The 57671-nt window shown below is 62.7% G+C and carries 52 protein-coding genes, 2 tRNA genes and 1 pseudogene (2 of these 55 only partly in view); 33 read left to right on the top strand and 22 right to left on the bottom strand.

The window, feature by feature from the left end:
- The 8 genes and pseudogenes from PCO31010_RS12420 to PCO31010_RS12385 all read right to left on the bottom strand — a co-directional run.
- Positions 1-1089, bottom strand: the 5' portion of a protein-coding gene (locus tag PCO31010_RS12420) for a helix-turn-helix transcriptional regulator (protein ID WP_150664517.1). The gene continues 51 nt to the left of window position 1, outside the view; only the first 1089 of its 1140 coding nucleotides appear in the window; its start codon is at positions 1087-1089; its stop codon lies beyond the left edge, outside the window.
- 142 nt (positions 1090-1231) lie between these two features.
- On the bottom strand, positions 1232-2581 hold the full coding sequence (locus PCO31010_RS12415) for a hemolysin family protein (protein ID WP_150664516.1): 1350 nt from the start codon (positions 2579-2581) through the stop codon (positions 1232-1234).
- A gap of 47 nt (positions 2582-2628) precedes the next feature.
- Positions 2629-3540: a LysR family transcriptional regulator gene (locus tag PCO31010_RS12410; protein ID WP_150664515.1), complete on the bottom strand. Its 912-nt coding sequence runs from the start codon at positions 3538-3540 to the stop codon at positions 2629-2631.
- A gap of 25 nt (positions 3541-3565) precedes the next feature.
- Positions 3566-4402 carry a dioxygenase family protein gene (locus PCO31010_RS12405; protein WP_150664514.1) on the bottom strand — a complete coding sequence of 279 codons (837 nt, stop codon included), beginning with the start codon at positions 4400-4402 and terminating at the stop codon, positions 3566-3568.
- Between the two features lie 78 nt (positions 4403-4480).
- Positions 4481-4885 (bottom strand): DoxX family protein, encoded by a 405-nt coding sequence (locus tag PCO31010_RS12400; protein WP_150664513.1) that lies wholly within the window; start codon positions 4883-4885, stop codon positions 4481-4483.
- 254 nt (positions 4886-5139) lie between these two features.
- Positions 5140-6390: a glycolate oxidase subunit GlcF gene (gene glcF / locus PCO31010_RS12395; RefSeq protein ID WP_150664512.1), complete on the bottom strand. Its 1251-nt coding sequence runs from the start codon at positions 6388-6390 to the stop codon at positions 5140-5142.
- Positions 6391-6676: 286 nt separating this feature from the next.
- Positions 6677-7840, bottom strand: a pseudogene (glcE, locus tag PCO31010_RS12390) (glycolate oxidase subunit GlcE); the annotation flags it as partial.
- Positions 7840-9354 (bottom strand): FAD-linked oxidase C-terminal domain-containing protein, encoded by a 1515-nt coding sequence (locus PCO31010_RS12385; RefSeq protein ID WP_150664608.1) that lies wholly within the window; start codon positions 9352-9354, stop codon positions 7840-7842. The gene PCO31010_RS12385 and the pseudogene glcE, both read right to left, overlap by 1 nt.
- Before the next feature lie 357 nt (positions 9355-9711).
- Between PCO31010_RS12385 and PCO31010_RS12380 the strand changes: the two genes are divergently transcribed.
- Together PCO31010_RS12380 and oxlT are read left to right on the top strand one after the other, a co-directional pair.
- Positions 9712-10518, top strand: coding sequence for a FadR/GntR family transcriptional regulator (locus PCO31010_RS12380; protein WP_174984663.1), 807 nt, complete (start codon positions 9712-9714; stop codon positions 10516-10518).
- A gap of 1004 nt (positions 10519-11522) precedes the next feature.
- On the top strand, positions 11523-12848 hold the full coding sequence (gene oxlT / locus PCO31010_RS12375; RefSeq protein WP_150664509.1) for an oxalate/formate MFS antiporter: 1326 nt from the start codon (positions 11523-11525) through the stop codon (positions 12846-12848).
- 173 nt (positions 12849-13021) lie between these two features.
- Here the strand turns inward: oxlT and PCO31010_RS12370 are convergent.
- The 3 genes from PCO31010_RS12370 to fdxA form a co-directional block, all read right to left on the bottom strand.
- Positions 13022-13097, bottom strand: a tRNA-Asn gene (locus tag PCO31010_RS12370).
- A gap of 86 nt (positions 13098-13183) precedes the next feature.
- Positions 13184-13259 (bottom strand) — tRNA-Asn (locus PCO31010_RS12365).
- A 104-nt stretch (positions 13260-13363) separates the two neighbouring features.
- Entirely contained in the window at positions 13364-13687 is a 324-nt protein-coding gene (gene fdxA / locus PCO31010_RS12360; RefSeq protein ID WP_150664508.1) for a ferredoxin FdxA, read from the bottom strand.
- 342 nt (positions 13688-14029) lie between these two features.
- Between fdxA and pncB the strand changes: the two genes are divergently transcribed.
- From pncB to PCO31010_RS12335, 5 genes are all read left to right on the top strand, one after another.
- On the top strand, positions 14030-15223 hold the full coding sequence (gene pncB / locus PCO31010_RS12355; protein ID WP_150664507.1) for a nicotinate phosphoribosyltransferase: 1194 nt from the start codon (positions 14030-14032) through the stop codon (positions 15221-15223).
- Positions 15224-15392: 169 nt separating this feature from the next.
- Positions 15393-16055: a LutC/YkgG family protein gene (locus tag PCO31010_RS12350; RefSeq protein WP_150664506.1), complete on the top strand. Its 663-nt coding sequence runs from the start codon at positions 15393-15395 to the stop codon at positions 16053-16055.
- Positions 16056-16306: 251 nt separating this feature from the next.
- On the top strand, positions 16307-17725 hold the full coding sequence (locus PCO31010_RS12345) for a sodium:proton antiporter (RefSeq protein ID WP_150664505.1): 1419 nt from the start codon (positions 16307-16309) through the stop codon (positions 17723-17725).
- Between the two features lie 46 nt (positions 17726-17771).
- Positions 17772-18764: a 2-hydroxyacid dehydrogenase gene (locus tag PCO31010_RS12340; protein ID WP_174984678.1), complete on the top strand. Its 993-nt coding sequence runs from the start codon at positions 17772-17774 to the stop codon at positions 18762-18764.
- A 78-nt stretch (positions 18765-18842) separates the two neighbouring features.
- Complete coding sequence (locus tag PCO31010_RS12335) at positions 18843-20306, top strand: DNA recombination protein RmuC (protein WP_150576113.1); 1464 nt, start codon at positions 18843-18845, stop codon at positions 20304-20306.
- Positions 20307-20408: 102 nt separating this feature from the next.
- On the opposite strand, the gene PCO31010_RS12330 is transcribed toward PCO31010_RS12335, so the two are convergent.
- The 7 genes from PCO31010_RS12330 to PCO31010_RS12300 all read right to left on the bottom strand — a co-directional run bounded on the left by PCO31010_RS12330 (position 20409) and on the right by PCO31010_RS12300 (position 29208).
- The gene (locus tag PCO31010_RS12330) at positions 20409-20906 is read right to left on the bottom strand and encodes a GNAT family N-acetyltransferase (RefSeq protein WP_150664503.1); all 498 of its coding nucleotides are present in this window, start codon (positions 20904-20906) and stop codon (positions 20409-20411) included.
- A 3-nt stretch (positions 20907-20909) separates the two neighbouring features.
- Positions 20910-21194 carry a hypothetical protein gene (locus tag PCO31010_RS12325; protein ID WP_039401268.1) on the bottom strand — a complete coding sequence of 95 codons (285 nt, stop codon included), beginning with the start codon at positions 21192-21194 and terminating at the stop codon, positions 20910-20912.
- Positions 21195-21328: 134 nt separating this feature from the next.
- Positions 21329-22612 (bottom strand): molybdopterin molybdotransferase MoeA, encoded by a 1284-nt coding sequence (moeA, locus tag PCO31010_RS12320; protein WP_150664502.1) that lies wholly within the window; start codon positions 22610-22612, stop codon positions 21329-21331.
- An 87-nt stretch (positions 22613-22699) separates the two neighbouring features.
- Positions 22700-23359, bottom strand: coding sequence for a molybdenum cofactor guanylyltransferase MobA (gene mobA / locus PCO31010_RS12315; RefSeq protein ID WP_150664501.1), 660 nt, complete (start codon positions 23357-23359; stop codon positions 22700-22702).
- Positions 23360-23381: 22 nt separating this feature from the next.
- The gene (locus PCO31010_RS12310; protein WP_150664500.1) at positions 23382-24140 is read right to left on the bottom strand and encodes a hypothetical protein; all 759 of its coding nucleotides are present in this window, start codon (positions 24138-24140) and stop codon (positions 23382-23384) included.
- Positions 24141-24391: 251 nt separating this feature from the next.
- On the bottom strand, positions 24392-25519 hold the full coding sequence (moaA, locus tag PCO31010_RS12305) for a GTP 3',8-cyclase MoaA (protein ID WP_150664499.1): 1128 nt from the start codon (positions 25517-25519) through the stop codon (positions 24392-24394).
- Between the two features lie 368 nt (positions 25520-25887).
- Positions 25888-29208 carry an Rne/Rng family ribonuclease gene (locus tag PCO31010_RS12300; RefSeq protein ID WP_150664498.1) on the bottom strand — a complete coding sequence of 1107 codons (3321 nt, stop codon included), beginning with the start codon at positions 29206-29208 and terminating at the stop codon, positions 25888-25890.
- A gap of 619 nt (positions 29209-29827) precedes the next feature.
- Here PCO31010_RS12300 and PCO31010_RS12295 point away from each other — a divergent pair.
- From PCO31010_RS12295 to PCO31010_RS12280, 4 genes are all read left to right on the top strand, one after another.
- Positions 29828-30832: an RluA family pseudouridine synthase gene (locus PCO31010_RS12295; protein WP_150664607.1), complete on the top strand. Its 1005-nt coding sequence runs from the start codon at positions 29828-29830 to the stop codon at positions 30830-30832.
- A complete protein-coding gene (locus PCO31010_RS12290; protein WP_039401249.1) occupies positions 30819-31481 on the top strand; it encodes an HAD family hydrolase in 663 nt (220 codons plus the stop codon). The genes PCO31010_RS12295 and PCO31010_RS12290 overlap by 14 nt, the downstream gene beginning before the upstream one ends.
- Positions 31482-31501: 20 nt before the next feature.
- Complete coding sequence (locus PCO31010_RS12285; RefSeq protein ID WP_150664606.1) at positions 31502-31900, top strand: Rieske (2Fe-2S) protein; 399 nt, start codon at positions 31502-31504, stop codon at positions 31898-31900.
- A 100-nt stretch (positions 31901-32000) separates the two neighbouring features.
- A complete protein-coding gene (locus tag PCO31010_RS12280) occupies positions 32001-33053 on the top strand; it encodes a S49 family peptidase (protein WP_150664497.1) in 1053 nt (350 codons plus the stop codon).
- A 99-nt stretch (positions 33054-33152) separates the two neighbouring features.
- Here PCO31010_RS12280 and PCO31010_RS12275 read toward each other — a convergent pair whose 3' ends face one another.
- Together PCO31010_RS12275 and PCO31010_RS12270 are read right to left on the bottom strand one after the other, a co-directional pair.
- Complete coding sequence (locus tag PCO31010_RS12275; protein WP_150664496.1) at positions 33153-33869, bottom strand: SAM-dependent methyltransferase; 717 nt, start codon at positions 33867-33869, stop codon at positions 33153-33155.
- Positions 33866-34492: a Maf family nucleotide pyrophosphatase gene (locus PCO31010_RS12270; RefSeq protein WP_150664495.1), complete on the bottom strand. Its 627-nt coding sequence runs from the start codon at positions 34490-34492 to the stop codon at positions 33866-33868. Before PCO31010_RS12270 ends, PCO31010_RS12275 begins: the two co-directional genes overlap by 4 nt.
- Positions 34493-34667: 175 nt before the next feature.
- On the opposite strand from PCO31010_RS12270, the gene PCO31010_RS12265 reads away from it, so the two are divergent.
- From PCO31010_RS12265 to nagZ, 21 genes are all read left to right on the top strand, one after another.
- Positions 34668-35270, top strand: a complete 603-nt coding sequence (locus PCO31010_RS12265) for a YceD family protein (RefSeq protein WP_150664494.1) — start codon at positions 34668-34670, stop codon at positions 35268-35270.
- A 128-nt stretch (positions 35271-35398) separates the two neighbouring features.
- The gene (rpmF, locus tag PCO31010_RS12260; RefSeq protein ID WP_023594409.1) at positions 35399-35578 is read left to right on the top strand and encodes a 50S ribosomal protein L32; all 180 of its coding nucleotides are present in this window, start codon (positions 35399-35401) and stop codon (positions 35576-35578) included.
- A gap of 121 nt (positions 35579-35699) precedes the next feature.
- Positions 35700-36752, top strand: coding sequence for a phosphate acyltransferase PlsX (gene plsX / locus PCO31010_RS12255; RefSeq protein WP_150664493.1), 1053 nt, complete (start codon positions 35700-35702; stop codon positions 36750-36752).
- Between the two features lie 36 nt (positions 36753-36788).
- Positions 36789-37775: a beta-ketoacyl-ACP synthase III gene (locus tag PCO31010_RS12250; protein WP_039401236.1), complete on the top strand. Its 987-nt coding sequence runs from the start codon at positions 36789-36791 to the stop codon at positions 37773-37775.
- Between the two features lie 148 nt (positions 37776-37923).
- Positions 37924-38853, top strand: a complete 930-nt coding sequence (gene fabD / locus PCO31010_RS12245) for an ACP S-malonyltransferase (protein WP_150664492.1) — start codon at positions 37924-37926, stop codon at positions 38851-38853.
- A 24-nt stretch (positions 38854-38877) separates the two neighbouring features.
- Positions 38878-39627 (top strand): 3-oxoacyl-ACP reductase FabG, encoded by a 750-nt coding sequence (gene fabG / locus PCO31010_RS12240; RefSeq protein WP_039401231.1) that lies wholly within the window; start codon positions 38878-38880, stop codon positions 39625-39627.
- Between the two features lie 136 nt (positions 39628-39763).
- Positions 39764-40003: an acyl carrier protein gene (acpP, locus tag PCO31010_RS12235; RefSeq protein ID WP_039401228.1), complete on the top strand. Its 240-nt coding sequence runs from the start codon at positions 39764-39766 to the stop codon at positions 40001-40003.
- A gap of 142 nt (positions 40004-40145) precedes the next feature.
- Entirely contained in the window at positions 40146-41384 is a 1239-nt protein-coding gene (fabF, locus tag PCO31010_RS12230; RefSeq protein WP_150664491.1) for a beta-ketoacyl-ACP synthase II, read from the top strand.
- A gap of 166 nt (positions 41385-41550) precedes the next feature.
- Positions 41551-42150, top strand: coding sequence for an RNA polymerase sigma factor RpoE (rpoE, locus tag PCO31010_RS12225; RefSeq protein ID WP_010805230.1), 600 nt, complete (start codon positions 41551-41553; stop codon positions 42148-42150).
- A gap of 38 nt (positions 42151-42188) precedes the next feature.
- Positions 42189-42878: a sigma-E factor negative regulatory protein gene (locus PCO31010_RS12220; RefSeq protein ID WP_150664490.1), complete on the top strand. Its 690-nt coding sequence runs from the start codon at positions 42189-42191 to the stop codon at positions 42876-42878.
- The gene (locus PCO31010_RS12215; protein WP_039401223.1) at positions 42879-43934 is read left to right on the top strand and encodes a MucB/RseB C-terminal domain-containing protein; all 1056 of its coding nucleotides are present in this window, start codon (positions 42879-42881) and stop codon (positions 43932-43934) included. It begins immediately after the preceding gene.
- Between the two features lie 128 nt (positions 43935-44062).
- Positions 44063-45574, top strand: coding sequence for a DegQ family serine endoprotease (locus tag PCO31010_RS12210; RefSeq protein WP_150664489.1), 1512 nt, complete (start codon positions 44063-44065; stop codon positions 45572-45574).
- A gap of 8 nt (positions 45575-45582) precedes the next feature.
- Positions 45583-45828, top strand: coding sequence for a glutaredoxin family protein (locus PCO31010_RS12205; protein ID WP_150664488.1), 246 nt, complete (start codon positions 45583-45585; stop codon positions 45826-45828).
- A gap of 208 nt (positions 45829-46036) precedes the next feature.
- The gene (lepA, locus tag PCO31010_RS12200; RefSeq protein ID WP_039401215.1) at positions 46037-47842 is read left to right on the top strand and encodes a translation elongation factor 4; all 1806 of its coding nucleotides are present in this window, start codon (positions 46037-46039) and stop codon (positions 47840-47842) included.
- 18 nt (positions 47843-47860) lie between these two features.
- Positions 47861-48775: a signal peptidase I gene (gene lepB, locus PCO31010_RS12195; protein WP_150664487.1), complete on the top strand. Its 915-nt coding sequence runs from the start codon at positions 47861-47863 to the stop codon at positions 48773-48775.
- 276 nt (positions 48776-49051) lie between these two features.
- On the top strand, positions 49052-50089 hold the full coding sequence (rnc, locus tag PCO31010_RS12190; RefSeq protein ID WP_150664486.1) for a ribonuclease III: 1038 nt from the start codon (positions 49052-49054) through the stop codon (positions 50087-50089).
- 57 nt (positions 50090-50146) lie between these two features.
- Positions 50147-51040: a GTPase Era gene (gene era, locus PCO31010_RS12185; RefSeq protein WP_039401209.1), complete on the top strand. Its 894-nt coding sequence runs from the start codon at positions 50147-50149 to the stop codon at positions 51038-51040.
- Entirely contained in the window at positions 51027-52031 is a 1005-nt protein-coding gene (recO, locus tag PCO31010_RS12180; RefSeq protein ID WP_246184569.1) for a DNA repair protein RecO, read from the top strand. The genes era and recO overlap by 14 nt, the downstream gene beginning before the upstream one ends.
- The gene (pdxJ, locus tag PCO31010_RS12175) at positions 52028-52789 is read left to right on the top strand and encodes a pyridoxine 5'-phosphate synthase (RefSeq protein WP_150664485.1); all 762 of its coding nucleotides are present in this window, start codon (positions 52028-52030) and stop codon (positions 52787-52789) included. The genes recO and pdxJ overlap by 4 nt, the downstream gene beginning before the upstream one ends.
- 102 nt (positions 52790-52891) lie before the next feature.
- Complete coding sequence (gene acpS, locus PCO31010_RS12170) at positions 52892-53368, top strand: holo-ACP synthase (protein ID WP_150664604.1); 477 nt, start codon at positions 52892-52894, stop codon at positions 53366-53368.
- A complete protein-coding gene (nagZ, locus tag PCO31010_RS12165) occupies positions 53365-54399 on the top strand; it encodes a beta-N-acetylhexosaminidase (RefSeq protein WP_150664484.1) in 1035 nt (344 codons plus the stop codon). Before acpS ends, nagZ begins: the two co-directional genes overlap by 4 nt.
- Before the next feature lie 125 nt (positions 54400-54524).
- Here the strand turns inward: nagZ and efp are convergent, their stop codons facing one another.
- Entirely contained in the window at positions 54525-55082 is a 558-nt protein-coding gene (gene efp, locus PCO31010_RS12160) for an elongation factor P (RefSeq protein WP_150664483.1), read from the bottom strand.
- A gap of 138 nt (positions 55083-55220) precedes the next feature.
- Positions 55221-56447: an elongation factor P maturation arginine rhamnosyltransferase EarP gene (earP, locus tag PCO31010_RS12155; RefSeq protein ID WP_425495017.1), complete on the bottom strand. Its 1227-nt coding sequence runs from the start codon at positions 56445-56447 to the stop codon at positions 55221-55223.
- 395 nt (positions 56448-56842) lie between these two features.
- Here earP and uvrC point away from each other — a divergent pair, with 395 nt between their 5' ends.
- Positions 56843-57671: the start of an excinuclease ABC subunit UvrC gene (gene uvrC / locus PCO31010_RS12150; protein ID WP_150664603.1), read on the top strand. The gene runs 1313 nt beyond the window's last position; only the first 829 of its 2142 coding nucleotides appear in the window; its start codon is at positions 56843-56845; its stop codon lies off the right edge, out of view.

Here is a 57671-nt window from a genome sequence, read left to right as displayed (position 1 = left end):
CAAATCCGTTTGCCGACGGCATCCCGTCTTGTCGAAGATGTGCCGCAACTGCGTACGCGCCGTATTGATGGCGACGTTGGCGTCCTGCGCGTATTGCGTCAGCTCACGGCCCTCGGCGAGGGCCTGGGCGAGACGTGCTTCCGCCGGAGACAGCCCGAACAGCACCTTGAGCGTGTAGGGCCCGAGCGTGACGCGTCGGTCGAGTTCCCCGATCGTGAGCATCGCCATCGGCTTTTCCCACGGTGCCGCGCAAGCGTGCGACTCGCGCAGCGGTAGCACTGTGACGACCCAGTGTTGCTGATTGTCGCCTTGCAGACGATGGCTGCCCGCGACCGGCATCGGCGCCGTCGCATGGGCAATGAGGCGCCGCATGGCCTGTTCGTCGCTAGGCAGCACGGCAGTGAACTTCCCACCGCGAATGCAGACGTTGCGCGTAGCGGCAAGACGTTGATGCGCGGCCACGTTCAGATAGTGCGCATGCCCCGTCTCGTCCGTAATGACGATGGCCATGTCCAGATGGTCGAGCACCGCCATGCCGATGGCCGCCTGCGCCTGCAAGTGACGGGTGCCCGCCCGCAGACGTGCCGCGCGCGCGATGTGCTTTGTCAGAATTTCCAGCTCGGGGGCGTCGTCGGCGTCTTCGAATGGCACATGATCGGGGGCACGGAATACCGCGAGCAACTCGCTGGTGCCGTCGGCCCCGTCGAGATGCATGCCGTACGTGTAACGCACGCCGTGAGGAATCAGAAAGTCGTTGAACAGCTCGCTACGGGCCACGTAGCGATCGCTCAGGTGATGGTGACATCGCATGGCATGACCGACCGGCTGTTGCAGCATCAGTGCCACGCGCGGATCGGTGGGGGCGAGTTTCTCGACGAACTCGCGGATGAGGTCAGGGGAAGCGTCAAGTGAGTTGGAGTCGCGCGTCGCACAGTGACGCGCGCGATCCCACGTGACCGAATGGAAGCCGATGCCACCGGCCCACCGGTTGAATTCGCGCAATGCCTGATCCCAACGCGCTTCGTCGAGCACTCCGTCGTAGCAAGTGCCGATCAGCGCGTCGAGAGACAACTTCCCCGTGTCGTCCATCGTCGCCTCCCCTGGCTTTGTTTTGACGAACTAGTGTCCTGCCATACCCGCGCCAACCTACGTAACCCTTGTGATTGCCTCTGACGGGCCTGTTACGCATAGTGGGTATTCTGGCAAGCGACCTGACGGGGATCAATCGGGGTCAATGCTCGCGTTGTTGCACCGCCACATCAGGGGGTTCCCCGCGTGCTTCCCGAACGCCGTCCGGGTAGATGCGTACGAGCACGATACGCGGCCCCTGCATCTTCTTGACGACCACCGAGAAGCCCTCGAAGTCGATCTTCTGGCCCTCACGGGGCAGATATCCCAGCGCGTTCATGATGAGTCCACCCACCGATTCGGCGTGCTCGCTTGGAATATCCAGGCCGAGCGCGCGCTCCAGTGTCAGGATCGGTAAGCTGCCGCGCCCGATGAGCGTGCCGTCTTCCATGCGAGTCCAGTCGTCTTCCGTCTGACGGAATTCATCGCGAATCTTGCCGACCAGCGCAGAGAGCAGGTTGTCCAGCGTGAGGAAGCCGATGGGCTTCTGGTCTGGCCATCCCACAATGGCAAAGTGCGGTGCACCCCGGCGGAAGCGGCTGAACAGCTCGCGTGCAGCCATGTCGGGCTTCACGCGCTCGACCGGACGCGCCATGCTGCCCAGATCCTCGATGGACTGGCCGTGATGCTCGGCGAGGAACAAATCCTTCAGGTGGACCACGCCGAGGACGGTTTCGCCGTCGTTGTCGAAGAACGGATAGCGGCTGTAGCGATGGCGGTACGCCGTGTCCATGTTCTGCGTGAACGTGGCGTTACGACGGAAGGCCGCAACTTCGCTCATCGGACGCATCAGGTCGGACACCGTCAGATCGCTGAAGTCGATGGCGTAGGCGACCACGTTCCAGTCGTCGCGCGAGAGCTTTTCGCTCGATGCACCCCGGCGCACGATCAGCTTGATTTCGTCGGCCGAGTAATGGGCGTCGGTGCCATGCGAGGGATCGAGGCCGGTCCAGCGCAGCAGGCGGTTGGCACTGTGGTTGAGCACCCAGATGGCCGGGTACATCAGCCAGTAGAAGCCGTACAGCGGCGCGGCCGTCCACACGGACACGGCTTCGGGCATGCGCAGGGCCATCGACTTCGGCGCGAGTTCGCCCACGACGATGTGCAGATACGAGATCGTGAAGAACGCGATGAAGAACGCGAGCGCGTGGATCAGTTCGGGAGAGCTGACGCCGACCAGTTCGAACAGCGGTGTGAGAATGCGGGCAAACGCGGGTTCGCCGATCCAGCCGAGGCCGAGCGAGGCGAGAGTGATACCGAGCTGACACGCAGAAAGGTAGGTATCGAGCTGGCCGTGGACCTTGGCCAGGATACGTCCGCGCCAACCTCGCTGGCGGGCAATGACATGAACGCGCGTCTGGCGCAGTTTGACGAGGCCGAATTCCGCCGCCACGAAGAAGCCGTTGAGAAACACCAGCAGGATCGCAGCGACGATCAGTAAGAAGTTTTCCAAAATATAGGGAATGGGACGACAGGCCCGACAGTATAAGTGACAAACACTTAGGGACGATTTAGCAGGCGCCAACCCGGCATGGCAAAGGCTTCCACGAGGAAGTCGATCATGGCGCGGACCTTGGCGCTCAGGTATTTGCGTGACGGATAGACGACATAAATGCCGCGCTCGCCCTGCGTGTACTCGGGGAGGAATTCGACGAGGCGACCGTCGCGCAGCGCGTCTTGCACGAGAAAGGCCGGTTGCAGGATGATGCCGCCCCCGGCCAGGGCCGCCGCCATGCATGTGTCGCCGTTATCGGCGATGAGGCGGGCGTGCGTCTGCACTGAGACGGGGCCGTCGGGTCCGTCGAAATGCCATTCGCGACGATGCAGGAAATAGCTGTAGCCGACCGTCTCGTGATGGGTCAGTTCGCTCGGATGCTTCGGCGTGCCATGTTGGGCGAGATAGCCGGGCGACGCACACAGCACCAGACGCGTGCCCGCCAGCCGCCGGTGAACGAGCGACGAATCGGGCAGTCGCGAGATGCGAATCGCCAGATCGTAGCCTTCGTCCACGATATCGACGAGCCGGTCGCTCAGCGTGATGTCCAGCGAGACTTGCGGGAATTGGGCGAGAAATGCGGGCCAGAGCGGCGCGAGATGCAGCACGCCGAACGTGTGCGGGGCGTTGATCCGCAAGGGGCCTGCGGGTTCGCCGCCCTGCTCGCCTGCCATCGCGTCGGCTTCGTCCAGCTCCGCGAGGATCTGACGACAGCGCTCGACGTATCGCTGACCGGGTTCGGTCAGCGACAGGCGGCGCGTGGTGCGCTGGATCAATCGGGTGCCCAGACGCGCTTCGAGGTCCGCGACGTATCGCGAGACCGCCGTCTTGGAAATGCCCATCGCGTCGGCCGCTTTGACGAAGCTGCCCGACTCGACCACGGCGATGAAGCATTCGATCTCGCGAAGTTTGTTCATGCCGGGTCCAGGGGTATCGATGGCGTTATTGTGCCAGCGCGCCGACTTCCGCGAGCGACGGGGCAGCGCTACCGAACGCGAAGGCGTCCATGCGCAGCGCGCCGTAGGTTGAGCCGGTGTCGAAGTGCGTCTGACGGGCGGGATCGTCGGCCGCGCCGAGCGCGACGTAGATCGGCAGCAGATGCTCGTCCGTCGGGTGTGCGCGCTCGGCGTGCGGCGCTCGGGCCCGGTAGTCGAACAGGGCGTCGAGGTCCATCGCCGCCAGACGCTCGGTGAACCACGTCGAAAACTCGGCCACGTACGGCGCTTCGGGGGCCGCTTCGCGTGCGCCGCCCGGGGCGCGGAATACCTCGTGCAAATTGTGCGTGAAGCTGCCCGACGCCACGATCAGTACGCCCTCGCGAGCGAGCGGCGCGAGCGTCTGCCCGATTTGGTACTGATATTCGGGACGCATATGTCGTTGTAGCGACAACTGCGTGACCGGCACATCCGCATCGGGATACAGATAGCTCAGCGGCACCCACGCGCCATGATCGAGACCCCACTGATCGTCGGTGACGGCGGGCAGGCCGACGTCTTTCAACATCTGCACGGTGCGCTCGGCGAGTGCCGGTGCGCCCGGTGCGGGGTACTTCAGTTCATAGAGCTCGCGCGGGAAGCCGCCGAAGTCGTGGATCGTGCGTTGCTGCGCGAGGTTGCCCACGCGCGGTGTCGGCGTCGACCAGTGCGGCGAGATCACGAGGATCTCCTTGGGACGCGGCACCGCACGCCCCAGCGCCGTCAGCAACGGACCGGTGCGGCCCGGTTCGACCGCAAGCAACGGCGAGCCGTGGGAGACGAAGAGGGTGGGAAGGGCAGACATGACATTCACTCCGGCAAAACAACGCTAAACGACATCACGACAGGATCGGGCAGGGTTCAACTCAGCGGCGTGCTGCGATCACGCGGTGCGGGCGCGGCGAATCGCGAAGGCACCGTCGCCCAGCAACGTCACGGCCAGCAGACCCACGAGCCAGAACGCCGGGAATTCCCAGCCGCCGCCCTTGTTGGTGAACAACCAGCCGTTGTGGCCGTGCACCGAGACGATGGTGCCGAGCATCAGTGCGGCGAGCGGCAGCGCGGCCCAGCGGGCGTAGAAGCCGGTGATCAGCATGAGGCCACCGATCAGTTCCAGTGCCATCGTGACATAGGCGACGACGGGCGGCAGGCCAAGGGAGCCCATGAAGCCGACGAAGCCGGGCACGGTGAAGACGAACACTTTCAGCGACAGATGCGAAAGGAACAGGATACCCAGCGAGACGCGCAGCAGCAGGGCAGCGTACGGGGCGGTTTTGGTATCGATCATGACAAGCTCCGGTGAGGGAATCGGAATACGGGCTAAGACGGTTCGGCCGTCGATGGCCATTCACGTCGATTGAACGATGACGTGGCGTCGACGACTGACTTAGCCCCAATTCTAGGGAGCGGGATCGTACAGATAAACGAGCGGCGAAGGGATTGATTGTCCCGTTGATAGGGATAATAGATGTGTGACGCTAGCGATGCACGCCACCCGGGGCGCCCCGGGTGGCGTGCATTGCGCAGGATTGTTCAGCCCGTTCAGGCCGTTGCGATCATCCGGTCGAGCAGTTCGACCCAGTGTTGTACCGGCGCGTGGTCGCGGGCGTGTTCGCCCTTGGCCGTTGCTTGCAAATGGCAGATGCAACCGACGTTGGCCGACACGACCAGTTCGGGGTCGAGGGCGTCGAGCGACTTCCACTTGGCGTCGCGCAATTGATGCGACAGGTCCGGTTGCGTGACGGAATATGTCCCGGCCGAGCCGCAGCAGATGTGACTGTCCTGCGGCAGCATGACATTCACGCCCACACCGGCGAGCACTTTCTCCACCACGCCTTTGAGTTGCTGGCCGTGTTGCAGCGTGCAGGGCGGGTGATACGCGATCTTGCCAGCCTTACGGTTCGGCACACGCTTTTGCAGTGCTTCCAGATTGTCGAGCAGCACTTCCGACAGATCGCGCGCGAGTTCGGAGACGCGCTGCGCCTTGCCCGCGTATTTCGGATCGTGACGTAGCAGATGGCCGTATTCCTTGATCGTCGCACCGCATCCCGACGCGTTGATCACGATGGCTTCCGTACCGGCTTCGATCTCCGGCCACCAGGCGTCGATGTTGCGGCGGGCGTCGTCGAGACCGTCGTCGTGATAGTTCAGGTGCAGACGGATCGCGCCGCAGCAGCCAGCGGACGAGGGGCGCACCATCTCGATGCCGAGGGCGTCGAGCACGCGGGCGGTGGCCTTGTTGACGTTCGGCAGCATGGCCGGTTGCACGCAGCCTTCGAGCATCAGCATGCGGCGCGCATGCTTCGCTTGCGGCCAACTGCCGGAGCGTTGACGGTGCGGGACTTTCTCGCGCAGCGAGCGCGGCAGCAGCGTGCGGAACTGCTGGCCGAGGCGCAGGGCGGGCGAGAACAGTGTGCGGTTGGGCAGCACGTGGGCGAGGGTCCAGCGCACGGCGCGCTCGCCTGCAGGACGGCCGACTTTGGCGTCGATATGACGGCGACCGATGTCGGCCAGACGCCCGTATTGCACGCCCGACGGGCAGGTCGATTCGCAACTGCGGCAGGTCAGGCAACGATCGAGGTGACGCTGCGTTTCGCGCGTCACGCTCTGGCCTTCGACCATCTGCTTGATCAGGTAGATACGCCCGCGCGGGCCGTCGAGTTCGTCGCCCAGCAACTGATAGGTCGGGCAGGTCGCGGTACAAAATCCGCAATGCACGCATTTGCGGAGAATGGCTTCGGCTTCGTCGCCGTCCGGTGTCTGACGAAGGAATTCTGCGAGGTTCGTTTGCATCGTTTTCTAATCAGGGTCTGTTCACCTTAATTCCGGGCTCGTGAGCGCGTTCTACCGGCTGTCTGGCAAGGCACCGGCGGCGCCGCTTGGCGATCCCAAGCAAGCCGCCGGTAACGCCGCCAGGCGGCCGGTAGGGCGCGCTCCCTTCGGGTTGCCCCCCCAAAGGGGCGATTGCGGCGTCATTCCCCTCCCGAATATTTCCGATATTCGCTTCGGCTCATTCCTTGCACTCGCCCCTTTGGCCGGGCAACACGAGCCCGGAATTAAGGTGAACAGACCCTGACCGGTACAACCGATGGCGGTTGAAGATGCGGCTCGGATCGAATGCTTGTTGCAGACGCTCGCCGATAGCTTGCAGCGCGGCGCTCTGAGGCGTAAATACGTGCTCTGCGCCGGCCGACTTGCTGCCGTGGCGAAACAGCGTAGCATGCCCGCCGACCGCTGCGGCAATTGCGCGAATTTCGCTGGCTGAGCGCGGCGTGATCCACCACCGCTGCGCACCGCCCCATTCGACGAGATGTTCGTGGCCTCCCGTCAGCGGCGGCGTGGTCGGCGGCACCGACAGACGCCACAGCGGCTGGCCGTCGCCCTGTATCGGCGTGGTGGCGAAGAACGCGTGCGTCTGCTCACGCAGCGACGTCCAGAAGGCATGCGCTTCGATGGCGTCGACATGACGGCCCCCCATCGTGATGCGGGCCGCGTCGATGGCGGCGGCAGCACCGCCGAGGCGCACGCTCAACACGCCGTCGTGCCACGCCGAGCCCATGAGGGGCAGTGGCTGACCGCCCCAGCGGTTGAGCTGGTCGATGGCCTGCGCCTGCGTCAGATCGAAGCGCAATGTCGCCTCCGCCACCGGGCAGGGCAGTACCTTGATCGAGAGTTCCAGCAGGATGCCCAGCGTGCCGAGTGAACCTGCGAGAACGCGCGAGACGTCGTAGCCCGCCACGTTCTTCATGACCTGCCCGCCGAAATGCAGCACCTGGCCATGTCCGTTCATAACGACCGCGCCGAGCACGAAGTCGCGCGGCGCACCGACGTGCGGGCGGCGCGGCCCGGCGAGACCGGCGGCGATGCAGCCGCCAAGCGTCGCACCGGGGCCGAAGTGGGGCGGCTCGAACGGTAGCATCTGGCCTCGCTGGGCGAGCGTGGCTTCGATCTCCACGAGCGGGGTGCCCGCGCGCGCGGTGATCACGAGTTCGGCCGGGTCGTACGAGACGATGCCGCGATAGGCGCGCACGTCGAGCGGCTCACCCACTGGCGTCTCGCCATACCAGCGTTTGGTGCCGCCGCCCTGAATGTCGAGCGGCGTGCCGCTGGCGGTGGCGGCGAGTACACGCTCGCGGATCGTCGCGAGCGCCTGTGCCGCGCGGCTCGCCTCAGTGTCGGGGGATGACGATGGAGGCGGTGGCGTAAGCGACACAGTCGACGCTGTCTGAAGGGCTTGCGACATCAGAACCTCGGCAAATCGGGATGGGGGAGCAGGCCGCCGCGCACATGCATCTTGCCGTACTCGGCGCAGCGCGCGCGCGTGGGGATGCCTTTGTCGGCGTTGAGCAAACCGGCGGGATCGAAGGCGCGCTTCACAGCGAAGAAGGTGTCGCGCTCTTCTTCGGAAAACTGCACACACATCGAGTTGATCTTCTCGATGCCCACGCCATGCTCGCCGGTTACCGTCCCGCCCAGTTCCACGCATGCTTCGAGAATGTCGCTGCCGAAGGCTTCGGCGCGATGCCATTCGTCCAGATCGTTGCCGTTGAACAGGATCAGCGGGTGCATGTTGCCGTCACCCGCGTGGAAGACGTTGATGCAACGCAGCCCGTATTGGACCTCCATTGCCTCGATACGCTTGAGCAGCGTACCGATCGTGCGACGCGGAATGGTGCCGTCCATGCAGTAGTAGTCGGGCGAGATGCGACCGGCGGCGGGGAAGGCGTTCTTGCGTCCGGACCAGAAACGCAGACGTTCCGCTTCGGAGGCCGAGACCTGAATCCGGGTCGCGCCCGAGGCGCGCAGCACGGCCGAAACGCGCGCGATTTCTTCGGCGACTTCCTCAGGCGTGCCGTCGGATTCGCACAGCAGGATGGCGGCCGCGTTCAGATCGTAACCGGCGTGCACGAACTCTTCGACGGCCTGCGTGGCCGGTTTGTCCATCATCTCCAGACCGGCCGGGATGATGCCCGCAGCGATGATCGCGGCGACCGCGTTACCGCCCGCTTCGACGTCGTCGAAACTCGCCATGATGACTTGCTGGACCTGCGGCTTTGGCACGAGCTTGACCGTGATTTCCGTCACGACGCAGAACATCCCCTCACTGCCGATGAAAACGGACAGCAGGTCGAGGCCGGGGGAATCCAGTGCGTGGGAGCCGAATTCGACGATCTCGCCATCCATCGTCACCGCGCGCACGCGCAGGACGTTGTGCACTGTGAGGCCGTACTTCAGGCAGTGCACGCCGCCCGAGTTCTCGGAGACGTTGCCGCCGATGGTGCAGGCGATTTGCGAGGACGGATCCGGCGCGTAGTAAAGACCGTAGGGCGCAGCGGCTTCGGAGACAGCGAGGTTGCGCACGCCCGGTTGCACGGTGGCAGTGCGAGCGTAGGCGTCGACTTCCAGAATGCGTTTGAACTTCGCCAGCGAAAGCACGATGCCATCGGTGATCGGCATGGCGCCGCCGGACAGGCCGGTGCCCGCGCCGCGGGGCACGACGGGAACGTTGTTCGCGTGACACGCCCGCAGAATGCGGCAAACCTGATCTTCGTCGGCAGGCAACACCACGGCCAGCGGCAGCTTGCGGTAGGCGGCCAGACCGTCGCATTCGTACGGCGTGATCTGTTCGCGGTCGGTGAGCCACTGGGCGTCGGGCACGGCGGCACGCAAGGCGGCGAGCCGGGCCGAGCGGGTGGCGTCGTTCAGCGAGTCGAAGACGGGCTCGTTCGCGCGGGCGGCATCGAAGCCGGTGGACATCGCCGTGGCACTCGCCGACATCGGTGGTGGCACCGGCGGCGCTGACACGGGAGAAGGAAGGGGCGACGCATTCGATGCCATCTGGCTTGCTCTCGGACGATCGTTGACGTGTAATGACATTGACTGGTCTTGGTCTACTGGTAGACTGGTCGACCAGTTGTCGGATGACGTCATCGTAAAGGGAATGATCTGATTCCGACTAGCGGGTTAACCCTTGGTTTAACGTCGATCCTCTAGCGCGGCCGAGCGGTGGGCAGCCGGTGTGTCCTGAGCGAAGCCGCATCCTGTATCGTGGCGTCTGTGAATCTTCTGTCGAGAGCCGAAGCCGACATGTCGTCCAACGAGTCGTCCCTGCCTATGTCTACTTTTTCCGCCAGCGAGCCCTTGGGCACTGTTGCGAGCTTTGCACCGGTCACGCCGCCGCCGCGTCTGCGTCTGTCCGACATGGTCTACGAGCAACTTGAGACGATGGTCGTCGAAGGTCGGCTCGCACCAGGTTCGGCGCTGCCGTCCGAGCGGGATCTGGCGCAGCAGATGGGCGTGTCGCGCCCGTCGTTGCGTGAAGCGCTGTTGCGGCTGGAATCGCGCGGGCTGATCGTCGGTCGGGCAGGCGGGGGGTATCTCGTCGCCAACGCCAGTCAGCCGCTGCTCGCCGAGCCGCTCTCGCAATTGATGTCGCGTCACAGCAAGACCGTCGACGATGTGCTGGAAATGCGCGAAGTGCTCGAAGCCAAAGCCGTGGAACTGGCGGCCGAGCGCGCGACGCCGGAAGACATCGCTCGTCTCGCGCAGGCGCTCGAAGCGCTGGAAGCTGCTTATGCGGCCGGTCGTGACGGTCTGGACGGGGACGGCGATGCGCGTGGTCAGTCGCTGCTTACCCGCGTACCCGAGCTGGATGCGCATTTCCATCTGGCGCTGGCCGAGGCGACACATAACCTCGTGCTGGTGCATCTGATGCACGCGATCTTCGAACTGCTGCGTGGCTCTGTCGTCGACAATTACCGGGCCATCGTCGGTCACGGCGCCGATCTGGCGGAGCTGATCGATCAGCATCGGCGTATTTTCAATGCTGTGGCGTCACACGATGCCGGTAGCGCGCAACGTTCGCTGCGCGAACATCTCACCTTCATCCGCAACAATTCGGGTGACGTCGAGCCAGTCTGACCCCGATTTATCGCGTCGGCGGTGCCCTCGCCCGAGGGCAAATCCCACCCGCTAAAACCTCATCGTTTTCCCTGACCCTCTCCCGCGGCGACGCACGTCGCCCGGGGGCGGCTACGCCGACGTCCGGACGCGCCATGCCCCGCAATGGCGCGGTTTACCTCAGTTTCCGAGTTATGGAGCGCTTACGTCTGCCGCCGCTGCTCTCCGCCTCCCTCGCATGCCCGACACCGATATGCGGGCGCTTTCGGGTTGACAGTGGTCCGGCCATCGACTAATTTTGGAACCATAAAAAATACTTAATTCGATATATTGAATCTTGTATATCAGATTCAAAGTGTCGAACCGGCCCCGGCAGGACCTGTGAAATTTCCGGGTGGGCGTCGGCGCGGCACGGGATTCATCGGAGACATCAGTGAGTAAGTACGCATTTCCTTTCGGGCAGTCTTCGTGCGACGCTGAGTCCGCACCGGCTGCCCTGTCGTATCCGCCGTCAGTGGTCACGCAAGACATTCGTGCCCTGGGGTGTTCCTCATCTCCCTGCCGCCCGTTGCGGGCAGGCGATCTGGCGATCACGCGTCCGCGAGGCGCGCCCGCCTGAGTGATGGGACCTGGTCTGCGATGCGATCCGTGCGGTCCATCGCGACACGCCGACAGCGCAGGCCGGTCCGCACTCGAATTTGTTCACCAGTCACCCTTCGGTAGCCGGCAACTTGCCGGCGCAGACCCTGAAAAGTCTGCGTCGCCGCACCGAAGAGGGGACCGGAAGGGTCCTTTGGCACTTCCGAGAGTCAGTCAGCCGGGGCTTTAGCCCTGCGAGCCTGCCGCCAGGCAGTGCTCCACGATCAAGCGGCCAAGCATGAGCCGCACGCAACGCCAGGAGGCGTGCCGTCTGCGCGACATCCCCGATTTCCTTCGGGGCGCGTGACAGCACGCGATGACGGCGGGCATCGCACAACGAAAACGCGGGCCGTCGTCAATCGTCTGACAGGAACAGGAGGCAAGTCATGCAAGCAGCTGCGCAACCGGAGGAGAAGACCTCTTTTCTGGGAGGGCGCTGGTCACAACTGGTGATCGGCATCATCTGTATGGGCCTTGTGGCCAATTTGCAATATTCGTGGACGTTGTTCGTCGAACCGATGCAAGCGAAGCACAACTGGGGCATCGCGGCGATTCAGGTGGCGTTCTCGATCTTCATCGTGGTGGAAACGTGGCTGGTCCCGATCGAGGGCTGGCTGGTGGATCGCTTTGGGCCGCGTCCCGTGGTGGCTGGCGGCGCGGTCTGCGTCGGGCTGTCGTGGATCATGTACTCCTACGCCGAGTCGCTGACCGTGCTCTATACGGCGGCTGTCATCGCAGGTATCGGTGCAGGGTGCGTGTACGGCACCTGCGTGGGTAATGCCCTGAAGTGGTTCCCGGACAAGCGCGGTCTGGCTGCGGGTCTGACGGCGGCGGGCTTCGGTGCGGGCGCTGCCATCACTGTGATTCCGATCGCGAACATGATCAAGGCGTCGGGTTATGAGGCAGCGTTCTTCAACTTCGGGATTGTGCAAGGCGTGGCGATCTTCATCCTCGCACTGTTGCTGGTCAAGCCGCGTGCACCGAAGGGCGTGGTAGTGTCGCGCCGCAATCTGGCGACAAAGCAGGACTACACGTCGGGCCAGATGATTCGCACGCCGGTGTTCTGGGTGATCTACATCTGCTTCGTTGCGGTGGCTGCCGGTGGTCTGATGGCCACGGCGCAGATCGGTCCGATCGCGAAGGACTATGGCATTGCTTCGATGCCGATGACGCTGTTCGGTGCAACGCTGCCGCTGCTGACGATGACGCTGTCGATCGACAATCTGTGCAACGGCTTTACGCGTCCGCTGTGCGGCTTCGTCTCGGACAAGATCGGTCGTGAAAACGCCATGTTCATCATCTTCCTCGGGGAAGGTGTGGCGATGCTCGGTCTGATGCACTTCGGTCAGAACCCGTACATGTTCGTGTTCTTCGCGGCGATGACCTTCCTGTGCTGGGGCGAAATCTTCTCGATCTTCCCGGCGCTGTGTGCGGACACGTTCGGCAGCAAGAACGCCGCCTCGAACGCAGGCACGCTGTACACCGCCAAGGGCACGGCTGCGTTGCTGGTGCCGCTGGCTTCGGTGCTGGCTGTCGGCGGTCACTGGGATCGCGTGTTCATCGCTGCGGCGAGCATCAGTATCGTGGCGGCCGTGGGTGCGAAGTTCGTACTCGCCCCGATGCGCCGTCGCTGGATCGAATCCGAAAACAGCAACAGCGCAAAGGCATCGACGGGCCCGTCGGTGGCGATGGGTGCGCCTGCCAGCGAGTAAGGTCACAGCAGGCTGCTGTATCGGGTCTCAGCGGTATTGAAGAGACAGGAGAGCGGGGTGCCGGAAACGGTGCCCCGTTTTTTATTTGAGGGTCGTCGGCTTGTCGACGTTGTCGTTGAACGATAGGGACGCAGAAAACAAAAAAGCCCGTCAAAGACGGGCTTTTTGTGTTTTGGCTCCTCGACCTGGGCTCGAACCAGGGACCTACGGATTAACAGTCCGGCGCTCTACCAACTGAGCTATCGAGGATCAAACTTGGCAGTCGCACAACGCTGTAACGATGTGCCGACTAAAACAAAGGCCTCGCGGGAGCGAGGCCATCGCTTCGGTATTCTTGGCTCCCCGACCTGGGCTCGAACCAGGGACCTACGGATTAACAGTCCGGCGCTCTACCAACTGAGCTATCGGGGATCAAAAGAGAAAGCGATTATAGTGGCGGTTTTTACACACTGTCAACACTCCGGGCGCATTTTTTATGCGTCCGGGATGCGAATTCCGCCAGTCGCGCTCGTGGCTCAGCGTTCGAGCAGATGGAGCTTTTCCTTGACGTCCTTCCAGTCGTCCGCATCGGGGAGCGATGGCTTCGTCTTGGTGATGCTCGGCCAGCCCGGCGAGAGGTCGGCGTTGAGCTTGATGAATTCCTGCTGGTCGCCCGGCACGTCCTCTTCGGCATAAATGGCATTCACCGGGCACTCGGCCACGCAGACCGCGCAATCAATGCACTCGTCCGGATCGATGGACAGGAAGTTCGGGCCTTCGCGGAAGCAGTCCACGGGGCAAACGTCCACACAGTCGGTGAATTTACATTTGATGCAGCTTTCGGTGACAACGTGCGTCATGCCAACTCCAGAGTAGGGCGCAAAACGGCTTCGATCGGCCGTTAAAGCGCGTATTGTAACGCAGCCCGCCATTGCGGGTGCGAGAGCCGAACGGGCGTTGCCGTCGGACGTCGGACGCGTCTCGCAAGCCTCCTCCCGCCCCACCGCAAGACGAGCTGCCACCCCCACTCCGATCCGTTAGCGCATTTGGGATGATGTGATGCGTGACATCGCTTTGCGGTACGATGCCAGGTGTTCCTGTGCGCTGCCCGTCAACGAGTATTGCGCGCGTATGAAAGTACGCGCGAACGTTCGGCAGCGTTCGATGTTTTCTCGTGAGTGCTCCGCACGGAGCCTGTCGTCATGATCATCACGTCGCTGCTCGATACCGATCTCTACAAGTTCACGATGATGCAGGTCGTTCTGCATCACTTTCCTGCGGCTCAGGTCGAATACCGCTTCAAGTGCCGTACCGAAGGCGTCGACCTCACGCCCTACGTCGATGAAATCCGCGACGAAATTCGCTTGCTGTGCGGGCTTCGCTTCACAGAGTCGGAGCTGCGCTATCTCGGCGCGATGCGCTTCATCAAGAGCGATTTCATCGATTTCCTCGACCTGTTCCATCTGAACGAGAAGTACATCACGGTCACGCCGTCGCCCAAGGGCAACGGTGAGATCGATATCGAAATTCGCGGGCCCTGGCTTCACACGATTCTCTTCGAGATTCCCGTGCTCGCCATCGTCAACGAGGTCTATTTCCGCAATACGCAGCGCACGCCTGCGTATGAGGAAGGGCGTCAGCGTCTCAAGGACAAGATTTGCATGCTGGCGGAGCCGGCCGATTACCGTGATTGCAAAATCGCCGATTACGGGACGCGTCGCCGTTTCTCGAAAGAGTGGCACGAGGAAGTGATTCACACGTTGCGCGACGAACTCGGCGAGCAGTTCGCGGGCACGAGCAATGTGTACTACGCGTCGAAGCTTGGGCTCACCCCGCTGGGCACGATGGCGCACGAGTATCTTCAGGCGTGTCAGGCGCTGGGTCCGCGTCTGCGCGATTCGCAGATTTTCGGTTTCGAGACGTGGGCGAAGGAGTATCGCGGCGACCTCGGGATCGCGCTCTCCGATGTCTACGGCATGTCGGCCTTCCTGCGCGATTTCGACATGTACTTCTGCAAGCTTTTCGACGGCGCACGCCACGACTCGGGCGATCCGTTCGCGTGGGGCGAGCGTCTGCTGGAGCACTACGCGCAGAACCGCGTCGATGCGCATACCAAGACCATGATCTTCTCGGACGGTCTGGACATTCCGAAGGTGTTGCAGCTTTTCGAGCGCTTTCGCGACCGCTGCAAACTGGCTTTCGGCGTCGGGACGAACCTGACCAACGACCTCGGTTATCAGCCGCTGCAAATCGTCATCAAGATGGTGCGTTGCAACGGTCAGCCGGTGGCCAAGCTGTCGGACTCGCCAGGCAAGAATATGTGCGAGGACGATGCTTATCTGGCGTATCTGCGTCAGGTGTTCGAGATCGCACCGTTGCCGGAAAAGGCGAAGTGATCCGAAGGCGGGTGCAGACGATTCCGATAGTGCGCGAACGCCCGTCGCGCTGGCAGACCCAGCCGCTATAATTGCGCATCGCCCGCCAGACTTAGGTCCGGTGGCTTCGAGAGACGACACAGTGACGACGCCGGCCGCAGACCGGCGCGTCGGCTTCACAGGACAGCCCATGGATACCTCCGACGCCCGCAATCGCATCTTCGCCCGCATTCGCAACGCCCAGCATCGTTCCGATGCCGCCCGCGCGAACGAGCAGGCGGCGGCCGAGGACTATCTGGCGCGGCACCCGCAGGGACCGCGTCCGGCGATGTCCGGCGACATCATGGCGACGTTCATCGCCAAGGCCGAAGCGCTTTCGACGACGATTAACCGCGTTCCCGCCATGAGCGACGTGCCGGCGGCGGCCAGTACGTATTTGCAGGCGAACGGCCTGACCACCCGCGCGGTGGCGTGGCCGACGCTGCGCTCGCTCGATTGGGCGAGCGCCGGCTGCGAAGTGGAATTCCGCAAACCGCATGGCGACGATCTCGTCGGCATTACCGGATGCTTCTGCGCGATTGCCGAGACCGGTGCGCTGATGATGATGTCGGGACCGGAGACGTTTGCTTCGGCCACGCTCCTGCCCGAGACCCACATCGCCGTGGTGCCTGCATCGCGCGTCGTCGCCGGTCACGAAGACGGCTTTGCGCTGATGCGCAGCGAGCGAGGACAACTCTCGCGCGCGACCAATTTCATTGCGGGACCGTCGCGGACCGCCGATATCGAACAGACGCTGGTGCTGGGCGCGCATGGGCCCTACCGTGTCCATCTCATCATTGTCGACGGCGCTTAAGTAGCGCCGCGTCGCGCGGACGGTCGATCCGGCGCGCGACGCATCGACGTCGACTTTCTCACTCGCCCGCGTAGATGCGCGACGGCGAGGCGCAAGACTGCGGAAAGCGACCGAATGCCGAAGGCATCGGTCCTTTCGGGAAACACACATCATCGTTTTGGGATTTATCCCAAGGTCGTGCTGTTATGGGCACTCCGGCGCTGACGGCGACTCGTACGCAGTCGACCATCAATCACTAGGAACCAGAAACAATGCATAAGGGGATTTGGGGAGCACTGACCGCGACGGGGCTGGCATTGGCAAGCCCGGCGGCCTTCGCTGCCGGACCGGACGGCGCACAACTCGTCGCCTGGTGGGGCGTGCCGTTTGCCGGACTGCTGCTGTCGATTGCGCTCGGGCCGCTGCTCGCTCCCGCGTTCTGGCACCACCACTTCGGCAAGATCGCGGCGTTCTGGGGCGCAGCTTTCCTGCTGCCGTTCGCGCTGGTCTTCGGCGCCGGGGCGGCGTGGTACGGCGCCGTTCACGCGGTCGTCGGGGAGTACATTCCGTTCGTCGTGCTGCTCACGGCGTTGTTCACGACGGCCGGTGGCATTTGCGTGCACGGCAACTTGCGCGGCGGGCCGTGGCTCAATACCGGGCTGCTGACGCTGGGCACCGTGCTGGCGAGCATCATGGGCACGACCGGCGCGGCCATGCTGCTGATTCGTCCGCTGATTCGCGCGAACGACAACCGCAAACACAACGTTCACGTCGTCGTCTTCTTCATCTTCCTCGTGGCCAACGCGGGCGGTTCACTGACCCCGCTGGGCGATCCGCCGTTGTTCCTCGGTTTCCTGCAAGGGGTCGATTTCTTCTGGACGACGGCGCATATCTGGCCGGAGACGCTGTTCATCTGTGCCGTGCTGCTGGTGCTGTTCTTCATCATCGATGCTTACCATTTCCGTCAGAAGAGCGAGCGTCAGATCGACGAGCTGGATCCGACGCCGCACGCCGCGCCGCTGCGACTCGAAGGCAAACGTAACTTCATTCTGCTCGCAGCAGCTGTCGGTCTGGTGCTGATGAGCGGTATCTGGAAGCCGGGTGTCTCGTTCGACGTGTTCGGCACGCCGGTCGCCTTGCAGAATCTGGCGCGCGACGTCGGTTTGGTCGTGGTGACGCTGATCTCGTTGGCGATCACGCCGCGCACGGCGCGCGAAGGCAACGGCTTCAACTGGGAGCCGATGAAAGAGGTTGCCAAACTGTTCGCAGGCATCTTCCTGACGATCATCCCCGTGGTGGCGATTCTGCGTGCGGGCGAAGCCGGTGCACTGGGCTGGGTGATTCGTCTGGTGACGGGGCCGGGCGGGGCGCCGGACAACGTGATGTACTTCTGGGCGACGGGGTTGTTGTCGTCGTTCCTGGATAACGCGCCGACGTACCTTGTGTTCTTCAATACGGCGGGTGGCGATGCGGCGTCGCTGATGACGAGCGGTGCAGCCACGCTGGCGGCGATCTCGGCAGGCGCTGTGTTCATGGGCGCGAATACGTACATCGGGAATGCCCCGAACTTCATGGTGAAGGCCATTGCGGAGCAACGCGGCATTCGCATGCCGAGCTTCTTTGGCTATATGCTGTGGTCGGGCGCAATTCTGCTGCCGCTGTTCGTTGTGATGACCCTGATATTCTTCTGAGCCGCAATAGGCCCACGTCGCCACGCGGCCAACCTTTACGAGACAACTGGTGAAACCGAAGATCCTGGTAGCCCGCGCCATTTTTCCTGACGTGATCGAACGTCTGGCGCAGTACTTCGACGTCGAGCGGAATGATGCCGATACGGTGTTTTCGAGCGACGAATTGCGTGCGCGTCTGGCCGACAAGGCCGGTGCGATCACCACGGCGAGCGAGCGCATCGATGCGTCGGTGCTCGCCGGTGCGCCGAATCTGCGCGTGGTGGCCAACATGGCGGTGGGCTACAACAACTTCGATATCGAAGCGATGACGGCCGCAGGCGTCATGGCGACGAACACCCCCGATGTGCTCAACGAGACGACCGCCGATTTCGGCTGGGCATTGCTGATGGCGACGGCGCGTCGCGTGACCGAGTCCGAGCGCTGGTTGCGCGAGGGGCACTGGGACAAGTGGGCTTACGACATGTTCCTGGGCGCCGACGTGCATGGCAGCACGCTGGGCATCGTCGGCATGGGACGCATCGGTCAGGCGATCGCGCGTCGCGCCATGGGCTTCAATATGCGGGTGGTGTATCACAATCGCTCACGTCTCGATGCCGCGACGGAAGCGGCCTGCAAGGCGAGCTACGTCGACAAGGACACGCTGCTGCGCACGGCCGATCACGTCATTCTTGTCTTGCCGTATTCGAGCGCAACGCATCACACCGTCGGTGCCGCAGAGTTGGCGCTGATGAAGCCGACGGCCACGCTGGTGAATCTGGCGCGCGGCGGCATCGTCGACGATGCCGCGCTCGCCGCGGCGCTGGCGAATAAGCAGATCGCGGCTGCTGGCCTCGACGTGTTCGAGGGCGAACCGAAGGTGCATCCCGATTTGCTGAAGGTGTCGAACGTCGTGCTGACGCCGCACATCGCGAGCGCGTCAGCGGCGACACGCCGGGGTATGGCCAGTCTGGCAGCCGACAATCTGATCGCGGCGCTGGGTTTCGGGGCGGCCGCAGGCAAGCCGCCTTGCCTGCTCAATCCGGCGGCGCGCAAGTCATAAATGACGTCAGGCGACGTCAGGCGACGTCGGCAGTGACGTTGGCAGAATAGAGAAAGAATCAACGGGAGTCGCAACGCGATGGTCGAGATGGTGTTGGTAGCGCTGGCGGCGCTGAATTTGTTGGTGATGATCGCGATTGCGGTGAAGGTCTGGCAGCGTGGCGGCGACGCGTCGCTGCGCGCGACGCTCAATGACTCGCTCACCAATGTGCGTGACGATCTGCTGCACGCGGCGGACCGTAGCGAACGAGGGCTGCGTCAGGAGTTCGCCGAGACGGCGCGCGCCGGTCGCGGTGAGCAAAGCGCGCAAATGGCGCAGTTCCAGCAAACGCTGGCGGCGCAGATGACGAGCGTCGCCACGGTGCAGAACAATCAGATCGACGGCTTCGCCCAGCAACTCGCGAAGCTCACCGAGTCCAACGCCGCACAGCTGGAAGCCATTCGTCAGAGTCTGGTGCTCAACGGCCAGCAGATGCGCGAAGAGCAGACGTCGACGCTGCGTCGCTTCGGCGAAGCGCAGCATCAGCAATTGACGCAACTGTCCGAAGGTAACGAGCGGCGTCTGGCAGAGGTGCGTGCCACGCTTGAGCAGAAGCTCAAGGACATTGAGGTCAACAACGCGGCAAAGCTGGAAGAAATGCGTCGCACGGTCGACGAGAAGCTGCATGCCACACTCGAACAGCGTCTCGGCGAGTCGTTCAAGCTGGTGTCGGATCGTCTGGAGCAGGTGCATCGCGGACTCGGCGAAATGCAGACGCTCGCCGCAGGTGTGGGCGATCTCAAGCGTGTGCTGACCAACGTGAAGACGCGCGGTATCTGGGGCGAAGTGCAGTTGCAGGCGCTGCTCGAACAATTGCTCACGCCCGAGCAGTATGCGAAGAACGTGGCGACGCGTCCGGGCAGCACCGAGCGCGTGGAATTTGCGATTGCCTTGCCGGGGCAGAGCGGCGATAGCAACAAGCCGGTCTGGCTGCCGATCGATGCCAAGTTCCCGCGTGAGGATTACGAGCGCTTACTCGATGCGCAGGAGCGCGCCGATCCGGTCGCGGTTGAAGAGGCGTCGAAGGCGCTGGAAACGCGTATTCGACTGGAAGCGAAGACGATTGCAGACAAGTATCTGGCGCCGCCGCACACTACCGATTTCGCGCTGCTGTTCCTGCCGACGGAAGGTCTGTATGCGGAAGTGCTGCGACGTCCGGGATTGTCGGATCTGCTGCAACGCGAATATCGCGTGACGGTGGCGGGGCCGACGACGCTCACGGCGTTGCTCAACAGTCTTCAGATGGGATTCCGCACGCTGGCCATCGAACGACGTTCCAGCGAAGTCTGGCAAGTGCTGGGTGCGGTGAAGACGGAGTTCACCAAGTTCGGCGATGTGCTCGCCCGGACGAAGTCGCAGTTGGAGACCGTGACGCGCTCCATCGACAAGGCGGAAGTCCGTACCCGCGCGATGGCGCGTCAGCTCAAGGCCGTCGAAGCATTGCCCGGCGAGCAGGCTGTCGAACTGTTGGGCGTCGAGATGGAGCCGGACGAAGAGGACTGAGCGTTGGTCCGCCCGACGGTGTCGCCGTCGCGCCGCTTGGCCAAATGCAAAGCGCCCTGAATGTTCAGGGCGCTTTTTTTGTTCAGGACGCTTCAATATGCTTCAGGCCCTGGACGCTTTCCCGCCTTCGGCAAATTGCGTGAGGGCGTCGCCCGTCATGCGGACCACGCGCCAGTCGGGCAGGACCGTTGCGCCCTGCGCCTCGTAGAAGTCGATGGCCGGTTGATTCCAGTCGAGCACCGTCCATTCGAAACGTCCGCAATTGCGCTCGATGGCGATGCGCGCGAGCTGACGCAACACCGCCTGTCCCACGCCACGACCGCGCATCGTCGGCTGCACGTAGACGTCTTCCAGATACAGACCCCGGCGAGCGAGGAACGTCGAGAAGTTGTGGAAGTAGATCGCGTAGCCGACCGGCACGCCATCCCACTCGGCCATCAGGCATTCTGCTGCGGGCTTCGCACCGAACAGCGCCTCGTGCACGCTCTCGGGCGTTGCCTCGAAGATATCCAGCAACTTTTCGAAAACAGCCAGCTCTCGCATCAGGCCGTGAATAGCGCCGACATCGTCGGCAGTCGCAGCGCGCAGGGTCAGGGACATCGCTTAGTACTCTTCTTCCGGGGCGTCGCTCAGTGCGATCTCGATGCCGCCGAACTTCACCGCCACCCAGTTGTACAGGTGGCAGGCAATCCAGAGCAGCACGAAGCCGACGATGGCGTTGAGCACGAGCGCGGAAATGATCGCGAGGCCCGGCAGTTCGCCGTAACGGATGAACGCCGCCAGGAAGGCGAGCAGAACCAGCGGAATGCTGAAAGTGAGGTAGACCAGCACCAGCGCTTTGGCCGTCTGGCCGGGACTGATGTATGTGATCTGTTTTTTCGTTGTCATTGCCGTGTGCTTTCGGTTTGTGTGGTGCTGACATCGTCGAAGCGCCGACGTCAGCGATATTTCGTTATTGCGTTGCTTCGCTTTTTTGGGGGTATTCGGATGCGCTTGTGCTGGAGTGAGTATCGGGTTTGTTGTTACACCAGACCGTCGAATGGGATGACGTCGACCAGTTCTCCGGCGGCGACATCGCCACGTTCGGTGCCCAGCGTCACAAAACAGTTGGCTTCGCTCATCGTGCGCAAAATGCCCGCGCTTTGTGCGTCCGCGACGGTGACTTGCCAGCGGCCCTGAGCATCCGCAGCGAGAATGCCGCGCAGAAACTCGGTGCGCCCCGGGCGCTTGGCGATGGCGGTGGCCGTCGGTACGGGCAGGCACGGCGTGACTTGCGGCTCTGCACCCATAAGAGCGAACAGGCCGTCGCGCACCAGATGGTAGAACGACGCCATCACGGCGGCAGGGTTGCCGGGCAAGCCGAACAGCAGGGCGCGCTTGCCCTCGCTCTCCAGTTCGCCGAAGGCAAACGGGCGGCCCGGGCGCATCGCCATCTTCCAGAACACGACATTGCCCAGACGCGTCATCATTTCGCGCGTGAAATCGGCTTCGCCAACGGATACGCCACCCGAGGTAATGACGGCGTCGGCCTCGCGACAGGCGGTGCGCAGGGTGTCTTCGATGGCCTGAGGATCGTCGCGTACGACGCCCAGATCCAGCACTTCGACGCCCAATCGCTGCAGCATGCCGAAGAGCGTGTAGCGATTGCTGTCGTACAGATTGCCCGGGGCGAGCGGTTCGCCTACCGAGCGGAGTTCGTCGCCGGTCGAGAAGAAGGCGACGCGGATGCGTCGGCGCACCGGGACTTCCGCAATGCCCAGCGACGCCAGCAAGCCAAGAGCCGCCGGTCGCAGTCGCTTGCCTGCATGCAGGGCGATATGGCCGGTGGCCAGATCTTCCCCGACATGACGCACGTGACGCCCGGGCGTGACGGCCGCTGCGTCGAAGGTGACGATTTCGGTGTCGCCTTCGCGTTGTACTTGTTCCTGGGGGATGACGGTGTCGCAACCGGCGGGCAGAAGCGCGCCGGTCATGATGCGCACGCATTCGCCATTGGCCGTCACACCGTCGAAGGGATGACCCGCAAACGAGCGGCCTGCGACACGCAGACGGACTTCGCCGCCGGTGGCCAGCGCGGTGCCCGCAAATGCATAGCCGTCCATCGCGGCGTTTTCGAAAGCGGGGACGTCGAGCGGCGATACGACGTCACGACCGAGCACGCGGCCCAGTGCGCTGCGTACGGCGATCTGCTCGATGGCGGATACGGGACTCGCGGTGCGCGCAATGATGGCGCGCGCCGCTTCGACCGTCATGTGGTTAGGGTCGTAGTCCGGCAAGCCGGCCAGGGCTTCGTCAAGTGTTGTCATCGGTATGGCGTCGTCATCCGGCACGTACCCGGCATGAATCCCGTAAAAGCGGTGGCGACGGATCGGGCTGCGTCGCCACCCGGCACTTCAGGGCGCGCGCGGCGAATCGGTAAGGAGGTCGTCCAGCGTGTTGACATTGTAAAACGGACGCTCGTCACCGAAGTGAACTTGTACGGCCTTGTGGCGTGACAGCCACGCTCGCACGCGGTGTTCCCCGGCCGCCAGCGTCGCCGCCAGATCGTCGGCCAGTGACCGGTGAAGAAGTGCGAACACCGGATGCGGCCCCTGCGCCGTTGCGGCGTAGGCCGCCAGCGGGCGTGCGCTGGCGGGGGCATCGGGATCGGCTTCCGGCAGCGCGTTCAGCGCGGCGCTTAGCCGCTCGCCCAGATCGTCGGGAAGGTAGGGGGAGTCGCACGGCACGGTGAGGACATAGTCCGTACATGCCGCGCGCAGTCCGGCCAACATGCCCGCGAGCGGGCCGGCGAAATCCTGAACTTCGTCGCTTATTACACCGTCCGCGCCGTCCGCATCGCCGGTGCCAAGGGCGGCCGCATAGGCATCGCGATTCCGATTGGCGCTGATGAGCAACGCGCCAACCTGCGGACGCAAACGAGCCAACGCATGCTCGACCAGCGGTCGTCCGGCGAAGGGCTGGAGGCCCTTGTCACGCCCGCCCATACGCTGAGCGCGCCCGCCCGCGAGGATCAATCCTGTGATGTCGCTGCGGCGGATGGGCGGGGTCTTCATGGATGGAAGATGGATGACAGGGTCAGGAGCGGTTCAGGGCAATGACACGTCCGGCCGCATCGAACCAGACGGCACCGTCGCCGAGCATCACCCCTTGATCGCGAGCGAACATCAGGCGGGGCACGGCTGCGCCGATGGTCCGTACGTAACCATCGGTGAAGATCTCGTTATAGCGTGCAAGCAATGACTTCGGGTTCCGAAGAATGATCGTTTTGCCACGCAGCGACACATGCAACGGGTAACGGATCGATTGTGCGACGACATCGCGTCGGTCGTCGAGCACGCCCTTGCGGAACTGCGTCGCCGCGCGATTGACGGTCTCGTCGTCGTTCGCGCCGGCCACGCCGTACAGGTGGTCGATCTTTCCGCTCTGAATACTGGCAAGCGAAAGCTCGAACGGCACCGTGCGGCCGCTGCGCAGGTCTTTCCACTGGCCGGAAATCACTTCGCACGAAGACGATGCGCCGCGTTGACGATTGACGTCGTCCGCGGCGGCGAATTCGCCTTCGAAGGTGGCGCGCGGCATGCCGCCAGCGTCGAATTCGGTCAGATGCAGGCGCGACTTGTTCTCCAGCTTGCCGGTGAGTGTCGTGTCACCTTGCGAGGACGCATTGGCGTAACGGCCGTCGAGCTTGCCGCCGGAGGTCGAACGAAGCACCAGTCGCAGCGGATTGCGTTCACCGAGTTGGCCGGTGTACGTCAGGACATGGTTGGCAATGTTGCGATCGGACGGGTCGCAATCGGCGCGGGCGACAGCCGGTGCGAGGGCGGCGGCGAGCATCGTCAGGGCACTCAGGCCGATGGCGATGAGGCGCGACGGGAAGGGCGTGCGTGTGCGGCCTGTGTGTAGGGCGTCACGTCGAGCCACACTGGAAGAAGGAGGCGAGGAGTCTCGGGCGCAACCAGCGTCCGGGGCAACAGAAATCATGTGTCGAGAAGGAATTCGGTAAATCGAAAGCAGCGTCGAAAGCAGCGTCGAAAGCGGTGAGACGAACCGCACGGCGGGGCAGGTGGGCAGGCAAGCCCGCGCACTTATCCGCCGATGTAGGACATCTCCACTTTCGGTGGTGCGTCTTCAGGCAGGCCGGTGGCCGCCGTGCGCAAGGCTGAGTAGCGGTCGGTGCGCTTGTGCCAGATGTCGCCGATGACGGTCGAAATCTGCGCGTCGCTTGCGCCGTTACGCAGCAGCGTACGCAAGTCATGACCTGAGCTGGCGAACAGACACAGGTACAACTTGCCTTCCGTAGACAGACGGGCACGCGAACAAGTGCCGCAAAATGCACGGGTGACGGAGGAAATGACGCCGACTTCCCCGCCGCCGTCGCGATATTGCCAGCGCTGCGCGGTCTCACCCGCATAGTTGGCTTCGAGCGGTTCGACCGGCAGGGCGTCGTTGAGTCGGGCGATAACGTCGGCGGACGGCATGACTTCATCCATGCGCCAGCCGTTCGACGTGCCGACGTCCATGTATTCGATGAAGCGCAGCACCACACCGCTGCCATGGAAATGTCGCGCCATCGGCACGATTTCGGAGTCGTTGGTGCCGCGTTTGACGACCATGTTGACTTTGACCGGGCCGAGACCGACGTGCTGCGCCTCAGCAATGCCTTCGAGCACCTTGGCGACCGGAAAGTCGACGTCGTTCATCTGCCGGAAAATCGTGTCGTCGAGGCTGTCGAGACTGACCGTGACACGGGTCAGTCCAGCGTCCTTGAGCGATTGTGCGCGACGCGCCAGCAACGAGCCGTTGGTCGTGAGCGTGATGTCGAGCGGTTTACCCGACGGCGTGCGCAGACGTGCCAGCATCTCGATAAGACGCTCGATGTGCTTGCGCAGCAGCGGCTCGCCGCCCGTCAGACGCAGCTTCTCCACGCCATGTTCGACGAACAGGCGCGCAGCGCGCTCGATCTCTTCGAAAGACAGCAGGGAGGATTGCGGCAGGAAGGCGTAGTCCTTGTCGAACACGTCCTTCGGCATGCAGTACACGCAGCGGAAGTTGCAACGGTCCGTCACCGAAATCCGCAGGTCGTGCAGCGGCCGTGCCAGCGCATCTTCGAGATGGCCGGTGGCAGCGCGCACTTGTGCGGGAACCTGCGGTGCATGCGTCGCATAACGCGCGTCGCTACGCAGATCGGTGAGTCGGATGATCGTTTCAGTCATGGTGGGGCCTTAGCTTGCGTCTCCATTCTAACGAATTGGCCTGATGGCCGCCGAAGTCGGCCCAATTCAGCCGATCTTAGCGATCGGGGCATCGGATATCGGTACCGGGGCCTTCGTTGTGAGACGTCAAACCTGTACTAAGGCAGAAGATACGGGCACGGCGAAACGGGCACAAGTCGGGACAACGCGGGGTTGCAAAGGACGTGAACGTCCCAAGAGCGCAACCATGAAAAAAGGAGGCCGAAGCCTCCTTTTCTGGCATCACGCGGATTTCAGGTCCGTCGGGCGGACGGTGCACCGTGAGGTGCATCCGCCCCGACGTCATATGAGATCGACGTCCCGCGCCGTCCGGTCACCCGGTCACTTGATTAAGCAGTGTGGTTCGTCGAGTGCGTTTCCACCTGCTCCATCGGACCGCTGTTGAGCGGCGTGGACGGGCGGCGTTCACGCGGCACGTGCGGTGCCGGTGCTGCCTGCGCAGCGGCTTCCTTGGCGGCACGGTGCTTGTCGGCGTCCGTATGGACCCAGACCAGACCCACGCTTTCCAGCGTCGATTCCAGCGCGCCGCGCTCCAGCGTCGGGGCCACCGCCACCGGGGCAGCCTTCTGCGTCACGACTTCCGTCACCGCAGCAGCGGCTTCCATCACGACCGGTGCCGCAGGGGCTGCCGGTGCAACGGGGGCCGGTGCGACTTCCACCGGCTTGGCGGTTTCGACCATCTGGACCGGTGCCGGGGGCGTCGATTGCGTCGGCGCTTGCGTCGTCGGTTGAGCCGATTCGGCGACCGGAGCCGGTGCGGCTTCTGCCGGAGCGCTCGACGCAGCTGCCGTGGCGGCAATCTCCGTCAGGGCTTCGGCCGGAACCGTCGGCTGAGCCGGGGCAGGCGTCGCGACCGGCAGCGGAGCGCTGACCGGCGGCACGATCGGTGCGGCAGCCACTTCAGCGGTCGGCAGCGGTGCGACGTTGACCGGTGCGACCGGTGCGATCGTCGGGGCTTGCGTGACAGGTTCCGAAATCGGCTCCGAAACCGACTGCGACGGCACTTCCGGCGTTGCGGCCGGGGCGGCTTCCGTCACCGTGGCGACAGGTGCCGGGGCTTCGACCGGCGCGGCGCGTACCGGCGTCGGTTCTGCGTGAGCCAGCGGTGCGGCCGGTGCCGGAATGGCCGGCGTCGTCGCACGGACCAGGGCATCGGTCGCCGCGTTCTCGGCGGATTCGTCCGTCAACACCGGTGCACGCGTGCCTTCGACTGCTTCCAGGGCTTCGCCTTCGACTTGCTCGCCGTCGGCGTTCAGTTGCGATTCACCGGCTTCGCGCTCACGACGGCCACCACGACGACCGCGACGACGGCTGCGGCGACGCTCTTCACCGCCTTGCTCGCCTTCTTCACCCGTTTGCGGCGCGCCTTCGACCTGAGCCGTCAGACGATCCTGATCCAGTTCTTCCTGCTCGGCGTTCAGCGGTGCTGCCGGGACTGCGCGTTGCGTCACGGCTTGCTGGCCTTCGGCCCCTTCAGCCTGACGACGGTCACGACGCTCGCCACGTTCACGACGGCTGCCACGTTCGCGGCCTTCACGCGGCTCACGACCCTCCTCGGCACGCACGTCCTGAGCCGGTTGACGCTGGACGTCGTCGCGCTCGCGCTTGTCGCGGCCTTCCTGACGTTCCTGGCGTTCCTGGCGTTCATTACGGTCGCCACGTTCGTTGCGTTCATTGCGCTCACCACGGTCCGCACGTTCTGCGCGTTCCGGACGTGCGCCACGACCGTCACGGCCCTCGCGGCCGTCACGCGCCGGCTGGCCGGCGTTGTCCTTGCCCGACTTGTTCTCGTCGCGGGCATTGCCACGGCGATTGCGGTTTTGCTGATGCGGACGCTCATGGCGCTCGCGCGGCGGACGTGCCGTCGGCTTGGTCGGCTCTTCGGCCTTGACCGGTGCGGGCGCGGCAGCGCCGACACCGAACAGACGCTTGATGAAACCGAAGAAACCACCGGTGGCCGGTGCGGCTGCGGCCGGTGCGGTCGCGGCGACAGGCTCCGGGCGCGGTTGTGCGGCCGGTGCCGGTTGCTCGGGCGTGATGCCCTTGACTGCGGCTTCCTGACGCGGACGCGCATCTTCTTTCTTCTTGCTGTAGCCGGCCGGATCTTCTTCCAGCGAGCGTGCAGCCTCTTCGGCGAGCGCGTAGCTGGCCTTCGGGGCATCCAGACGCGGATCGTCGAAGCGCAGGCGCTCCAGCTTGTAATGCGGCGTCTCGAGGTGCTTGTTCGGGATCAGCAGCACGCCAACCTTGAAGCGCGCTTCGATCTTATTGATTTCCTGACGCTTTTCGTTGAGCAGGAACGCCGAGACTTCGACCGGCACCTGGCAGTGGATCGCTGCCGTGTGCTCCTTCATTGCCTCTTCCTGGATGATGCGCAGGACTTGCAGTGCCGACGATTCGGCATCGCGGATGTGGCCGGTGCCGTTGCAGCGCGGGCAAGTCACGTGCGTGCCTTCCGACAGCGACGGACGCAGACGCTGACGCGACAGCTCCATCAAGCCGAAACGCGAGATCTTGCCCATCTGGACGCGTGCACGGTCGTGCTTGAGCGCATCCTTCACACGTTGTTCGACTTCACGCTGGCTCTTGGCCGACTCCATGTCGATGAAGTCGATCACGATCAGACCGCCGAGATCGCGCAGACGCAACTGGCGCGCGACTTCGTCGGCGGCTTCCAGGTTGGTGCGCAGGGCGGTTTCTTCGATATCGGCGCCCTTGGTCGCGCGCGCCGAGTTCACGTCGATGGAAACGAGCGCTTCGGTGTGATCGATCACGATCGCGCCGCCCGAGGGCAGCGGCACCTGACGCGAGTAAGCCGTCTCGATCTGATGTTCGATCTGGAAACGGGAGAACAGCGGCACGTCGTCGCGGTACTGCTTCACGCGGTTGAGGTGATCGGGCATGACCACCTGCATGAAGTTGCGTGCTTGTTCGGAGATTTCTTCCGTATCGATGAGGATTTCACCGATATCCGGCTGGAAATAGTCGCGGATGGCGCGGATGACCAGGCTCGATTCGAGATAGATCAGGGCCGAATCGCGCGGCAATTCGATGTTGTGGGACGCGCCTTCGATGGCGTGCCAGAGTTGCAGCAGGTAGTTCAGGTCCCACTGCAGTTCTTCGGCCGAGCGGCCGATACCTGCGGTGCGGGCGATGATGCTCATGCCTTCGGGCAGTTCGAGCTGGCCCATCGTCTCGCGCAGTTCCTGACGGTCTTCGCCTTCGATACGACGCGAAACACCACCGCCACGCGGGTTGTTAGGCATCAGCACCAGATAGCGGCCAGCCAGGGAAATGAACGTCGTGAGGGCTGCACCCTTGTTGCCGCGCTCTTCCTTTTCGACCTGAACGATGAGTTCCTGGCCTTCGGAGAGGGCGTCCTGAATGCGCGCATTGCGCACATCGGCACCTTCGCGGAAGTACGCGCGGGCGACTTCCTTGAACGGCAGGAAGCCGTGGCGGCCTTCGCCGTAGTTGACGAAGCAGGCTTCGAGGGAGGGTTCGATACGGGTGATGACACCCTTGTAGATATTGCCTTTACGCTGTTCGCGTCCGGCAGTCTCGATATCGATGTCGATGAGTTTTTGCCCATCGACGATTGCCACGCGCAGTTCTTCCTGCTGCGTGGCGTTAAACAACATGCGTTTCATGAAAACGACTCCCACCCGCCGCAGTTGCCAATGCGCAGTGCGTCGGGCACGTATCACTCGAGTTATCCAACACGCGAGGTTCGAGCCGGGAGTGGAAGAATTGCCGGGGGGTCCGGGCGATGAGGCCGACGGACGCTATGGCGCCAGGAATACGTTTTCGCGCTCACCCGGATCCGCCGGGCCGCCGGAAAACACCGGCTCGGCGCGGATCACTTCGGGCTTGCAGTCCATACCAATAGAAACTGGACGAGAAACTTCATCAGCGTTTTCTCGGGGCGCCTGCCGACACTTATTCTTCTTGTGACGGCGCCTCACTTCGACTTTTTGCGCGAACGATATTCACAAAGCGATCAGCTCGGACAATGCAGTCCGGGCTGATCGCCAAAAAATTCTATAACCACCAACTCTATCCGCGTCACACGCGCTCGACCGAAGCGGCCTATGGGCCCACTTCCTGCCGTCGCTGCGTGACGTGCGTGCGCTCGCTGCTCCAGGGTCACCGGACGAGCAGCCTGCCCGGGGTGCAAGTAAAATACCGTTTTGGGGTATGCACCGACAGAGGTGGGGATTTGGCATGATTCCCGCTACCGCCATCTCTGTCGGACAAATTATATTCATAATGAATGAGTTAGGCAAAAGTCGGCAGAAAATGGTTGCGCCGGCGTCCGCACCGCAGGTTCGTCTCGTCGAGGTTGACGATGGTTCGGCCGGTCAACGTATCGATAATTTCCTGTTGCGTGAGTGCAAAGGGGTACCGAAAAGCCACGTCTATCGCATTCTGCGTAGCGGGGAAGTCCGCGTAAACAAAGGGCGAGTAGACGCAGCCTATCGACTTGTCATCGGCGATATCGTCCGCATTCCGCCGGTCCGGATGGCCACGCCCGACCCCGAGGCAAAGGCCCATGTCCCGGCCGCCACCTTCCCCATCCTGTTCGAAGACGACTACCTCATGGCCATCGATAAGCCGGCCGGTGTGGCCGTGCACGGTGGCAGCGGGGTGTCGTTCGGGGTGATCGAGCAATTGCGTCAGGCGCTGCCGCAGTTGAAGTTCCTGGAGCTGGTGCATCGGCTGGATCGCGAGACGTCCGGCATTCTGTTGCTCGCGAAAAAGCGAGCGGCGCTAGTCGGCATGCATGAACAGATCCGTCACAACCGGATGGACAAGCGCTATCTCGCCTGCGTCACGGGCGAATGGCGAGACCCCAAACGCGCGGTCAAGGCACCGCTATATAAGTATGTCACCGCCGAGGGTGAGCGCCGGGTGCGGGTGCAGGAAGACGGGCAGGCATCACACACCGTATTCCGCATGGTGGAATCTTATCCGCCTTATACATTGCTCGAAGCGGAACTGAAAACGGGGCGCACCCATCAGATCCGGGTTCACCTGGCGCATTGCGGTACGCCCATTGTTGGCGACGACAAATATGGCGACTTCACGCTGAACAAGAATCTGGCGCGGCCCGGCGTTCGTCCCGGTATCAAGCGGATGTTCCTGCACGCTTATCGGCTGAAGTTCACGCACCCCGTGCTGGACACGCCGATTGCGTTGGAAGCGGCGTTGCCGCCAGAATGTGAGCAATTCCTGAATCAACTTCGAACCACCACCGCTGATGCCAAGCCCTGAATTTGACCTGGTCGTGTTCGACTGGGACGGGACGTTGATGGACTCGACGCCCACGATCACCCGCTGCATCCAGGCGGCTTGCCGGGACCTCGGGTTGCCGGTGCCGACGGACGAGTTGGCTAGCCACGTCATTGGCCTCGGGTTGCGCGACGCGCTGCAAATGGCCGTGCCCTCGCTCGACCCGTCGCACTATCCGCGTCTGTCCGAGCGCTATCGGTTTCACTATCTGATAGGTGATAAGGAGACGGTGCTGTTCCCGGGCGTTCGCGAACTGCTCGACGAATTGCGCTCACGAGGCCGTTTCCTCGCTGTGGCGACGGGGAAATCTCGGGTCGGACTGAACCGGGCGCTGGAATCCGCCGGTCTGATGCGGATGTTCGACGCGACCCGTTGCGCCGATGAGACATTTTCGAAGCCGCACCCGGCCATGCTGCAAGAGCTGACGCGCGAACTCGGTCAGGATCTGCGCCGTACCGTCATGATCGGCGACACCACACACGATTTGCAGATGGCGCGCAGTGCTGGCGCGGCGGGCGTGGGCGTGGCCTACGGTGGCGCGCATCCGCGCGATCAACTGGTTGCGCTCGAACCCGCATATTGTGCAGGCAGCGTAGCCGAGCTGCGCGACTGGTTGCTGGAGCGCGTGTGAGCGAAGCCGCACATCCCACGATGCCGCTGCCGATTTGTCCGGGCAATGCACTGGAAGACGGCGGGCTCGGGGTTCGCTTCGAGGTGCTCGTCGGCGGACGGCCCACGCCGGCTTTCGTGATTCGTTACGACGGCCGCGTCTACGGCTATCTCAATCAGTGCGCCCACGTGCCGATGGAGATGGACTGGTCCGAGGGACAGTTCTTCGAGACGGGCGGCTTATACTTGATGTGCGCAACGCACGGTGCGACGTACGAGCCCGATACCGGGCTTTGCGTTGGCGGGCCGTGCCGGGGCGGGGCATTGCAGCCGGTGCGCGTCGAGGAACAGCCTGCTGCATCGGGCGAGCCCGGCGCGCCGACGACCGTCGTCTGGTGGCCGGAGGCCGGTATCGCGGCGCCCGAAACGTCAACCTCCTGACAAAACATCCGCATCCGGTGCTAAGTTACTTCAAACGTTGCTGAGCGGTCCAATGTCTGTCTCGCCTGTCTCGTCTTTCACCCAAGTCTCTGGATAACGTATGGCCGACTCCCTGCCGCCCGATTCGCCGCGCTCCGAACCCGGTTTCACGCCACCTGGCGGGCGTTCGCCACAGGCGTCCGGTGCGGGTCGCGATCCCCATGAGGTCAAGCCGTGGGAGCGCGAAATGCTGGAAAAGGTCTTGATGGCTGGCATTCGCGAGCAACGTGCTGCGCGACGCTGGAAGATCTTCTTTCGTCTGCTGATCCTGGCGATCATTGCCTTTGCCGTGTGGTCGATCTTCGATTTCGACGGTGGCAGTACGACATCTGTCGGATCGACTGCGGGCAAGCACACTGCGCTCGTCACGCTGAACGGCGAAATTGCCGCTGACGGTCAGGCGAGCGCGCAGAAGATCAACGCGGCGCTGGAATCGGCGTTCGAAGACAAATCGGCTGCCGGCGTGATCCTGCGCATCAACAGTCCCGGCGGTAGTCCGGTGCAGGCGGGCATGATTTACGACGATATCGCTCGTTTGCGTGCCAAATATCCGAAGAAGCCGATTTATGTCGTGGTCGAGGAAATGTGCGCGTCCGGCGGCTATTACGTGGCGGCTGCCGCCGACAAGATTTACGTCGACAAGGCGAGCATCGTCGGTTCCATCGGCGTGTTGATGGACGGCTTCGGCTTCACCGGGTTGATGGACAAATTGGGCGTGGAGCGCCGTCTGCTGACTGCGGGCCGCAACAAGGGCTTCCTCGACCCGTTCTCGCCGCAGACCGATCAGCAGAAGACGTACGCGCTGGACATGCTCGAACAAGTGCACCAGCAGTTCATCACGGCGGTCAAGAAGGGACGTGGCGACCGTCTGAAGGAGGATCCTGATCTTTTCAGCGGTCTGTTCTGGACGGGGCAGCGCTCCGTCGAGCTAGGGTTGGCCGACGGCCTGGGTACGGTCGACTCCGTGGCGCGCGATGTGCTCAAGGCCCCCGATCTGGTCGACTACACCGTCAAGGAAAACCTGCCCGAACGTATGGCGCGACGCTTTGGCGCCGCAGTGGGCGCGGCAGCGATGAAGACGATGCTCATGGGCACCGCGGTGACGATGAAGTAATTGTTACGCTGCGCCGTCCATCGATAGACTGCGCAATGGTAAGAACGGAAAACCCCCACGGAAGCCGGACTTCCGTGGGGTTTTCTTGTTTACGTCCCGTTATTGCGCCAAAAACAGGAAAATCGCAGGCCGTTTATGCAGTTCGACGCTGGCTTGCGGCCATCCCTTGACCCGGTGCGTCACGATTTGCTCCGCATCCTGCGTGACATCGACGGCCACGCAAAGCAGCGTGGAGGCGTCGCAACTTTGCAGTAGGGCGTCGAGCATCGCTTTGTTGCGGTACGGGGTCTCGATGAAGATCTGCGTTTGCTTTTCCTTGCGTGAGCGCTGTTCGAGCTCACGCAGACGCTTGGTGCGCTCGCCCGCATCCGTCGGCAAATAGCCGTGAAAAGCGAAGCTTTGGCCGTTAAGTCCGCTGGCCATCAGGGCGAGGAGAATCGAGCTGGGGCCGACGAACGGCACCACCCGCACGCCTTTTTCATGGGCACGGCGCACCAGCAGCGCCCCCGGATCAGCGACCGCCGGGCAACCGGCCTCCGACACGAGGCCGCCATCTGCGCCCGCCAGAATGGGCGCGAGCAGCGCATCGACAGCCGCATCAGGCGTATTGACGTTCAGTTCGCGGATGTCGATTTCCTGAATCGGCGTGCTGACGCCCACCAGTTTCAGAAAGGCACGGGTACTCTTGGCCTGTTCGCCGACGAAGTACTTCAGCCCGGCGGTCACCGTGCGGACCTCTTCGGGCAACACGGACGGCAGCCCGCCTCGGGTGCTCGTGCCGAGCGTGTTGGGAATCAGATACAGCGTGCCGCTCATGCTGCGCTCCCCTGTGGTGCCACGCCGGGGCCGGGCAGGGCGATGCCGGCATGCATCAGCATGGTCGTGAGCGCAATCAGCGGGAGACCGATGAGCGCGGTGGGGTCGTCGTTTTCGATGGTTTCGAGCAGCATGATGCCGAGGCCTTCGGATTTGGCGCTGCCTGCGCAGTCATAGGGCGTTTCTGCTCGAAGGTAGGCGGCCAGGACGTTATCGGGCAGCTCGCGGAACTTCACTCGCGTTACGACGTCTTTGGCTTGGCTCTCGCCGTTGCGGGCGTCGTAGACGCACAGGGCGGAGTGGAACTCGACCACCTTGCCGCGCATGTCACGCAGTTGCGTCATGGCGTTCTCGAAATTGCCGGGTTTGCCGATCTGGCGGCCTTCGAAGGTGGCGACCTGATCGGAGCCGATGATGACGGCGTCAGGGTGGCGGGCAGCGACGGCCTGTGCCTTCTGGCGGGCCAGCCGCAGCGAGGTGTCGTGCGGTGTTTCGCCAGCGGCGGGCGTTTCGTCGATGTCCGGGACGTCGACCGAGAACGGCAAGCGCAGGCGCTCGAGCAGTTCGCGGCGATAGCGTGATCCGGAGGCCAGGATCAGCGATGGCAGGGGCTGTGCGGTCATCGGGTTTAAGTGTTTGACGAGAAACGAAAAACTATTTAGAATTCACGGCTTTTGCAATCTGGCGCTCGGTCTCGCCAGCCTGCGCGACACCGGTTCAAACGTCTGAAAGTGGCGTCGAATCAGGGCGCTGCGGGTGGCAGGGGACATGAATGCGGTCAGATGCGCCAAGGCAAGGATGAGCGTGATGAACGAATATATCGTCGATCTGTTCGAATTCGCGCGTACCGGCCGGGTGGCGGAAGGTGACGTGCAGCTTGCGGCATTGCCGCGCATGGTAACCGAAGTGCCAGCCGAAGTCTCGGCATCGGGGCGGGCTGAGGGCGTGTTCCACTGGCGTGCGCAAGGGGCGGAGAAGCCCGTGCTGCGCGCGGATGGTAAGCCCACCGTGAAGCAGTTTTTGACGCTCACGGTCGAAGGCCCGATGTGGCTCGAATGCCAACGTTGCCTCACGCCTTATGAGGAGTCGCTCGACTCGGAAACGACGTTCGAGATCGTGACTGACGAAGCCGCTGCGGAAGCGCGTCCTCTCGATGAAGACGAACTCGAAGCGCTGGTCGGCTCCAAACATTTCGATTTGCGCGAGCTGATCGAAGAAGAATTGCTGTTGGCTTTGCCTATCGTCCCGAAACATGAGGTTTGTCCGAGTGTTCACGATAGTCTGGCTACCGGAAGCGACGGGTTGGCAGCGCCGGCTCCGGAGCCCGAAGAAGAGGATAAGCCGTCTCCGTTCGCGGCGCTGGCAGCGCTCAAGCGCTCGCCGGACAAGGACGGAAAGTAATGTGCGGCCGGATTTCCGGCTCACCAAAGTACATGTTTGCGTTAGTCGCACAGGTCGGGCCGACAGGCCGACACCGTAGGGCGGCGCTCGAACTGTGTTAAAATTTCGCGATATTTTGAGGAGTTATCATGGCCGTTCAACAGAACAAGAAGTCGCCGTCGAAGCGCGGCATGCACCGTTCGCACGATTTCCTGACCGCACCGTCGACCGCCGTCGAACCGACGTCGGGTGAGACGCACCTGCGTCACCACATCTCGCCGAACGGTTTCTACCGTGGTCGCAAGGTCATCAAGACCAAGAACGACTAATAATTCGGCCCTCAAGGCGATACGCGCCCATCATGGCGCTGTTTGATCGTCCGATGTGGCAAAAGCGGCACTCATCCTGCCGCTTTTTTTGTTACCTGTACCGCAAGCCAATCACGTCGACATGACAGTCACCCTGACGATCGATTGTATGGGCGGAGACCACGGCCCATCGGTGACGGTGCCGGCTTCGGTTCGCTTCGTGCAATCCACCGACGATGTCGAACTTGTGCTGGTCGGGCAGCAGGAGATCATTAACGCGCAGCTCGCGAAGCTGCGTGTGACGGATCACCCGCGCCTGTCCGTCGTCAATGCGAGTGAAGTCGTCGCCATGGACGACTCGGTCGAGACAGCGCTGCGCAAGAAGAAAGACTCTTCGATGCGCGTGGCGCTCAATCTGGTCAAGGAAGCGCGCGCGCAGGCCTGCGTGTCCGCCGGGAATACCGGTGCGCTGATGGCCGTCTCGCGTTACGTCCTCAAGACGCTACCCGGTATCGAGCGCCCGGCAATTGCCACGGTGCTGCCAAACGAGAAGGGTGGCTACACGACGATGCTCGATCTGGGCGCCAACGTCGACTGCGAACCGACTCACCTGCTGCAATTCGCCGAGATGGGCCACGCGCTTGTCGCAGCGGTCGATGGGAAGGAACGTCCGTCGATCGGCCTGCTCAACATTGGCGAAGAAGTCATCAAAGGCAACGACGTCATCAAGCAGGCGGGCGAGCTGCTGCGCGGCTCCACGCTGAATTTCTACGGCAACGTGGAAGGCAACGACATTTATCGCGGTACGACGGATATCGTCGTCTGCGATGGTTTCGTCGGCAACGTTGCACTCAAAACTTCCGAAGGCCTGGCACAGATGCTCGGCGACATGATCCGCGAAGAGTTCACCCGTACGTGGTGGACGAAGGTGATTGCCGTCATCGCATTGCCGATTCTCACTCGCTTCAAGAACCGCGTCGACCATCGCCGTTACAACGGTGCTGCGTTGCTCGGGTTGCGTGCGCTCGTCATCAAGAGCCACGGTTCCGCCGATGCCTACTCGTTTGAATGGGCCATCAAACGCGGCTATGATGCAGTTCGCAACGGTGTGCTTGACCGTCTGTCGCACGCCATGCAAGAGAATCAGACCCAGCTCCAGGACAACAAGCCGGCGAGCGCCATTCCGGCGCTCTGAAGCCGGTCCCGCCCCGGTGCGCTAACCGACCATAAGATGACCCAGTCCGCGATTTATTCCCGTGTCGTCGGCACCGGCAGCTACCTGCCGGCACGACGCGTGACCAATCAGCAGTTGGCAGACGAGCTTGCCACCCGAGGCATCGAGACGAGCGACGAGTGGATCGTCGCCCGTACCGGCATTCAGGCGCGCCATTTCGCCGCGCCCGACCAGACGAGCAGCGATATGGCGGTGGAAGCCGCCAAGCGCGCACTCGACATGGCGGGATTGAGCGCCGACCAGATCGACCTGATCATGGTGGCCACGTCCACACCCGATTTCGTGTTCCCGAGTACGGCTTGCCTCGTGCAGAACAAGCTCGGCATCACCAACGGTTGCGCCGCGTTCGACATTCAGGCTGTGTGCTCGGGCTTCGCCTACGCGATGGCGACGGCCGACAACTTCATTCGCTCGGGTGCCTACCGCAACGTGCTGGTGATCGGTGCGGAAACGTTCTCGCGCATTCTCGATTTCAACGACCGTACGACGTGCGTGCTGTTTGGCGACGGCGCCGGTGCGGTCGTGCTGCAAGCGTCCAGCGAGCCGGGCATTCTGTCGAGCGCGCTGCACGCTGACGGCAGTCACTCGAACATCCTCTGTGTGCCGGGCAATGTGAGCGGTGGCGCGGTGCAGGGTGAGGCGTTCCTTTATATGGATGGTCAGGCGGTGTTCAAGCTGGCCGTCAAGGTACTCGAAAAGGTGGCTCACGAGGCCCTCGAGAAGGCTGGGCTGGAAGCGTCGGCGATCGACTGGCTGATTCCGCATCAGGCCAATCTGCGCATCATGACGAGCACCGCCCGCAAGCTGGGTGCCGAAGCGAAAATGGTCGTGACCGTCGACCAGCACGGCAATACTTCCGCGGCATCGATTCCGCTCGCACTCGACGTCGCGGTTCGCGACGGTCGTATCAAAGCTGGCCAGAACGTCATGATCGAAGGCGTGGGTGGTGGCTTTACGTGGGGCGCGGTGCTTTTCCGCATGTGAACGTCCCGGCGCCGGAGCACCACGCGAACCTGCCGCACGTTGTGAAGTGTGGTGTAAGCGAAACGCGTGAGAAGGCTCTCTTGCGTGTCGTTGCGGCGCGCTAAGATGCGCCGCCATGTTTCTGAATCTGACTGTAAAACCAGCCGCTATGACATTCGCTTTCGTTTTCCCGGGACAAGGATCCCAATCGGTGGGCATGCTCGACGCATTCGCGGACAACGCTGTCGTGCGCGAAACGCTTGCCGAAGCTTCGGACGCTCTCGGGCAGGATATCGCCAAGCTGATCGCCGCTGGCCCCGCCGAAGAACTGAACCTCACGACCAACACACAGCCGGTGATGCTCACCGCCGCCTACGCGATGTACCGCGCGTGGCTGGCTGACGGTGGCGCAACGCCGGCTTTCGTCGCTGGCCACAGCCTGGGTGAGTACACGGCGTTGGTGGCCGCTGGCGTCATCGCATTCAAGGACGCCGTGCCGCTCGTGCGTTTCCGCGCGCAAGCCATGCAGGAAGCCGTGCCGGTCGGTCAGGGCGGTATGGCGGCGATTCTCGGTCTGGACGACGACACCGTTCGCACCGTCTGCGCTGATGCGTCGGCGGCGGGCGTGGTCGAGGCCGTCAACTTCAACGCCCCGGCGCAAGTCGTGATCGCCGGTGCTAAGGCGGGCGTCGAGAAGGCCTGCGAGCTGGCTAAGGCTGCGGGTGCCAAGCGCGCGCTCGTGCTGCCGGTGTCCGCACCGTTCCATTCGTCGCTGCTCAAGCCTGCGTCGGATCGTCTGCGCGAGTATCTGGCGAGCGTGACGTTTAACGCGCCGCAGGTCCCGCTCGTCAATAACGTGGATGTGGCGGTCGAAACCGACGTGGCTCGCATCAAGGACGCGCTGGTGCGTCAGGCGGCCGCCCCGGTGCGCTGGGTCGAATCGGTGAAGTGGCTCGCCGCGCAAGGCGTGACGCAAGTGGTCGAGTGCGGTCCGGGCAAGGTGCTGACCGGCCTGACCAAGCGCATCGACGGCAATCTCACGGGTTTGGCAATCACCGATCCGGCCTCGCTGGCCGACGTGCGCGCCCAACTCTCGTAAGCCATAGGCAAGGGTAATTCTTTCATGAGCAAGCAACTCGAAAACCTCGTGGCGCTGGTGACCGGCGCCTCGCGCGGCATCGGTCGTGCCATCGCCCTCGAACTGGCTCGCCAGGGTGCGACGGTCGTGGGTACCGCCACCAGCGAAGCCGGAGCGCAAGGCATCGATGCGTATTTCGCAGAAGCCGGTGTCGCGGGCAAGGGCATTGTCCTGAATGTGACCGACGCCGAAGGCGTGGCCGCAGCGCTGGACGACATCCTCAAGCAACATGGCAAACTCGACATCCTCGTCAATAACGCCGGTATCACCCGCGATAACCTTGCGATGCGTATGAAGGACGACGAGTGGGATGATGTGATCGACACGAACCTCAAGGCGATCTTCCGTCTGTCGCGCGCTGTCATTAAGCCGATGATGAAGGCGCGTAGCGGCCGGATCATCAATGTGACGTCGGTCGTCGGTTCCGCAGGCAACCCGGGGCAGGCCAACTACGCTGCCGCGAAGGCGGGCGTGTCGGGCATGTCGCGCTCGTTGGCCGCTGAGATCGGCAGCCGAAACATCACGGTCAACTGTGTGGCCCCCGGTTTTATCGACACCGATATGACCAAGGCGCTGGGTGAAGCACAGCACGAAGCGCTCAAGGCACGCATTCCGCTGGGCCGTCTGGGCGCGCCGGAAGATATCGCCAATGCGGTGGCGTTCCTCGCGTCTCCGCAGGCAGGTTACATCACCGGCACTACGCTTCACGTGAACGGCGGCATGTTCATGAATTAAGGAAGATGTGCGCAAATTGCGGTGAGATTGCATGATTTTGCGCGACATTGAACATTATTTGGCGCATGCTAACTTTGCTTGGCAAACCTGTTAAAATGCGCGCACTTGTCTGAACTAACTACCCCGGAGGGTTTGAATGGATAACATTGAGCAACGCGTCAAGAAGATCGTCGCCGAACAACTTGGCGTCGCGGAAGCCGACATTAAGAACGAATCCAGCTTCGTGAACGATCTCGGCGCTGACTCGCTCGATACGGTTGAGCTGGTGATGGCCCTGGAAGAAGAGTTCGAGATCGAGATCCCGGACGAAGAAGCAGAAAAGATCACCACCGTGCAACAAGCTATCGATTTCGCCTCGTCGCAGAAGAAGGCGTAATTCGTACGGATAGCCTGATTGGCCGGGATGCCGACCGGCTCCTGGCGTCGGGCGTGCCTGTCAGCCGCAGGGAGCGCAGGGTCGGACCTTGTCGCCTCTGTGGCTTTTGTTTTGTATGACCCAGCAGAAGAAGGGGAGTATCGTGAGTCGTCGTCGCGTCGTCATTACCGGTCTGGGCCTGATCTCGCCGGTCGGCAACACTGTTGCCGAAGGTTGGGAAAATCTGGTCGCGGGCCGTTCGGGCATCGCCAACATCACGAAGTTCGATGCGAGCGAGTTCAAAGTTCGCTTCGCAGGCGAAGTCAAAAACTTCGAGACAGAGAAGTATCTGTCGGCCAAGGAAGCCCGCCGTATGGATACGTTTATCCATTTCGGTCTGGCAGCCGGCATTCAGGCGTTTGAGGATAGCGGCCTGCAAATCACCGCAGAGAACGCAGAGCGCGTGGGCGTGCTGGTTGGCTCCGGGATCGGTGGTCTGCCGATGATCGAGGATACGCATGACGATCTGATCAAGGGCGGTCCGCGCAAGATTTCTCCCTTCTTCGTGCCGGGCTCGATCATCAACATGATCTCCGGCCATCTGTCGATCAAGTACGGCCTGAAGGGCCCGAACCTTGCCATCGTCACGGCTTGCACGACCGGTCTGCACTGTATCGGTCAGGCCGCTCGCATGATTCAGTATGGCGACGCGGATGCCGTGCTCGCCGGCGGGGCCGAATCGACGGTGTCGCCGCTGGGTATCGGCGGTTTCGCTGCGATGACCGCACTGTCCACGCGTAACGACGACCCGGCGACGGCCAGCCGTCCGTGGGACAAGGATCGCGACGGCTTCGTGCTGGGCGAAGGCGCTGGCGTGATGATGGTCGAAGAGTACGAGCACGCCAAGGCGCGCGGCGCCAAGATCTACGCCGAACTCACAGGCTTCGGCATGAGCGCCGACGCGTATCACATGACCGCACCGTGTGAAGACGGCGACGGCGCGCTGCGTGCCATGACGAACGCGTTGCGCGACGCTGGCCTGAACGCCGACACGGTGAACTACGTGAATGCGCACGGCACGTCGACGCCGTTGGGCGATATCGCGGAGACGGTCGCGGTCAAGCGCCTGATGGGCGATGCGGCCAAGAACGTGGTGATGAATTCGACCAAGTCGATGACCGGCCACTTGTTGGGCGGTGCAGGCGGCCTGGAGTCGGTGTTCACCGTGTTGGCCGTTCATCACCAGAAGTCGCCGCCGACGATCAACATCTTCAATCAGGATCCGGCTTGCGACCTCGACTACTGCGCAAATACGGCCCGTGACATGAAAATTGATGTCGCGTTGAAGAACTCTTTCGGATTTGGCGGGACTAACGGCACGCTGGTCTTCCAGCGAGTCTAAGTTCGCGGGACGCCCCGCAGGCGTCCCGTCCCGCTGACCCACGCTCCGGTGAGTGTGCCCGGGCGTGCGGCGTCAAAGACACTTCCAGCCGTGGTGGTCAGTGCTGCCACGGTGCAATTGGGCCCGTTCGGGCCCGGCAGCCAGAGAAAATACGGATCCATATCAGGTGAGTGAACGAGAAATCGACCAGGCGCTCGTCGAGCGCGTGCAGAAAGGCGACAAAGCCGCCTTCGAGCTGTTGGTCGCGAAATATCACCGCAAGATCATCCGCCTCGTATCGCGGCTCGTGCGCGACGCCGCCGAGGTCGAGGATGTGACGCAGGAGGCCTTTATCAAGGCCTACCGCGCCTTGCCGCAGTTTCGCGGCGAGTCGGCGTTCTATACCTGGTTGTATCGTATTGCTGTCAACACGGCGAAAAACCACCTGGCGACCCAGGGACGTCGTGCACCGACTTCGACTGAAGCGAACGCTGAAGAAGCTGAAACTTTTGCCGAGGCCGATCAACTAAGGGATATCAACACGCCTGAGTCGATGCTGATGAGCAAGCAGATTGCTCAAACGGTCAACACAGCGATGGAGGCTTTGCCCGATGAACTTCGAACGGCAATTACCCTGCGAGAAATCGAAGGGTTGAGCTACGAAGAGATCGCCGAAGCCATGGGGTGCCCGATCGGAACGGTCCGTTCGCGAATTTTCCGGGCGCGTGAAGCGATTGCCAGCCGGCTCAGGCCGCTGCTGGACACGCCTGACGGTAAGCGCTGGTGAGCGCGCCGCCGGGAAAGTTATTTTCGTTGGGGGATATCATGGGATCAGCGACGGTACAAACGCAGCGGGGGCTGCAAGCCGAGCGGATTTCCGCGTTGATGGACGGGGAATTCGATCCGGACGAACTGGCCGCCCTGCTGGACGAGGCTGACACCTCGGGCCGGCCTCTGTGGGACGACTACCATCTGATCGGGGACGCACTGCGTTCCGATGAACTGACGCTGCCGCGTTCGGAGTCTGCCTTTATGGCCTCCTTCGCTGCACGCCTCGAAGCCGAGCCGCACCTGCTCGCGCCAGCCGCACTGGCCGATGCTCAGGCAGCGACAGCTGCGGGTGCAAAAGCCACCGGCTCGCGTGTCACGCGAATCAATCCTTTCCTGCGCGTTCGCCGCGTCCTGCCGACGGCCGCCGCCGCCGCTGCAGTCGCTGCACTGTCGTGGGTCGTGGTGCCGCGTCTGCAGGACCATCCGGCAGGTGGTGCGCAACCGCAGGTGCTCGCCCAGACCGCAGCGCCGGTCGCCAGCGGTTCCAGCCTCACGCGTGTGGCGCTGTCGCAGCAGCCGCAAGCCGCTGTGGCCGCCAATGGTGCGGGTGCGCCGAACGATGTGATCGTGCTGCGCGACGCGCGTCTCGACCAATATCTTGCGGCTCACCAGCAATACGCGCCGGCCCCGATCGGTCAGAGCGTTTCCCCTTACATGCGAGCCTCGGCGCAAGCGGACGAATAAATGCAGCGCCTGAGTATCGAATCCTTGCCGCGTGCGCCCTTCGGGCGCACTTTCTTCTTGTTTGCATTCCTGCTGGCGAGCACCCTGCAAACGCAGGCGTGGGCGCAGGCTTCCGCGTCCACCGACCCGCTGGTCGAGAAGCGCGAAGTCAGTGCGTGGCTCAACAAGATCCACCGAGCGGCGCAAACGCAAAACTACATCGGCACCTTCGTGTATCAGCGTGGCTCGACCATGCGTTCGTCGAAGATCAGTCACTTCGCCGAGAAAGGTAACGAGTACGAAGAACTGGAGACGCTCGACGGACGTCAGCGCCGCATTCTTCGTCAGAACGAAGACGTCTACACGCTGATTCCCGAGCAGAAGACCGTCTTCCAGGAAAAGCGCGAGAGCAAGGATTCGTTCCCCGCATTGCTTGCGACGCCCAATCGCGACGTGCTCGACTACTACGCGCCGAAACTGCTGCCGAACGAACGGATGGCGGGCTTCGACTGCATGGTGATCGAGCTCACGCCGAAGGACGATTACCGTTTCGGTTATCGCTTGTGGGCCGATCGCAATACGGGCTTGTTGCTGCGTGCGCAGACGCTCGATGCCGAAGGTCACCTGCTGGAGCAGGCGGCGTTCTCGCAAATCTCTATCGGTGTGCCGAGCGAGAAGGCGCGAATCGTTCACGCGATTCAGGCGACGCACGGCTGGCATGTCGTGAAGCCGCAGATTGCGACGACGCGTCTGTCGGACGCGGGCTGGAGCATCGACGTCGACAAGAAGGTGCCGGGATTCAAGGCCGTGCGGGAAGTGCGTCGCACGATGCGCTCGACGGCTGACGGCAAACCGCTGGAAGTCCAGCAGGTGGTATATTCCGACGGCATGGCCGGACTTTCGGTGTTTATCGAGCCGGCCACGCGTGAGCGCAAGGAAGGCCACGGTAGCGCCGGAGCGACGAACATCCTCATCAAGCGCTATGGCGACTTCTGGCTGACCTTGCTCGGCGAAGTGCCGCAGGCCACCCTGCAACAGTTCGCATCCAGCATCGAGTACAAACAGCCGGCGAAGTGACCGGCTGTCGGGTGGGCCGCAACCGGTAACGGTGCGGTCCGGGCAGCGAGGCAGACGTGACGCGACGCAGCGTCGGGTGCCGGACTGCCCTCAGGGATTCCGAGACTTTCGCGCACCACGATCTTCCAATGAAGAAGACTCTCCTGCTTCGTGTCATCCTCGGCGGCGCCATTGCCGCCCAATTGGCGGGAGCCCCCGCCGCCTTTGCTGCGCCGGCCTCGGCACCGAGCGGCGGATCGACGACGTCGAACGCACCGCTTGTCAGCAACCTTCCCGATTTCACTCAGCTCGTCGATCGCGTCGGCCCCGCCGTCGTGAACATTCGGACGACCGAGCGCGTTAGCCGCAATCAGCGTGGCTTGCCGCCCGGTATGGACGACGACATGGCCGAGTTGTTCCGCCGCTTCTTCGGCGTGCCCATGCCTCAGCAGCCGGGCCCGAAGGGCGGCACGCCGAAGCGTGGCCAGCCCCAGCCGGACGAAGAGCAGAACAGTGGCGTGGGTTCGGGCTTCATTGTCTCGAACGACGGCTACATTCTGACGAACGCGCACGTGGTCGACGGCGCGGACAGCATCTACGTCACCCTGACCGACAAGCGCGAGTTCAAGGCGAAACTGGTCGGCGCGGACAAGCGTACCGATGTCGCGGTGGTCAAGGTGGAGGCCAAGGATCTGCCGACGGTGCCTGTCGGCGACTCGAACAAGCTGCGCGTGGGCGAGTGGGTGGTGGCGATCGGATCGCCATTCGGTCTCGAAAATACGGTAACGGCGGGCATCGTGTCGGCTAAGGGTCGTGACACGGGCGATTACCTGCCGTTCATCCAGACGGATGTGGCCGTGAACCCGGGCAACTCCGGCGGCCCGCTCATCAATATGCGTGGCGAGGTCGTGGGCATCAACTCAATGATCTACAGCCAGACCGGCGGTTTCATGGGCATTTCGTTCGCGATTCCGATCGACGAAGTGATGCGCGTGGTCGATCAGCTCAAGAAGACGGGCAAGGTCGTGCGCGGCCGTATCGGCGTGGCGATCAGCGAAGTGAGCAAGGACGTGGCCGATTCGCTGGGCTTGCCGCGTGCTCAGGGTGCACTGGTGCGCAGCATCGAGCCGGGTAGCCCTGCCGAGAAGGCGGGCGTGCAGCCGGGTGACATCATCATGAAGTTCGAAGGCCGTCCGGTCGATCACGCAACGGACCTGCCGCGCATGGTCGGCGAGACCAAGCCGGGTTCGAGCGCAACGCTGCAAGTCCTGCGCAAGGGCAAGAATCAGGATCTGAAGATCACGATTGCCGAGGCGGATACCGATACGCCCAAGGCATCGAAGGCCCAGGGCGGCAGTGCCGAAGCGCCGCATCCGAACGCGTTGGGTCTGGTCGTCTCCGATTTGACCGAAGCGCAGAAGAAGGATTTGAAGCTGCGTGGCGGCGTGCAGGTCGAACTGGCGGAAGGCCCGGCGGGCCGTGCGGGGCTCCAGCAGGGTGACATCATTCTGCGCGTGGGCGATGCCGATATCGCCAACGCCAAGCAGTTCGAGGACGTGGTGAAGGCGCTCGATCCGAAGCGTCTGGTGCCGATCCTGGTGCGCCGTGGCGATGCAACGCAGTTCGTGCCGCTGCGCCCGCGTGCGCCGGGCAACAAGTAATCCAGCCCATGACCGCGCCGGCGCTCACGCTCTATGGCCGCAAGTGGTGTCATCTGTGCGATGACATGCTTGCGGCGCTCGAAGCGATGCGTCCGGCGTGGGATTTCTCGGTCACGGTGATCGACGTCGACAGCGATCCGGTGCTCGAAGCGAAGTACGACGAGATCGTGCCGGTGCTTGCTCTGGGCGAGCGTGAGCTGTGCCGGTATCGTTTCGACGTCGACGCTGTCGCCACTGTTTTTCCCCGGGGCTGACGCTTCGTCCGGCCCGGATGCCCAGAACGAAACCAGCACCAGACCATCATTTCCACTGAATCCCACTTATTTCGGCTATACGGCTGCGATGCCTTCGATTCCGGACGGAATCGGTGCGCTTTCGGCTAAAATGTCGTGTTTGCCGATTCTCTCGAAAGTCGCTGCCGAGCCGAATCCGATGGCACCGACTTTTCTATAGCCCCGCCTCATGGACCATATTCGCAATTTTTCGATCATCGCCCACATCGACCACGGGAAATCGACCCTGGCCGATCGCATCATCCAGCTGAGCGGCGGTTTGTCCGATCGTGAAATGGAATCTCGCGTCCTCGACTCGATGGATCTCGAGCGCGAGCGGGGCATCACCATCAAGGCACAGACCGCCGCGCTGCAATACAAGGCACGCGACGGCAAGGTCTACAACCTCAACCTGATCGATACGCCGGGACACGTCGACTTCTCGTACGAAGTGAGCCGTTCGCTGTCCGCTTGCGAAGGCGCGCTGCTCGTCGTCGACGCCTCGCAGGGCGTGGAAGCGCAGACCGTTGCGAACTGCTACACCGCGATCGAGCTGGGCGTGGAAGTCGTGCCGGTGCTCAACAAGATCGATCTGCCGTCGGCCGAGCCGGAAAACGCGATCCAGGAGATCGAAGACGTTATCGGCATCGAAGCGACCGACGCCGTGCGCTGTTCGGCCAAAACCGGTCTGGGCGTGGAAGACGTGCTCGAAGCGCTGATCGCCAAGGTGCCGCCGCCCAAGGGCGACGCCAACGCGCCGCTGCAAGCCCTGATCATCGACTCGTGGTTCGATAGTTACGTCGGTGTGGTCATGCTGGTGCGCGTGGTCAACGGCACGCTCAAGCCGAAGGAAAAGATTCACCTGATGGCCACGGGCTCCAGCTATCTGGTGGAACAGGTGGGCGTGTTCACGCCGAAGTCCAAGCAACTCGCGTCGCTGTCTGCCGGTCAGGTGGGCTTCATCATCTCGGGTATCAAGGAACTGAACGCGGCGAAGGTGGGCGATACCGTCACTCACGCCGTGACGACCACGACCAAGCCGGCCGACGCACCGCTGCCGGGCTTCAAGGAAGTGAAGCCGCAGGTGTTCGCCGGTCTCTATCCGGTCGAAGCCAATCAGTACGATGCCCTGCGCGACTCGCTCGAAAAGCTCAAGCTCAACGACGCCTCGCTGCAATACGAACCGGAAGTTTCCCAGGCACTGGGCTTCGGTTTCCGTTGCGGCTTCCTGGGCCTGCTGCACATGGAAATCGTGCAGGAGCGTCTGGAACGCGAATTCGACATGGACCTCATCACCACGGCGCCGACCGTGATTTATGAGGTGACGGAGCGCGACGGCACGGTCGTCTCGGTGGAAAACCCGGCGAAGATGCCGGACCCGGGCCGCATCGAGGAAGTTCGCGAGCCGATCGTCACCGTGAATCTGTACATGCCGCAGGAGTACGTCGGTTCGGTCGTCACGCTGTGCCAGCAAAAGCGCGGCGTGCAGATCGACATGCAGTACCACGGCCGCCAGGTGCGTCTGATTTATGAAATTCCGATGGCTGAAATCGTGCTCGATTTCTTCGACCGTCTGAAGTCGGTATCGCGCGGTTACGCGTCGATGGATTACGAGTTCAAGGAATATCGCGCGTCGGACGTGGTCAAGGTCGACATGCTGATCAACAACGACAAGGTCGACGCATTGTCGATCATCGTCCACCGCTCGGAGAGCCGTCGTCGTGGTGCGCAAGTCGCGTCGAAGATGCGCGAAATCATTCCGCGTCAGATGTACGATGTGGCGATTCAGGCGGCCATCGGTGCGAACATCATCGCGCGGGAAAACATCAAGGCACTGCGTAAGAACGTGTTGGCGAAGTGCTATGGTGGCGACATCTCGCGTAAGAAGAAGCTGCTCGAGAAACAGAAGGAAGGTAAGAAGCGCATGAAGCAGGTGGGGAGCGTTGAAATTCCCCAGGAAGCGTTCCTTGCCATTTTGCAAGTCGAAGACAAATAACGTAGCGACAGGTCCCGCATGAATTTCGCCCTGATTCTTTTGATCCTGGTGCTGGTGACCGGGGTGGCCTGGGTGGCCGACAAGTTGGTGTTTCAACCGGCGCGCCGCCGGGCAGCACAGAATGCCGTGGCGCAATTCGATCAGCAGCAGCTTGCGTTGCAGGGCTCCGGTATTCAGGGCTCTGGTTCGCAGGAAGGCAATGCGCTGGCAAGTGCGCGCGCGAAGTTGCGTGACGACAAGCTGCGTCAGCCGTGGTGGCTGGAGTACTCGGCGAGCTTCTTCCCGGTGATTCTGGCGGTTTTCGTGCTGCGCTCGTTCGTGGTCGAGCCGTTCAAGATTCCGTCGGGTTCGATGATCCCGACGCTGCTCGTCGGCGATTTCATTCTGGTGAACAAGTTCGATTACGGTATTCGTCTGCCGGTGGTCAACAAGAAGATCATCGATTTGGGCGAGCCGAAGCGTGGCGACGTTGTGGTGTTCCGTTACCCGAAGGATGAGTCGATGGACTACATCAAGCGTGTGATCGGCGTGCCGGGCGACGTGGTGGCCTACCAGAACAAGAAGCTCACGATCAACGGTGAACCGGTGCCGGAGACTGCGCTGCCGGATTACTTCGACGACGAGCACATCGCGTATTTCAAGCAGTTCGAGGAGACGGTTGGCGGCGTGAAGAACCGGATTCTGAACGATCCGAACGTGCCGCCGTACATCATGGGCGCCGACGACTTCCCGAACAAACAGAACTGCCAGTACAACAGCCAGGGCGTGATCTGCAAGGTGCCTCCGGGCAACTACTTCATGATGGGCGATAACCGCGATAACAGTGCGGACAGCCGCTACTGGGGCTTTGTGCCCGAGCAGAACATCGTGGGCCGGGCGTTCTTCATCTGGATGAACTTCTCGAACCTGAAGCGTCTGGGCGGCTTCCAGTAAGTCGACCGCTTCCCGGGGAAGTCTGGCTTTCCCGCTTAGGATCGAATTGATGCGGAAATTGGCGTTATTTCGTCAATTTCCGCATTATTGTTTTTAAATTAGAAATAAAAGGTGCGACAGGAGACGGCCGTCGGCGGGACTGATCGGTCCTGACCTCGGAATTGTCCGATCCACCGATCTCGCGCCAGTCCGAAAAGCCCGTCAGACGGCGGTAAAGCCCGTCGTTTCTTGGCGACGACCCGCGCCGGGGCGGGAGCGTCGCGCTATACTTGCGCCATGTCTCAATCACTGAATCAACTGGAAGAACGTCTCCAGTATCGTTTCCACGATGCGGAATTGCTTTGCCAAGCACTGACGCACCGTAGCCACAGTGCCGCCAACAATGAGCGGCTGGAGTTTCTCGGCGATTCCATTCTGAACTGTTCGGTCGCAGCGATTCTGTTCCGTCGCTACGGCAAGCTCGACGAAGGCGACCTCTCACGTGTGCGCGCCAATCTCGTGAAGCAACAATCGTTGTACGAGATCGCGCAGACGCTTGGCGTTTCCGATTTTCTTCGCCTGGGCGAAGGCGAGCTCAAGAGCGGTGGTTTCCGTCGTCCCTCGATTCTGGCCGATACTCTCGAAGCGCTGTTCGGGGCGATGTACCTCGATGGCGGTTTCGAGAGGGCCTATGCGGTGATCGAGCGTCTGTACACGCCCGTGCTCGAACATGTCGATCCGAAGACACTCGGCAAAGACGCCAAGACGCTGCTTCAGGAATACCTGCAAGGCCACAAGATCGCGCTGCCGCAGTACACGGTGATCGCTACCCACGGGGCAGCGCACAACCAGCAGTTCGAGGTCGAGTGCACCGTGCCGAAGCTCGACATCAAGGTGGGCGGTTCGGGCGCCAGCCGTCGCGCGGCCGAGCAGGCAGCGGCCAAGAAAGCGCTGGAGGAAGTGCAGAAGATGCCCGCGCTGGCGAAGCCGAAGGCCGAGAAGAGCGCGAAGGCGGCGAAGAAGCGTGCTGCCAAGGCGGCGGCCTCGGAAGCGAAGAAGGCCGTACAGGTAGGGCAAGCCGGGCAACTGACGCTGGCGTCGCAGGCTGAATCGAAGGACGTGAAGGAGTCGCGCGAGCCGAAGGATGCGCGCGATGCCACGGCCGGCGCGAGCACGGCGCCAGCCATGACCGCGTCGAGCCACAATGCGCCTCGCAACGCGGCCGCATCGCCCGAGAAGTCCGCTGAAAAGTCCGCTGAGAAGCCGGCTGAAAAGTCCGCCGAAAAGCCGACCGACAAGGCCGACGCCGCCAAGCAACCTCCGGCAGCTGCCTGAGTCCCATTCAGGGGGAGAGCAATCGCTGCTGTCCCCCTTTCAAGAGAGTTTCCAATCATGAACGATAAGACGGATTTTCGCTGCGGTACCGTGGCGATCGTCGGGCGTCCGAACGTCGGCAAGTCGACGCTGCTCAACGCCCTCGTCGGTCAGAAGATCAGCATCACGTCGCGCAAGGCGCAGACCACGCGACATCGCATCACCGGCATCAACACCACGGAAGACGCGCAGTACATCTTCGTCGACACCCCGGGCTTTCAGACACGTCATGCGACCGCACTCAACCGCTCGCTCAATCGTGCCGTGACGTCCACGCTGTCGAGCGTCGACGTGGTCATGTTCGTGATCGAAGCAGGTAATTTCGGCCCGGACGACGAGAAGGTGCTCAAGCTCCTGCCGGAAAACACGCCGGTGCTGCTGATCGTCAACAAGCTGGACCGTATCAACGATAAAGCCGAGATGCTGCCGTTCCTGCGCAAGCTGGGTGAAGTGCGTGATTTCCGCGAGATCGTGCCGATGTCGGCGAAGCGTGAGGACGACATCAAGCGTTTGCTCGGCGTGTTGCGTCCGTACCTGCTCGAAGGCGACCCGATTTACGGCGAGGACGATCTGACCGATCGCAGCGAGCGTTTCATGGCGGCCGAAATCCTGCGCGAAAAGGTGTTCCGCTGGACGGGCGACGAATTGCCGTACACGAGCACGGTCATCATCGACAAGTTCGAAGTCGAAGGGAATCTGCGCCGCATTTTTGCGACGATTCTGGTCGATCGCGACAACCACAAGGCGATGATCATCGGCAACAAGGGCGCGAAGCTCAAGCAGATCTCCACCGATGCACGCCTCGATATGGCGAAGCTTTTCGACGGGCCCGTGTATCTGGAAGTGTGGATCAAGGTGAAGGGTGGCTGGGCCGACAACGAAGCCGGCCTGCGGGCATATGGCTACGAGTGAGCTGGATACGACGTCACGTGACGATGTCGACGCGCCGGATGCCGTAACGACGGCGACCGGTACGTCGCAAGCCACGCGATCGGCGCGATCCCCGCGAGCCGCCTCGGAGGCGGTGGGGGCGCGGCCCACGCGTCCGAAGAGCACGCGCCCGCGTGCCGTGGACGACGATGCCTCCGAAGCCTTCCAGCAAGCGCAGGCTAACAGCGACACCGTCAAGCGCGAAGCCAAGCGCACGCGACGCGCGCCGTCCCCCGCCCGGGTGGCCGAGCGCGAACAAAGCCGGGTGACGGAACAACCCGGCTTTGTGCTTCACAGCTATCCCTACCGCGAAACCAGTCTGATCATCGATGTACTTACGCGCGACCACGGGCGTATTGCGCTCGTCGCCAAGGGGGCGAAGCGTCCGCATTCCGCACTGCGCGGCGTGCTTCAGACGTTTCAACCGCTCTCGCTCGCTTGGCTCGGCAAAGGCGAGTTGCGCACGTTGACGAAGGCTGAGTGGGTCGGCGGCTTGCGTCCCCTGGAGGGCGACGCGCTGCTTTCGGGCTTTTATCTGAACGAATTGCTGGTGAAGTTTTGCGCGCGAGACGATCCGCACGACAAGCTGTTCCAGCACTATCTGACGACGCTGCATCATCTCGCGCACGGCGAACCTGCGGGCGTGATCCTGCGTGCGTTCGAGCGCGTGTTGTTGCGCGAGACGGGATATGCCGTGGCGTTCGACCGTTGCACGCAAACGCGTGGCAAGGTCGTACCGGATCGCCGCTATGTGTTTCACCCCGACTGGGGCGTGCGCCCGGCGCGCGGCGACGAACCGTCGGACTGGCCGGTCGTTGCCGGGCAGACGCTGCTCGACATGGAGCAAGACGATTACTCGCGGGCGCAGACCGTGCAACAAAGCAAGTTGCTCATGCGCTTTCTTCTTAACCACCATTTGGGCGGCGTGCCGCTCAATACCCGGCAGATCCTGCTCGACCTGCAAAAACTATGAGCCTCTTCTTCCAAGGCAATGCCATCGACCTCGGGGTCAACATCGATCACGTCGCCACGGTGCGCAACGCGCGCGGCACGAAATATCCGGATCCGATCAGGGCAGCCCTGCTGGCCGAAGAGGCGGGCGCCGATGTGATTACGCTGCACTTGCGTGAGGACCGTCGCCATATTCGCGACGACGACGTCACGAATCTGCGCGACAAGCTGATCACGCGCATGAACCTCGAGTGTGCGGTGACGGAAGAGATGCTGGCGATTGCCTGCCGCGTGAAGCCGCACGATGTCTGTCTCGTGCCGGAGAGTCGTCAGGAACTGACCACTGAAGGTGGGCTGGACGTCGTCGGGTTGTACGACCGTATCGCCGCAGCGACGCAACAGCTTGGCGAAGCGGGCAGCCGCGTGTCGCTGTTCATCGACCCGGACGAGGCACCGATTCGCGCTGCTGCCCGCATGGGCGCGCCGGTCGTCGAGCTGCACACGGGGCGTTACGCCGAAGCGCATGACGAAGCCACACTTGAGGCCGAGTTCGCCCGCATCGAACGTGCGGTGGCGCTCGGTGTGTCGCTGGGACTGCGCGTCAATGCCGGTCATGGCTTGCACTATGAGAACGTGCAGCCCATCGCGGCCATCGAGGGCATTTCCGAGCTGAACATCGGACACGCCATCGTCGCTCACGCCCTCTTCGCTGGCTGGGAGAACGCGGTTCGCGAGATGAAGGCCATCATGGTCGCCAGCCGCATCGCGGCGCGCGGCTGAGCGGCGGCGTCCCGTCCGGTTATCGCCGCATTAAGCTGTGACACGATTCTTCTCATGAGCGAAGCGAATCCCCCGTCCTCACCGTCTTCCCCATCTTCCGCGATGAGCCCGACGGCAGCCTCCGGCGTGCCGCCGCAGGGGCCGACGACGATCTACGGCGTGGGCACCGACATCCTGCAAATCAGTCGCGTCGTGGGCGTGATGGCGCGCACGAAAGGCCGATTCGCAGAGCGCGTGCTCGGGCCGGAGGAACTCAAGGTTTATTACGCTCGTCAGAAGCGCTCCGAGGTGCGCGGGCTGGCTTATCTGTGCACACGGTTCGCCGCTAAGGAAGCCGTCTCGAAGGCCATCGGTCTCGGGATGCGCTGGCCGATGACGTGGCGTGCCGTGCAGACGCTGAACGCGCCCTCAGGTAAGCCGGTAGTGATCGCGTCGGGCGAGTTGGTGCAGTGGCTCGCTGAGCGGCAATTGTCGATCGAGATTTCGATCACAGACGAAAAGGAATACGCGGTCGCCTTTGCGATCGCGTCACGTAATTTAGGCAACATTGGCAATATTGCATCGGAGAAATCGCAATGACGAAGCGCAGGCCGGGCCCGGTGGTGCTGGACGTTGTCGGGCTGACCCTCAGCGAAGACGACATCCGTCGCATCGATCACCCGTTGACCGGGGGTGTCATTCTGTTCGCGCGCAACTTCGACGATCGCGCGCAACTGTGCTCGCTCACGAAGCAAATTCGCGACGTGCGCGACGACATTCTGATTGCCGTCGATCATGAAGGCGGACGTGTGCAACGCTTTCGCACCGACGGCTTCACGCACCTGCCCGCGATGGGCAAGCTGGGTAAGCTCTGGCATGAGGACGTGTTCAAGGCAACGCGCGTCACGACGGCCGTAGGCTACGTGCTTGCGTCGGAACTACGCGCGTGCGACATCGACCTGAGCTTCACGCCGGTGCTGGATCTGGACTATGGAACGTCTGCCGTGATCGGCGACCGCGCGTTCGACGCGGATCCGCGCGTGGTGGCGATGCTCGCCAAGAGCCTCAACCACGGGCTGTTGCTCGCAGGGATGGCGAACTGCGGCAAGCACTTCCCGGGGCATGGTTTTGTGGCGGCCGACTCACATCACGAGATTCCCGTGGACGAGCGCTCGCTCGACGAGATTCTGTCCGTCGATGCGCAACCGTACGACTGGCTCGGCATGTCGCTCGCGGCGGTTATGCCAGCACACGTGATCTATCCGCAGGTCGACCCGAACCCGGCAGGCTTCTCGGCCAAGTGGCTCAAGGAGATTCTGCGCGGCCAATACGGTTTTGACGGCGTGATCTTCAGCGACGACCTGTCGATGCAGGGCGCGAGTGCGGCGGGCGACGTCGTGACGGCCGCTCACGCGGCGCTGGACGCTGGCTGCGACATGGTGCTCATCTGCAATAGTCCGGAGAAGGCAGATCGTCTGCTGCGCGAGATGAAGCCGGTGGCCGACACCGTCTCGCAGCGCCGCATCAAGCACCTTCTGGGACGTGGCAAGGTGCACGGCTGGGAGAAGCTGCTGGCGCAGCCGGAGTATCAGGCGGCGAAGCGTCTGATCGCGGAGACGTTCGGCGGCTAAGGTTGCGGAAGGCCGGTGCAAACCGGTCGCCCCAAACAAAAAGCGCTCGACCCCGAAGGGACGAGCGCTTTTTTGTTACCTGACGAACCGCATCGCCCGAGAGCGCTGCGGTCGCAAGCCATCGCTTAGGCGCGGCTCTTGTACGAGTCGTCACGCGTGTCGATTTCGATCTTGTCGCCAGTGTTCACGAACAGCGGAACCTGAACTTCCAGCAGGTCGTTGATCTTGGCGTTCTTCAGAACCTTGCCCGACGAGGTATCACCCTTCACAGCCGGTTCCGTGTACTCGATCACGCGCACGAGCGTCGTCGGCAGTTCGACCGAGATAGCCTTCTCGTTGTAGAACACGACTTCGCACGGCATGTCGGGTTCGAGGTACTTGATGGCGTTGTCCATGTTCTCGGCTTCGACTTCGTACTGGTTGTAGTCGGCGTCCATGAACACGTACATCGGGTCGGCGAAGTACGAGTACGTCACGTCCTTCTTGTCGAGGTTGACGGTCTCGAACTTTTCGTCAGCCTTGTAGGTCCACTCGCCGCGGCCTTCCTTGAGCAGCTTCTTCCACTTCAGCTTGACCATGCTGGAGTTACGGCCCGACTTGACGAATTCGGTGCGGAGCACAACGTTCGGCTCACCCTCCAGGATGAAGACGTTACCGACGCGGAGTTCTTGAGCGATTTTCATAAAAAACGAGATCCTGTGACGAAATAAGCGATTTGCCGCTTGTTGAGCGCTTCCATACGCCGATTCGCCGCTTGATTCCCGTGTCCGCCAAGGGCGACTCGGAGCAGCAGGTTCAGCAGCAAAGCGTTGAAAAACCAGCTATTTTACCTGATTTTGCGCGAAGCTTGCCAACTGTCGCGCGAGGTCCGGAAGCTGGGCCTGAGCGTTTGCCCATGCCTGCGCATGGCGCGTCAGGGCGGGCAATGCCGCTGCCAGTGCCGACCAGTCCGGCGCGGTGCTGGCGTAACCGTTCCAGAGGTGCCAGAAGGTACGCAGCGCTTCGCGTTGGGGGTGTCCCAAAGCGGCGTCGTCGGTAGGCAGGTCCGCCAGATACCGTTCCAGAAACGCATCGAGCTTCCCATGATGGGCATTTTCCGCTTGCGGATAGATATGCCAGACGAACGGTTTCGCCGTCCATTGCGCCCGTACGAATGAGTCTTCCCCCCGCACGAAATTCAAATCGCACGCCCAAAGCAGGTTATCGAACTCCTGCTGCGGGACGAACGGCAGACCGTAGGCGGTCAGGGCGCCACGTGTCGCCGATTCGCGCGGGGCGAGCGCCTCGCGTCCGAGCCACTCGCCGACAGCCGGGGCGATTCGACCTTGAGGGACGAGGCAGACAATGGGCGTTTCGCTTTCCGACCATTGCGTGAGCAACGCTGGCAACGCGTCGTTCTCATACGCGAACAGCGACACGATCAGCGCCTCTTGCGGTGCCGTAGACAGGCCGAGCGTGCGTTGCCACCAGGCGTCGCGCAGGTCGGAAGACGCGAGGAATGCGTCGCGCCGGGAAAACAGTTCGCGTTCGCGGATCAACCCGCCGGAGCGTTCGGTGAAGCCGGGCATGAAAATCGTTTTGACGAGGCCCAACTGCGGATGGAGCGACTTCTGCAGATGGAATTCATCGACCCAGGACTCGGCGCTCAGATACTCCAGATTGACCCACACAGGCGCGTTGCCTGCCTGTTTCCGGGCGTGCATCGCGTGGAGATAGGCGTCTGGAATATGGCAGGCGAACCCCTCGATCACGATGTCGCCGGGCGAGTTGTCGTCCGTGATCGGGCCGAAGTCGGCGTCCCAGCGCCGCACGTCGACGCCATCGCAGCGCTGCTGTGCCTGCGTCGGATCGATGTCCGGGCGCAGATAGCGGAAGCTCGTGAGATCGTCGACCCAGAGCCGCACCGACCATCCGTGTTCGCGCACGAGTTGGCGCGCGAGTCGCCAGCACACGCCGATGTCGCCGAAGTTGTCGACGACAGTGCAGAAAAGGTCGCAGCGCGGCACCAACGGAAGGTGGCTTGAGATCGTGGTGGCGGACGAGGACATAGTAGACAGGGGCATTGAGAAGCCGTGACGCGGATTGGTCTAAACTTCTGATTTTAGTCCCTCCTTGTATCTATCGAGGCACACAAGGGACGCTCAGATCGCCAGAGTTCATGACCGAAGACGCCCACGACGTCACGCCACCGCGTAAGTCCCGCAAAGCCAAAGCCACTGACCCTGCCGAGCCCACGCCATCGGCCGCGGCCGGGGACGTCGCGCAGCCGTCGGTTCCGTCAGCACAGGATGACGTGTCTGGGGAGGCGTCGGCCGAGACAACAGCTTCACCGTCCGCCAAGCCAGACAAGTCGGCCAAATCCGGCAAATCCGGCAAAGCTGGCAAAGTCGCCAAACCCGGAACGCCAAAGCGCGAGCGCCGCAACGGCAACGACGGGCCCCAGATGCCTGCGGACGACGCCAGCGATCCGGGCGACGTCAACGACGCGCCGTTGTTCGATGCGCGCAAAGCACTCTCGCAGTTGCCGAACCTGCCTGGCGTCTACCGCTACTACGATGTGGCGGGCAACGTTCTTTACGTGGGTAAAGCGCGCAATCTGAAGAAGCGCGTATCGAGTTACTTCAACAAGACGCAGTTGTCGCCGCGTATTGCGTTGATGGTCGCGCGCATTGCGAAGCTGGAAACAACGGTCACGCGCTCCGAGACGGAAGCGCTGCTCCTTGAAAACAATCTGATCAAGGCGCTGCATCCGCGCTACAACATCCTGTTTCGGGACGACAAGTCGTATCCGTTCCTCAAGCTCACGCAACACAAGTACCCGCGCATGGCGTATTACCGTGGCTCGGTGGATCGTCGTGGTCAGTATTTCGGACCGTTCCCGAGTGCATGGGCGGTGCGCGAGAGCATCCAAATTCTGCAAAAGGTCTTCCAGTTGCGCACTTGCGAAGACTCCGTCTTTTCGAATCGCACGCGTCCGTGTCTGCTCAATCAGATCGAGCGATGCAGCGCGCCGTGCGTGGGCGCGATTGACGACGAGGACTATGCACGCGACGTGAACAACGCCGCCGCGTTCCTCTCCGGACGTCAAAAGGAAGTGCTCGGCGCGCTCGAAGACAAGATGATGGCCTACGCCGAAGCGCTCAAGTTCGAGCAGGCTGCGGTCGTGCGCAATCAGATGCAGGCGCTCTCCGGCGTGTTGCAGCAACAGTCCGTCGAAACGGCGGGCGATGTCGACGCCGATATTCTTGCCGTGGCCTACGCTGGCGGTCGAG

This window comes from Pandoraea commovens, assembly GCF_902459615.1.
Lineage (GTDB): Bacteria > Pseudomonadota > Gammaproteobacteria > Burkholderiales > Burkholderiaceae > Pandoraea > Pandoraea commovens.
The sequence above is the reverse complement of the archived record's forward strand: the minus strand, read 5'-3'. Positions and strand labels throughout refer to the sequence as shown.

Excerpts from the sequence above, each read along its gene's own strand:
- PCO31010_RS12410 (WP_150664515.1), bottom strand. The coding sequence starts at position 3,540 with ATGAACAAACTTCGCGAGATCGAATGCTTCATCGCCGTGGTCGAGTCG.
- PCO31010_RS12405 (WP_150664514.1), bottom strand. The coding sequence starts at position 4,402 with ATGTCTGCCCTTCCCACCCTCTTCGTCTCCCACGGCTCGCCGTTGCTT.
- PCO31010_RS12400 (WP_150664513.1), bottom strand. The coding sequence starts at position 4,885 with ATGATCGATACCAAAACCGCCCCGTACGCTGCCCTGCTGCTGCGCGTC.
- glcF (WP_150664512.1), bottom strand. The coding sequence starts at position 6,390 with ATGCAAACGAACCTCGCAGAATTCCTTCGTCAGACACCGGACGGCGAC.
- PCO31010_RS12385 (WP_150664608.1), bottom strand. The coding sequence starts at position 9,354 with ATGTCCACCGGCTTCGATGCCGCCCGCGCGAACGAGCCCGTCTTCGAC.
- PCO31010_RS12380 (WP_174984663.1), top strand. The coding sequence starts at position 9,712 with ATGTCTACTTTTTCCGCCAGCGAGCCCTTGGGCACTGTTGCGAGCTTT.
- oxlT (WP_150664509.1), top strand. The coding sequence starts at position 11,523 with ATGCAAGCAGCTGCGCAACCGGAGGAGAAGACCTCTTTTCTGGGAGGG.
- fdxA (WP_150664508.1), bottom strand. The coding sequence starts at position 13,687 with ATGACGCACGTTGTCACCGAAAGCTGCATCAAATGTAAATTCACCGAC.
- pncB (WP_150664507.1), top strand. The coding sequence starts at position 14,030 with ATGATCATCACGTCGCTGCTCGATACCGATCTCTACAAGTTCACGATG.
- PCO31010_RS12350 (WP_150664506.1), top strand. The coding sequence starts at position 15,393 with ATGGATACCTCCGACGCCCGCAATCGCATCTTCGCCCGCATTCGCAAC.
- PCO31010_RS12345 (WP_150664505.1), top strand. The coding sequence starts at position 16,307 with ATGCATAAGGGGATTTGGGGAGCACTGACCGCGACGGGGCTGGCATTG.
- PCO31010_RS12335 (WP_150576113.1), top strand. The coding sequence starts at position 18,843 with ATGGTCGAGATGGTGTTGGTAGCGCTGGCGGCGCTGAATTTGTTGGTG.
- PCO31010_RS12330 (WP_150664503.1), bottom strand. The coding sequence starts at position 20,906 with ATGTCCCTGACCCTGCGCGCTGCGACTGCCGACGATGTCGGCGCTATT.
- PCO31010_RS12325 (WP_039401268.1), bottom strand. The coding sequence starts at position 21,194 with ATGACAACGAAAAAACAGATCACATACATCAGTCCCGGCCAGACGGCC.
- moeA (WP_150664502.1), bottom strand. The coding sequence starts at position 22,612 with ATGACAACACTTGACGAAGCCCTGGCCGGCTTGCCGGACTACGACCCT.
- mobA (WP_150664501.1), bottom strand. The coding sequence starts at position 23,359 with ATGAAGACCCCGCCCATCCGCCGCAGCGACATCACAGGATTGATCCTC.
- PCO31010_RS12310 (WP_150664500.1), bottom strand. The coding sequence starts at position 24,140 with ATGCTCGCCGCCGCCCTCGCACCGGCTGTCGCCCGCGCCGATTGCGAC.
- moaA (WP_150664499.1), bottom strand. The coding sequence starts at position 25,519 with ATGACTGAAACGATCATCCGACTCACCGATCTGCGTAGCGACGCGCGT.
- PCO31010_RS12300 (WP_150664498.1), bottom strand. The coding sequence starts at position 29,208 with ATGAAACGCATGTTGTTTAACGCCACGCAGCAGGAAGAACTGCGCGTG.
- PCO31010_RS12295 (WP_150664607.1), top strand. The coding sequence starts at position 29,828 with ATGAATGAGTTAGGCAAAAGTCGGCAGAAAATGGTTGCGCCGGCGTCC.
- PCO31010_RS12290 (WP_039401249.1), top strand. The coding sequence starts at position 30,819 with ATGCCAAGCCCTGAATTTGACCTGGTCGTGTTCGACTGGGACGGGACG.
- PCO31010_RS12285 (WP_150664606.1), top strand. The coding sequence starts at position 31,502 with ATGCCGCTGCCGATTTGTCCGGGCAATGCACTGGAAGACGGCGGGCTC.
- PCO31010_RS12280 (WP_150664497.1), top strand. The coding sequence starts at position 32,001 with ATGGCCGACTCCCTGCCGCCCGATTCGCCGCGCTCCGAACCCGGTTTC.
- PCO31010_RS12275 (WP_150664496.1), bottom strand. The coding sequence starts at position 33,869 with ATGAGCGGCACGCTGTATCTGATTCCCAACACGCTCGGCACGAGCACC.
- PCO31010_RS12270 (WP_150664495.1), bottom strand. The coding sequence starts at position 34,492 with ATGACCGCACAGCCCCTGCCATCGCTGATCCTGGCCTCCGGATCACGC.
- PCO31010_RS12265 (WP_150664494.1), top strand. The coding sequence starts at position 34,668 with ATGAGCGTGATGAACGAATATATCGTCGATCTGTTCGAATTCGCGCGT.
- rpmF (WP_023594409.1), top strand. The coding sequence starts at position 35,399 with ATGGCCGTTCAACAGAACAAGAAGTCGCCGTCGAAGCGCGGCATGCAC.
- plsX (WP_150664493.1), top strand. The coding sequence starts at position 35,700 with ATGACAGTCACCCTGACGATCGATTGTATGGGCGGAGACCACGGCCCA.
- PCO31010_RS12250 (WP_039401236.1), top strand. The coding sequence starts at position 36,789 with ATGACCCAGTCCGCGATTTATTCCCGTGTCGTCGGCACCGGCAGCTAC.
- fabD (WP_150664492.1), top strand. The coding sequence starts at position 37,924 with ATGACATTCGCTTTCGTTTTCCCGGGACAAGGATCCCAATCGGTGGGC.
- fabG (WP_039401231.1), top strand. The coding sequence starts at position 38,878 with ATGAGCAAGCAACTCGAAAACCTCGTGGCGCTGGTGACCGGCGCCTCG.
- acpP (WP_039401228.1), top strand. The coding sequence starts at position 39,764 with ATGGATAACATTGAGCAACGCGTCAAGAAGATCGTCGCCGAACAACTT.
- PCO31010_RS12220 (WP_150664490.1), top strand. The coding sequence starts at position 42,189 with ATGGGATCAGCGACGGTACAAACGCAGCGGGGGCTGCAAGCCGAGCGG.
- PCO31010_RS12215 (WP_039401223.1), top strand. The coding sequence starts at position 42,879 with ATGCAGCGCCTGAGTATCGAATCCTTGCCGCGTGCGCCCTTCGGGCGC.
- PCO31010_RS12210 (WP_150664489.1), top strand. The coding sequence starts at position 44,063 with ATGAAGAAGACTCTCCTGCTTCGTGTCATCCTCGGCGGCGCCATTGCC.
- PCO31010_RS12205 (WP_150664488.1), top strand. The coding sequence starts at position 45,583 with ATGACCGCGCCGGCGCTCACGCTCTATGGCCGCAAGTGGTGTCATCTG.
- lepA (WP_039401215.1), top strand. The coding sequence starts at position 46,037 with ATGGACCATATTCGCAATTTTTCGATCATCGCCCACATCGACCACGGG.
- lepB (WP_150664487.1), top strand. The coding sequence starts at position 47,861 with ATGAATTTCGCCCTGATTCTTTTGATCCTGGTGCTGGTGACCGGGGTG.
- rnc (WP_150664486.1), top strand. The coding sequence starts at position 49,052 with ATGTCTCAATCACTGAATCAACTGGAAGAACGTCTCCAGTATCGTTTC.
- era (WP_039401209.1), top strand. The coding sequence starts at position 50,147 with ATGAACGATAAGACGGATTTTCGCTGCGGTACCGTGGCGATCGTCGGG.
- recO (WP_246184569.1), top strand. The coding sequence starts at position 51,027 with ATGGCTACGAGTGAGCTGGATACGACGTCACGTGACGATGTCGACGCG.
- pdxJ (WP_150664485.1), top strand. The coding sequence starts at position 52,028 with ATGAGCCTCTTCTTCCAAGGCAATGCCATCGACCTCGGGGTCAACATC.
- acpS (WP_150664604.1), top strand. The coding sequence starts at position 52,892 with ATGAGCCCGACGGCAGCCTCCGGCGTGCCGCCGCAGGGGCCGACGACG.
- nagZ (WP_150664484.1), top strand. The coding sequence starts at position 53,365 with ATGACGAAGCGCAGGCCGGGCCCGGTGGTGCTGGACGTTGTCGGGCTG.
- efp (WP_150664483.1), bottom strand. The coding sequence starts at position 55,082 with ATGAAAATCGCTCAAGAACTCCGCGTCGGTAACGTCTTCATCCTGGAG.
- earP (WP_425495017.1), bottom strand. The coding sequence starts at position 56,447 with ATGTCCTCGTCCGCCACCACGATCTCAAGCCACCTTCCGTTGGTGCCG.